Origin of the sequence: uncultured Gelidibacter sp. (assembly GCF_947500795.1) — a bacterium.
Taxonomy (GTDB): Bacteria; Bacteroidota; Bacteroidia; order Flavobacteriales; family Flavobacteriaceae; genus Gelidibacter.
Window position 1 is genome coordinate 1 of the sequence record NZ_CANMTE010000006.1, and the last position, 57,671, is coordinate 57,671.

Consider the following 57,671-nt stretch of genomic DNA (forward strand, 5'->3'; position numbering starts at 1 on the left):
TGCTCTTTCTCATAATACTGTCTAAATTAAGATAATTATTCTACTTTTAAACAGTTCGGTTTTAGGGGAAGCTTACACCTTTTTTTATCATATTTTTCTGAAAAGTAGATTAAATCGCCCAAATATTCAATTCCAAGTAATCCATAAGTTTATTTGTTATGAGATAATATACTTAATATTTTTTCAATATTTTTATTTTCTTTTTTTTCCATTAATTATAAAATGTTATTTTACCAATTGTCACTCCATTATCAACATAATCGATTGAATATTCATATTGCCATTCATTTGCAAAAGTTCTTGCACGATACGTAATATTTTCGACAATAAATTTTTATATAAGTTGTTTTTAGAAACACTTAAAAAAGAATAGTATTTAAAACCTATTTCGTCCGTGGAGTAAAAATTGGATTCATCAATAACGTCAAAACTATTCGGATTTTCAAAGGTTAATTTTATTAAACTTGCATTTTATAATGCCCTAGAATTATTTCCAAATGGCTATTTTGTTTATTTGCAAGAAAATTGATAGAATTGACGTCAAAATAAATACCGTCAGCAACTCATATTTCTATTTCTTTTAACCTGAGTTTGACGTAACTCTTCTTTGCTAAATTGTTACGTCGAACACAGGTTATTAATTTATAATATAAAATTTATAGTTCAAATGAAATCAAATAATACCTATCAACTTTGTCCATTTTATCCCAATTTTTGTTTATGTAAATTTCTATTTTATCAAATTCTGAAGCGTCAGATGGAGGAGGATATATATAGTTATATGTTAAGTTGAAGCTAATTTTAGCTATATTTCTTTTCATTATACTTTTTGAAAGTAACAATAATGTTTTTCTTAAATCATCATCATCCAAATCCCTCTTTTTGTCATGTTTTTCCAAAAGATTAACCAAATCTCCTAAATGTTCAATTCCAAGTAAACCATAAGTTTGTTTGTTATTAGATAATATACTTAATATTTTTTCAATATTTTTATTTTCTTTTTTTTCCATTAATTATAAAATCTCAATTTACCTATTAGTATTCCATTTCTATAATAATCTATTGTGTACCCATACGACCAATCAGAGGCGACAGTTCTGGCATTATACTTAATATTTCCATTAATTAAGAATTTCACATTAGGAGAAGAAGTGTTTTGCCATGGTATATTATATTTTTGCTGTATCAAATCTTTGTATTGATTAAAAGACCTATTATTAATTGCATAATTTGGGACGCTATTTGGGTTGGTTATATTAGAGTAATTTATTTTATCACTGGCATATGTTGTAGATGATGAGTTAGCAGCGTTTAAATTGGTTGCCGTGGCCACAAAGATATGAGCAAGATAAATATAATAATTAGGATTGGTTAAAGCATCGGCCCACATATCTTTTAATCCAGAAAAATAATCTCCTGCTGCTATAGCTATTTGGCCTTCAGAAGGGATTCCATTCAAATACACTAAATTTGCCGCAGCAGTATATATGGTAATTTTGTCTTGAAAATCGGAAAGAGCGTTTGCTTTTATGACATACTCAATACCTAAATTATTAGTTCTTAATGCGCTATAAAAAACCAATTTGTCATTAATACCATAATGAGGCGTTAGATTATATTCCCCAATTTGTATTTGATTGGTGCCAATACTATATAAGGAAAGATCTAATAATGCGTTACTTTTGTATTTAGCTATTAAATAAAGTTCAATAGGGTTTCCTGTAATAGGGTTTTCTATGTTATTGATATAGCTTGTTACTTCATATTCATCAAAATTTACCTGATAGCCGTTATACCAAGATTCAATTGAGGCAAGAGCAAATGCCTTCATTTCCATATTTGGATTGTTTCCCAAAAACGATTTAATTATATTTGCTTCAGTATCGTTCTCAAAAAGCCATAGTAATTGGTTATAAGAGAGTGTACTATCAAGCAAATCATTGATGTCATTGGCAATAATATCTTCTCCACAATCATTTGTTTGACAATTAGGTGGCAACGTAATACCTGTGTCCACACCGTCATTGCCTCCGTAGGGTGGGTTGCTCGCATTTGGTCCTCCTGTGTCCGTTTGTCCTCCGGTAGTGCCTCCACCACCAGACTCTCCATCACATGTTGTAGTTGGGGTTGCCTGAACTATCCAAGTTGAATATGGTGGGTTTCCACCAGCGGTTTCATAGTTACAGCTTCCAGCCTGGCCTGCTCCTGAATGTTCGCCCGTATAGCAATCATGTTTAATTTCGACGAAATTATACTCGTAACTTTCCTCACATCTATTGGCATACAATCCTGAAACGCTTTCAATATCGATTTCTTGAAAACCAATGACCTCAAAGCTGTTTTCTTCGTTGTTAAGTCCATCGGGAAAGAGATATGTAATTAAGTACGCACTGTATTCGGTATCTGACGTTTTTTTTGATAGAATTAAGTTTTCTATGATGTTTGCTTCACTCTCATGAGGTCTTTCAATGTAAAAGGAATAGGACTCCTTTGTGCCGTTTGGTGCTGCTATATAGGTTACCCTATCTTTAAAAATGGTAAAATCATCTGTTTCTAAAATTTCTCCCTTTGATACGTATACTCCTTTCTTGTTCTTTTGCGCAGACAGAGTATTTAGTTTGTTAAAAAGAAGGGCGTTTTTTTTTATAAAACTGAAATTATTATGGATAACGGTAAAATTCAGCTCTTGATTTTCAGAATCAAGAGTTATATCGTTCTCCTTTTCACAACTTGTGCTAACTAATATTGTAAATAGTAATAGAGCTGCAGTTTTGATCCATTTTCTAAAATTTGAAGTCATAATGAAAAAATTAAGTTGATACACCGTTACTATATACAAAGTGAAATTTTATTATGGTTACGGGGAAACCGTAATGCTGTTACGGTAAAACCGTAGTGTTGAAGGAAGACGCGGTTTTAGAGCTCAATAAAAAAGATCAAATACATGAAATATTTTATAAGGTTTAAACTAAATGGTATTTTCTTTGGATTTTTTTCCTTTTTTCAAAGCAACCTTTTCGAAATCTATGCATCTTATAAAGGAACTTAAAAACTACAAAAAGCATGAAAAAAATGAATTTAATGATGAAATCTTTACTAGTATTTACCGCACTGTTTATGGTAGGTTGTAACAACGATGACGGTATTGTATGCCCAGAAGCTTTAACGGGCGAATTAACAGCTGCTGAAACTGAATTTTCAGGACAATGGGTGTTCAGCGGATTGGTTGCTGAAGATGCATTAGATATTACTGATGATAAAACAGATAACCCAGATAAAGATTTGTATGCTCAGTATTCTGACTGTCAACGCGATTTGTTATATACGTTTATGGCCAATAGAGGTTATGAATTTAAACAAGGCCATACTGCTGCTGCAGATTGTGATGGAAAACAAAGTGTAATGGGAACTTGGAGCCTTACAGACAAAGTCTTGACTTATGTTTCTGGCTGTTCTACGCAAACAGTTGAAATAGAATTGAATGATGAAAAGGATGCCTTCACTTATAAGGCCTTAGTGAATATTCGTGAGGTTAATGGACTTATCAGAAACACAAAAGTGACATTTACCTTTGAAAAAATACAAGGGTAATTACATACTTGATGCAAGTAAAAAAAGCGGATTTAATAATCCACTTTTTTTTTGTTTATTACTCACTGCTATTATGCCGAAGGGTTAGGGATCACCTTATGAACCTCTTCAATAGCATCTAAAACATCCTGATTTAGTGTCAAATTGATGCTTTCTATGTTTTCTTTAAGTTGCGTCATGTTGGTAGCGCCTATAATATTACTCGTTACAAAGGGCTGCTGTGTTACAAATGCTAAAGACATTTGTGATAAAAGTAAATTGTGTTCCTCAGCAATTTCCAGATAGCGTTTGGTTGCTTCTGTACATGAGGAACTGCTGTATCTTGCAAATCGGGTAAAACGATTCAATCGACTATCTTTTGTGTCTTCACCTTTTATATACTTGCCTGATAAAACGCCACATCCTAAAGGAGAATAGGCCAAAAGTCCGATATCTTCTCGCATGGCTATTTCTGCCATATCGCCTTCAAATAGTCGATTGAGTAAAGAGTACGCATTTTGCACGGTAAGCATTCTTGGCAAATCGTGTTTTTTAGATTCCTCTAAATAACGCATGGTTCCCCAAGCTTTTTCATTTGAAATACCGATGTGTCTTACCTTTCCAGATTTTATAATGCCATCAAACGTGTGGAGTATTTCCTTAAAATTATCCTGCCATGCTTCCTCTTCATGTTTATAATCGCGAATTCCCAAAGTGTTCGTGTTGCGTTCTGGCCAATGTAGTTGATAGAGATCTATATAATCCGTTTTTAAACGCCTCAAACTGTTATTGACGGCGTCTTCCAAAGCTTCCGGACTAAACCCATTTGTTCTTATGTGTGCAGTATATTCGCCAGGGCCAGCAATTTTAGAGGCTAAAACAACCTTGTTTCGGTTACCGGTTTTTTCAAACCAATTGCCAATAATCCGTTCTGTATCAGCATAAGTTTTTGCTTCAGCGGGTACTGGATACAATTCTGCGGTATCAAAAAAGTTAATGCCTTGGTCTAAAGCGTAGTCCATTTGTTCAAAACCTTCAGCTTGGGTGTTTTGAAGTCCCCAAGTCATGGTTCCTAAACACAATTTGCTGACTTTAATATCGGTATGTGGAAGTGTGGTGTATTTCATGGCTATGCCCTTTAAAATTGGGGCTGGTTTTTGAGTGTGATTCTTATGAAGTTCAAAGATAAAAAAAACCTTTCAGCTGTGAGGGACTGAAAGGTTTCTAATGTTGATGATGTTTTATTTTGATAAATAGGGTTTCGACTGCGCTCAACCTGACATTGGGTTTCGACTGCGCTCAACCTGACATGAGGTTTCGACTGCGCTCAACCTGACATAATGATTCGATTGTTCCCTATGATATTCGTTATTAATCGTTTAATAATTTTGAAATCTCATCTAATTTTGGGGTCAAAATCACTTCAATACGTCGGTTTTTAGCTTTGCCTTCACTAGTATCATTGGAAGCGATTGGTGCATATTCACCGCGTCCTGCTGCTGTTAAGTTTTCAGGATTGATTGCTGGATTTTCTCTCAAAATTTGAACAATTGCCGTAGCACGTTTCGTTGATAAGTCCCAGTTACTATTCATAACACCAGTACCCGTATAAGGGTCGTTGTCTGTGTGGCCTTCAATTAAAATAGCGATTTCAGGGTTTTCCGCTAAAACAGCTCCCAACTGATTTACAGCTTGTTTGCCATTGGTGCCTACAGCCCAGCTGCCAGATTGGAACAATAATTTATTTTCCATAGATACATACACTTTCCCGTCACGCTGTTCTACTGTTAACCCCTTACCTTCAAAATTTGTTAGGGCTTTTGAAATGGCATTTTTAAGTTTGTTCATTGCTGCATCTTTTGAAGCAATAACACTTTCGAGCTCTGCAATTCGTTGTGAACGCGCTTCCATATCTTGTTTTAGCTTTTCCAAACGTGCGTTTTCAGTTGCAAGTGCTTGTTCCTTTGCTTCTAAACGCGCTAATAATTCTCTGTTCTTTTTAGAATTTTCGGCAATTGCAGATGAACTATTTTGCTCTAAAGCCTCATATGATTTTTGTAGATTATCAAGATTGGTTTTAGCGGCGTCATAATCTCTTTGTAATTGGTTGCGCTTTGCCGTGGTATCATCATAATCTCTCTGTAGTTGCGACAGCCTATTTTGAGAAATGAGCAAATCTTTTTTAAGATCGGCATTCTCATCAGAAACTTTTCTATTCTCTTTCCTAAGAGAAGCATATTTACTCTCTAAATCAGTGTAGAGTTTTTTAGACACACAAGACGTTGTCAATACAAGTGTCAATGCTATAAGGGACAATTTCTTAATCATGTTTATTATTTTTATTGTTAGTTTTTTTAAGGTGATATTTATCGTGAAACTACAGATCAATGCTCAATCTCAAGCAATATTGGGCAGTGGTCGCTATGAACGGCGTCCGACAAGATAACGCTGCGTTTCAATCGTTCTTGTAATGGAGCATTCACTAAGGCATAATCCAATCGCCAACCTTTGTTTCTTGCTCTTGAATTGGCTCTATAGCTCCACCAAGTATAGTGGTCAGGTTCTTTATTAAAATGTCTGAAAGAATCTATAAAACCACTGTTCAAGAAATTCCCTATCCATTTGCGTTCTACAGGAAGAAACCCAGAGACGTTAGAAAGTCCTTTCGGATTATGAATGTCTATTTCTTCGTGACAAATGTTATAATCGCCCAAAATAATGAGGTTAGGAATTCTCGTTTTCAGATCGTCTACATACGCCTGAAACATATCCATATAATCAAATTTGTGCTGTAAACGCGCATCATTAGTGCCTGAAGGCAAATACAAGCTCATAACTGAGACACCTTCTTTCCCAGGGGCACTCGGTGGGAAATCGGCGCGTATATTTCGTCCTTCAAAATCCATAGATGGAATCCCTGTGCCATATTCAACATGGTCTGGCTTAATCTTACTCAGAATGGCAACGCCACTATAACCTTTTTTTTGAGCACTAAACCAATAGTGATATTTATAGCCAGCATCTTCAAAAAGCTGGACGTCAACTTGCTCTTTCATGGCTTTTATTTCTTGCAGACAAAGAACATCTGGATTGGCACTTTTTAACCAATCTATAAAACCTTTATTGAGTGCTGCGCGAATGCCATTAACATTGTAAGAAATAATTTTCATTTGGATACTATCAATAGTTGGGGTAAAGTGCAAAGATTAAGCTTCCCTTTTGAATAGGCTATTTATTAGGCTGTTGTTTATACTTTGTACTTGATTAATCGGCTAAATTAAATAATACTGTACTTTTATACGATAATTTTAAAGGCATTTTAACGATTGAACCGTTGCTGCCTTTAGAAGTTAATTCAACTCATGAAAATTGCTGTTGCTCTTGTTTTCTTTTTAACCTGTTGTTGTGTGTATGCACAGCAACCAACGTCTAATTATCGGACAAAGAAAATGGCAGTCAAAGCGTTAATTGAAATTGATTCGGTAAGCATCAACTCGAGTCAGTTCAGTTTAAAAACGAAGGATGGAATTATACTTGACAGCTCTTATTACAGCATCGATTTTTCTAAAGCGCTCTTGACCTTTAAAAAACAGGTAGCTACTGACTCTGTAATCATCGATTACCTAAGGTATCCAAATTTTGTTACCCGTAAATATTTTCAGCTGGACGAGAAGATTATTGTGGATAATACTGATAATATGCAGCAATTATATCGACTGCAACAATCCACCCTAAATAAAAATTTCACCCCTTTTGATGGGTTGACAACTTCGGGAAGTATTTCCAGAGGCGTAACTATTGGGAGCAATCAGAATTCGGTATTGAATAGCGAATTGGATCTACAAATCTCCGGTAAGTTGAGTGATAAAGTGTCTCTGCGAGCCTCCATTCAGGATGCTAATATTCCTTTGCAGGAAAGTGGCTATTCGCAACGATTGGACGAATTTGATCAGGTTTTTATTGAATTGTTCAGCGACGATTGGCGCATTAGGGCAGGGGATATTGATTTGGAGAATACCAACTCCTATTTTGCGAGTTTCAGTAAACGTGTTCAAGGTTTGTTGGTGGATGTCAATTTGGAAAATGACGCTTCAAAAACCAATCTTTTTGCTGCTGGGGCTTTGGTGCGCGGGCAATTTACGACAAGTCAATTTACAGCTCAAGAAGGCAATCAGGGACCTTATAAGCTGCGCGGCCCAAATAATGAATTGTATGTATTGGTGGTTTCTGGCAGCGAAACGGTTTACGTGAATGGAACTCCAATTAAACGGGGTGAAAATCAGGATTACATCATCGATTATAACGCGGGAGAAATTATTTTTAATGCGACGTTTCCTATAACTTCAGAAATGCGAATTACCGTAGATTACCAATTTAGCGAACGTAATTTTTCACGATTTACAGTGTTTGGTGGTGGCGGGTTTCAAACTGAAAAATTCAAGATTGGCGCTTCGGTTTATTCTGAAGTAGATTCTAAAAATCAGCCTTTACAGCAAAACTTATCGCCAGAGCAAGTACAAATTCTCGCCAATGCAGGGGATGATCCTACTTTAATGGTGGCGCCATCAGGTGTGCCGGAAGGGTATAATAAAAATCGGATTTTGTATCGAAGAGACGTTATTGATGGGGCTGAAGTTTACGTGTTTTCAAGTAACCCTGAAGATGAGTTGTACAGTGTAAAGTTCCGATTGGTTGGCGAAAATCAAGGGGATTATGTCTTGGCGAATAGCAATGCGGTTTCCAATATTTATGAATATGTATCACCAATTTCCGGCGTGCCTCAAGGTAATTATGCGCCCATTGTTAAATTAATTGCCCCTACAAAATTACAAGTTGCTGTAGTGAACGGCAACTATCAACCGACAGATCGAACGGAAATCTATTTTGAAGCTGCAGGAAGTAAGACCGACTTGAATCTTTTTTCTGATATAGACGATGCGAATAATGATGGTTTTGCTGGAAAACTCCGTGTAAGACAAGATATTACCAAATCAGATAGTTTATGGAATCTTTCGGCAATTCTTGATGCAGATGTTATTCAGGAAAATTTTAAAACCATTCAACGTTTATATGACGCCGAATTTAGTAGAGATTGGAACTTGGAAACGCCTATTGGAAATCAAAATTTGTTGACTGCCGGTCTCGAACTTTTCAATCCGAAGAAAGGATTTGCATCCTATAAATTTGAACATCTTAGATATTCTGATCAATTTAATGGGAACCGCCACAGTGCATTTGCAAGCTTAAGATTTGGAAATTGGCAAGTGTTTACCAATACAAGCATTCTAAACAGTGAAAGTAACAGCTCAGAATCTACATTTTTAAGAACATTTAATAGGGTATCCTATAATTTCAAAAAGCAGTGGGTGGGTACAAAAATTGCTGCGGAAGATAATGAGCAACGCAATATCATAACCAATCAATTAACGGCATTGAGTCAGCGCTTTAAATCGGCAGAAGTGTTTTACGGCCTTGGAGATAGCACCAAAGTATTCGCGGAAGTAGGTTATAAACATCGTGTCAATGACAGTTTAAGAAATAATAATCTCGAAAAAGTAAGTAGTTCCAACACCTATTATCTCAAATCTAAAATTATACAAAATGCATCAACCGACTTAGGAGTTTATGTCAATTATCGCACATTAAAATCTGCTGATAAAGCAATTAAAGATGAGCAGTCCTTAAACTCGCGAGTGATTTTTAATAAGCAACTCTTTGATCAAATGGTCCAATGGAACACCGTTTATGAAACCAACGCAGGCAGTCTGCCTCAACAGGATTTTACATATGTGAATGTTGAACCTGGCCAAGGTGCCTACACGTGGATTGACTATAACAATAACGGTGTCCAGGAACTTAATGAGTTTGAAATTGCACAGTTTCAAGATCAGGGGGAATATATCCGCGTGTTGCTGCCTAATCAAGTATTCGTTAAAACGCATCAAAACAGATTGAGCCAAACCATTACCATAAATCCGCAGCAATGGGCGGTGAGTGAAACGAATGCCAAGAAATTCTGGTCTCACTTTTATAATCAAACTTCGTATTTGGTAGATCGAAAAATAAACAGAGAGGAGAACACTTTTGATCTCAACCCGTTTGCAGATGCTGATGACAGACAATTGGCATTGAATAAAAGTGTCCGAAATGTCCTGTTTTTCAATCGAGGGAAGCAGCACTTCACCACTTCATATACATTTTTAACCAATACGGCAAGAACGCTACTTTCTATAGGATTTCAGGAAAGTAAGTTGAAAAGTCATCAGCTTAATTTTAATCATAAGTTTGCCCAAAGTTGGTTGTTAAATGTGAAAGGCAGCTTAGAAGAAAATGAGAGTTTGAGTGAGAATTTTGTCTCTCGGAATTATCAAATTGAGGAAACCCGCGTAAAGCCAAAACTGTCTTATCTTCTGAATGATAATGTGCGTTTTGACATGTTTTATCAATACACCTCAAAAGACAACACCATTGGTAATCTGGAGCGTTTGCTCCAAAATAATTTAGGATTTTCATTCACTTATAATACCGCTCAAAAATTAGGGCTCACGGGTGAAATCAATTTTTTTGACAATGCTTTCGACGGAAATTCAAACACCCCAATTTCTTACCAAATGCTTGAAGGTTTACAGCCTGGCAAAAATTTCACCTGGACCTTATTAGCGCAGAAAAAATTGACGGCATTTTTAGATTTAAATTTTAATTATTTCGGTCGTAAAACAGAAACATCAAAGACGATCCATACGGGCACTATTCAGTTAAAAGCATATTTTTAGAACTTGACAGTTATCATGGATATCCATATATAATTTTTGTAGCTTTGTCGAAATCATGTCAAAGTTACTCGCCATATTTTATGCCACCTTGATCGGTTTTCAAAGTTTGAATATCAGCTTTGAAGATGCGTCAAAGCTGAGTGCGCTTATAGAACATGCAACTTACCATCAAGAGACGTATGGCGATTCATTCGCGCAATTTATATCTGAACATTATGGTGCATCGTTAGTACAACATGAAAATGAGCATTCAGAACACGAAAATCTTCCTTTTAAGCATGACGGTCATAATAGCTGTCAAGTCCATACAAATTTCACGTTATTACACTTTGATATTTTAAAGCCTTACGAGACGTTTACTGAAATTCCTTTCAACTTCTTCTACAAGGAAAGCACATCTTTATTTGAGAAACCGTCTGTGTTTCAACCGCCACAACTGGCATAATTGCTATGATTTTAAGTTATTATAAATAAGCCGTTTCTCTATGGCTTAAAACACTTTACGCATACATTATGTTAGAAAACATTATTAAATTTAGTTTAAGGAATAAGCTGATTATTCTACTATTTATGGGATTTGTAGTGGGTTTTGGAATTTACTCCTTAACAAAAATCTCCATTGGTGCCGTTCCGGATATCACCAATAATCAAGTGCAGGTCATCACCACGTCGCGCAACTTATCCACTCAAGACGTTGAACAGTTTATTAGTTATCCGATAGAATTGGAAATGGCGAATCTACCCGGCGTTGTGGAGATTCGATCCATCTCAAAATTCGGACTTTCAGTTGTTACCATCGTTTTTGAAGATGACATGGGCACTTACTTGCCACGACAATTGATTGCCGAAAAGATAAAATCCGCATCCGATAAAATCCCTGAAGGTTTTGGGACACCGGAAATGGGTCCAATTACCACAGGACTGGGAGAAATCTACCAATATATCTTAGATGTGAAACCCGGGTATGAAGACCGGTATAGCATTACAGAATTGCGCACCATTCAAGATTGGATTGTCAAACGGCAATTGTCTGGAATTCCGGGGGTCGTGGAGGTCAATACGTGGGGAGGCTTTTTAAAGCAATATGAAGTGGCCATCAATCCGCAGCAATTGACTGCCATGAACATTTCAATCTCCGAACTATACGAGGCGCTCGAAAAAAATAATAGTGTTGCGGGTGGTGGCTATATTGAAAAGACCAATCAGGCTTTCTTTATTAGAGGGGAAGGCTTGATCAGTTCCTTAGAGGATATTGAAAATATTGTGGTTAAAAACGATGGTGTGCCGACCTTGATTAAGGATGTCGCTACCGTTGGTTTTGGAAGTGCCACACGTTTTGGAGCCATTACTGGAAATGGTGAAGGGGAGAAAGTTTTGGGTCAGATCATGATGATTAAGGATGGCGACTCTAAGAAAATCATTGAAGCGGTAAAGGATCGGGTGGCGTCTATTGAAGAAACTTTACCTGAAGGTGTCTATATCAATGCGTTTTTAGAACGTACAGAACTTATTGACAAAACCACATTTACCGTAGCGGAAAACTTAATTTTAGGCTCTCTCATCGTCATTTTTGTAGTCGTCTTATTATTGGGAAATTGGCGTTCAGGCCTAGTAGTCGCCTCAGTGATTCCGTTAAGTTTGCTATTTGCCATTTCTCTGATGAATGTCTTTGGAGTAGATGCCAATTTAATGAGCCTCGGGGCTATTGATTTCGGAATTATCATTGATGGGTCGGTAATTATTGTAGAATTTATTGCCTTTCAAATCACCACCCAAAGTGCCAAAATAAAAGGACTCACTAAAATCGATCAGCAGGCGGGAATTGATGATATTACGTTAAAAAGTGCCTCTAAAATGATGAATTCTGCCATATTTGGGCAGCTCATCATTCTCATCGTCTTTATCCCTATTCTGTCCTTAAGTGGAGTGGAAGGCAAAATGTTTAAGCCCATGGCTATGACCTTTAGTTTTGCCTTAGTAGGGGCCATGATTTTTTGTCTTACTTATGTTCCCGTAGTATCCTCAATGTTTTTGAAGGCCACTAAACAAAGCGAAACCAATATTTCGGCTCGCTTAATGCGCTTTTTAAACAAAAAATACCGACCAGTAATCCATTGGGCATTGTTAAACACACGCATTGTCATTGGAGTGTCAGTGGTGTTGTTGGTATTAAGTGGCTGGATTTTTAGTAGGATGGGAGGCGAGTTTGTACCTACGCTCGATGAAGGTGATTTTGTGATCCAACCCGTTTTAAAGACGGGAACCTCATTAAGTAAAACCATTGAAATCACTACTAAAATAGAGCAGATTTTACTCGATAATTTTCCTGAAGTAGAACAGGTGGTCACGCGTATTGGTGCTGCCGAAGTGCCTACTGACCCAATGTCTATGGAAGAAAGTGATGTGATTATAAAATTAAAACCAAAGAGTGAATGGGTATCGGCGAGTTCTAAAAATGAATTGGCCGATAAATTTAAGGAAGCCCTTCTCGTCATCCCAGGAATGGACGTAGAGTTTACCCAACCGATAGAAATGCGTTTTAATGAGTTGATTACGGGAGTGAGGGCAGATGTAGCGATTAAAGTTTTTGGTGAAGACCTATCCGTTTTAGCGCGCAAGGCGGAGGAAATTAGTGGGCTGATTCAAGACGTTGAAGGTGCTTCAGATATTATTGTGGAAAAAGTAGAAGGCTTACCACAAATGAGCGTCAACTTTAATCGGGCCAAAATTGCACGTTACGGATTGAATATTGCTGATTTGAACCAACTTATTTCTGCTGGATTTGCTGGCGGCATTGTGGGGAGTGTGTTTGAAGGCGAAAAACGATTTGATTTGGTGGTCCGGCTCGAAGCCTCCAAACGGAAAAATTTGGAAAGTCTTCAGAATCTGTATGTAGATACCCCCAATGGCGGTAAAATTCCGTTGAGTGAATTGGCCGAGATTAGTTATAGCACTGGTCCTGCCAAAATATCGAGAGATGATACCAAGCGTCGCATTGTGGTTGGTGTCAATGTGAGAAACAGAGATTTACAGTCTGTTGTTGATGAGGTTCAGGCGCTTATTGAAACAAATGTAAAACTCCCTGCTGGGTACAGCATCACGTATGGAGGGCAGTTTGAGAATTTACAAAGTGCCAAGGCGAGGTTATTAGTGGCGGTTCCTATTGCGTTGTTATTAATTTTTATTCTATTGTATTTTGCCTTCCATTCCGTTAAAGATGCCTTATTGATTTATACGGCAATTCCACTTTCGGCAGTTGGGGGGATATTATTTTTATGGCTTCGCGATTTACCGTTTAGTATTTCAGCAGGTGTCGGGTTTATTGCGCTTTTCGGAATTGCAGTGCTTAACGGGATTGTGTTGATAGAACATTTTAAAGAACTCAAAAGTGAAGGCATGACCAATATTGAAGAACGTATCAAAAGAGGAACGCAAGAACGGTTAAGGCCGGTATTATTGACCGCTTCAGCGGCGGCACTAGGGTTTTTGCCAATGGCTATTTCTACCAATGCTGGAGCAGAAGTGCAACGTCCGTTAGCCACCGTCGTCATTGGTGGTTTGATTAGTGCAACCATTCTAACTCTAGTTGTATTGCCGGTACTGTACGCTTGGGTGGAAAAGAAAAAAGATCTGAAAATGAAAAAATCAGGAGTGATTACTTTACTAGCGCTGATGTTGACTTTCAATATGAATGCTCAAGAACAACCGATGACTATTGAAGAAACCATTAACATCGCCATTGAAAATAACGCCGGCCTAAAAGCCTCTTCCTTGCAAATTGAGGAAACTGATGCTTTAGTTGGAAGTGCTTTCAGCTTCGATAAAACCGAAATATTCTATAAACATGAGAATGATGCGGGTGCCAATGAAGCTTTAAAAGTGTTTGGGGTTTCTCAAGATTTTAAGTTTCCTACCGTCTATTTTGCCGATAGAAACGTTAACAGGTCTAAGGTTGGCTTGCAAGAGTCGGCACACGCTATTAAGCTTCAACGTTTGAAAAAGGAAGTGTATGCGGCCTATTATAATCTGAGTTACGCTAAAAACAAATCAGAATCTTATCGGTTTTTAGACAGTTTATACCAAAATTTTGCCAAGGCTGCCAAGCGCCGATTTGAATTGGGAGAAACTAATTATTTAGAAATGATCACCGCTCAATCCAAACAAAAACAATTGGAAACCTTGTATAGGCAAGCGCAGCAACAAGAAGTCATTTATAAGGCACAGTTACGGAAAATTGTTCAAGTGGAAGACATAACTGTCAATGAGGATGCTTTACAGAAATTGGAACTCAACCCACAAGCGCTCAATGCCAATGTTGGTTTACTGTATTATGACGCATCCAAAACATTCTATGAGGCTAAATTGCAACAGGAAAAACAAAGTTTACTCCCTGATATAACGCTCGAATATCAACAAGGTGCCAATGATGGCTTTAATAATGACTTTGTGGGTTACCAAGTGGGATTAAAGATTCCTTTGTTGTTTTCGGGTAATTCCTCAAAAATAAAAGCGTCAAAACTTGCTCAAGAAATTGTTGAAGAGCAGCAACAGGACTATCAAACCAAATGGGAAGCTGAAAAAGAGGCATTATACGCCCAATTGCAGCAGTATCGTGAAGCTGTGTTGTACTATGAAACCCAAGGCAAGCAGTTGTCAGAAGAAATTATAAAAACAGCAGAACGCACGCTTAAAGAGGGCGAGATTGATTTTTTCCAATACATTTTAAGTGTGGAGACTTCAAAAGATATCGAAATGACTTATTTGGATAATCTTAATGCCTATAATCAAACTATAATTGCAATCAATCATCTAATTTTAAACTAATGAAACAGCTATATATCTTATTTGTTTTCACGCTTTTTATGGCCTGTGGAAATAATAAAAACGAAGAAAAAACAGAAGAGTCGAAAGTGGCGACCAATGCACTGGTCATCACCAAAGCCCAATTTGAAGGAGAAAAAATGACTTTTGGCAGCATTGCCGAACATGAATTTAATACGACTATTAAGGTCAACGGCATGATTGATGTGCCCACCCAAAACAAATCGAGTGTGAGCACATTTATCGGCGGTTACGTGACCAAAAATCCGCTATTGGTGGGCGATGAGGTTAAGAAAGGGCAATATCTGCTCACTTTAGAAAACACAGAGATTGTGGAAATACAGCAGGAATATGCCGAGGTAGCTGAACAGCTCAATTTCTTGAAGTCGGAATTTACCCGTCAAAAGACGCTTTATGATGAAAATATCACCTCACAAAAGAACTTTTTAAAGGCTGAAAGCACTTATAAAAGCAGTTTGGCACATTACAACGGCTTAAAAAAGAAGTTGCAAATGATGAACCTTAATCCGGCATCAGTAGAAAAAGGAACTATTAGCTCCAGTATTAATCTATACGCTCCCATTGATGGATTTGTAACTAAAGTTAACATCAGCAACGGGACTTACGTGTCGCCGTCAGATATTATAATGGAAATTATTGATACAGAGCATATTCATTTAGAATTATCAGTTTTTGAAAAGGATATTCTTAAAATTAAGAAAGGTCAGCCTATCAACTTTAGAATTCCAGAAGCATCTGATAGCATTTACAAAGCAGAAGTGCATTTGGTTGGGACCACAATTGATCCTGAAAACAGACGTGTGGTGGTTCACGGCCATATAGAGAATGACCACACCGCATTTATTGTAGGTATGTTTGCAGAAGCTTACATTGTTGTGGGCGCTTCTAAAGGAATGGCTTTGCCCAAAACCGCAGTAATTCAGCAAGAAGATGATTTTTATGCACTCGTGTTGGAGCGCGAAACCGCAAATGGCTATGAGTTCAAACAAGTGAAATTAGATGTAGGAAGTGAAACTGAAGATATGCTGGAAGTGTTAAATTCAGTATCTTTAAAAAATAAAAAAATTGTTACGGATGGTACCTATATGCTGCTCAACGACGCAGATGAGGGTGGACATTCACACTAAAATATAGTTATGGCAGAACATTCTAATGATACCCATGATCATTCTCACGATCATAATGGTATTTTCGGTAAACGTACAGAATTATACTTCTCTTTGCTGTGCGGCGTTTTTCTATTAATAGGGTTTTTAATTAAAACTTTCGGATCCGAAACACAATCCATATGGATGTACCTCACGCCATTTCTAATTTCTTATGCATTTGGAGGGTACTTTATTACTATTGAAGCATTCGAAAAAATTAAAAGAGGCGGCTTTGAAATTGACTTTTTAATGATTGCAGCAGCTATTGGTGCTGCCTATATTGGAAGTTGGGCTGAAGGCGCATTGTTATTGTTTTTGTTCAGTTTAGGGCACGCTTTAGAAAGTTATGCCATGAACAAGGCTAAAAAATCAATTGAAGCATTAGGAGATTTAACGCCTAAAACAGCGTTGGTGAAGCGTGACGATAAAATTGAAGAAGTTGCCATTGAAGAATTGAAAATCAATGACATTATTGTGGTTAAACCACATTCTAAAATCTCTGCGGATGGCGTAATTATTAGTGGAAGTAGTGCTATTAATCAAGCGCCTATTACGGGAGAAAGTATGCCTATTGATAAAACCGCGATTGCGTCGACTCATAATCTTCCAGATTTTAAAGATATTGATGCCGCTCACGTCGTTTTTACAGGAACCATTAATGGCGATGGAAGCATTGAAGTGCTTGTGATGAAATTGAGTAAAGATTCCACCGTAGCACGACTCGTCAAGATGGTAAGCGAGGTAGAAACTCAAAAGTCGCCGACACAGCGCATGACCAAGAAGTTTGAAAAATGGTATGTGCCTATCGTTATTTTGGTGGTGATTATACTATGTTTTGCTTACGTAGTGGTGGATGAACCTTTTGGTGACAGTTTGTATCGTGCCATCACGGTATTGGTGGCAGCAAGTCCATGCGCCTTAGCAATTTCAACACCGAGTGCTGTTTTAAGCGGAATTGCGAGAGCAGCACAAAAAGGGGTGTTGATCAAAGGTGGGAAAGCGTTGGAAGATTTAGGATCCATCACCACCATCGCTTTTGATAAAACAGGAACACTTACTGAAGGCAAACCGAAACTCACCAATGTAGTGCCTTACAAATACACAGAAACTGGTTTGGCGCGTCTTGTTTTTGAAGTGGAAAGCTTGAGTAATCATCCGTTGGCAAGGGCCATTGCAAAAGATTTACAATTGCTTTATGTGATGGAACATGAGAATATGGCATCAAATGTTACTGCCATTCAAGGAAAAGGAATCAGTGCTACTTTTAAAGAAAAACCTGTATTTATAGGGAATGAAAAATTAATGACCGATGAAGGCATGACCATCGCTCCTGATTTGCTTTTAGAGATGCAGGAGATGCTGTTGGGAGGTCATACGGCCATGTTAGTGGCGTATGATAAGGAAGTTGTTGGATTGATTAGCGTAATGGATATTCCAAGGGCAACGGCTGTTAGTACGTTGAAAAAATTAAAGGCCATCGGTATAAAACGAATGGTAATGCTTACTGGAGATCATCAAAATGTGGGAGATGCAATTGCCAAACGTATTGGATTGACTGAAGCGCGAGGTAATTTATTACCAGAAGACAAGGTGGAAGCTGTTAAAAAATTAATGCAACGCGATGGTAAGATCGCAATGGTTGGTGATGGCGTTAACGATGCACCTGCAATGGCATATAGCACTGTGAGTGTTGCTATGGGCGCTGCTGGAAGTGATGTGGCATTAGAAACAGCTGATGTAGCCTTAATGTCTGATAAAATTGAAATGTTGCCTTTTGTTATTGGTTTGAGTAGAGCTTCCAAACGAATTATCACCCAAAATATTTGGATCAGTATGGGCGTAGTGGCGCTATTGGTTCCTGCTACTATTCTAGATCTTACAAGTATCGGATTGGCAGTGGCTTTCCATGAAGGTTCCACTTTGGTAGTCGTTATTAACGCGCTGAGGTTGTTGGTGTATTCTGAGGATAAATAAGGAATTCAACTACATACAATAACTGAAGTTATTAAACAAAAATCCCAAAATCCATTATAATAGGATTTTGGGATTTTATATGTATAGACTTGAAATTCCTGTAACTACGGAAGTTTACATTTTTTTCAACCACGTTTTCATATCAACTTCTTGTTTGATAATCTCACGTAAATCTTCAATTTTTACTCGTTTTTGCTCCATAGTGTCTCTATGACGGATAGTTACCGTTTGGTCTTCTAAAGTGTCATGATCTACTGTGATACAAAACGGTGTACCGTTAGCATCCTGTCTTCTATAACGTCTGCCTACCGCATCTTTTTCATCATAAGTGACATTGAAATCCCATTTCAAATCGTCCATAATTTGACGTGCAATCTCTGGTAACCCATCCTTCTTAACCAATGGAAGAATAGCTGCTTTAACCGGCGCTAATACAGCTGGTAATTTTAAAACGGTTCTTGTGGTATTGTTTTCCAATTCCTCTTCAACCAAAGCATTTGAAAACACGGCTAAGAACATACGGTCTAAACCAATTGAAGTTTCCATCACGTAAGGTGTGTAGCTTTCATTGGTTTCATGGTCAAAATACTGTAGTTTTTTACCTGAAAACTCTTCGTGCTGTTTTAAATCGAAATCGGTTCTTGAATGGATGCCTTCCAATTCCTTAAATCCGAATGGGAATTTGAATTCGATATCAGTAGCAGCATCTGCATAATGTGCCAATTTTTCATGGTCATGGAAACGGTAGTTTTCAGTGCCCATACCTAAAGATAAATGCCACTTCATACGCGCTTCTTTCCAATACTCAAACCATTCTTTTTGTGTGCCTGGCTTGATAAAGAATTGCATTTCCATTTGTTCAAACTCGCGCATTCTGAAAATAAACTGTCTTGCAACAATTTCATTTCTAAACGCTTTTCCTGTTTGGGCAATTCCAAACGGAATTTTCATACGTCCTGTTTTTTGAACGTTTAGGAAGTTTACAAAAATTCCCTGTGCCGTTTCTGGACGTAAGTATAGATCCATCGCACTTTCGGCTGAAGCACCTAATTTTGTGCCGAACATCAAGTTGAATTGCTTTACTTCGGTCCAATTTCTACTCCCCGTTAACGGATCAGCAATTTCTAATTCCTCAATAAGCGCTTTCACATCAGCTAAATCTTCAGATTCCAAAGATTTTGCCATGCGTGACAAGATGGTTTTTATTTTATCATAATAGCCAACAACTCTAGGGTTGGTGGTTATAAATTCTTCTTTATTAAAAGCATCCCCAAAACGTTTGGCAGCTTTATCAACTTCCTTATCAATTTTGGCTTCTATTTTAGCGCAGTAGTCTTCTATTAAAACATCTGCACGGTAGCGCTTTTTAGAATCCTTATTGTCAATTAAAGGGTCGTTAAACGCATCCACGTGCCCTGACGCTTTCCAAGTGGTTGGGTGCATAAAAATTGAGGAGTCAATGCCCACAATGTTGTCATGCATTTGTACCATGGCTTTCCACCAGTAGTCACGTATATTTTTCTTTAATTCAGCCCCATTTTGTGCATAGTCATAAACTGCACTTAGGCCATCGTATATTTCACTGCTTTGAAACACGTATCCATATTCCTTAGCGTGAGATACAACTTTCTTAAATTGATCGTCCTGATTTGTCATGTTGCAAAAATAGAAAACCCTTCCAATTAAAGGAACGGTTTAGATGAATAAATTTTATGGGATTAGTTTAAAATAACTTGTGTGCTACCAAGTTTACGGTCTTTATGGAAAACCGAGACATAATATACGCCTTTTGTGAAAGGTTTGTCGTTTTCTTGGGCCACTATGCTAGTGCAAACATCAACAACTTTATTGTTGTAATCGATGATTTGTTTGTTGCTATAAATGAGTAGAGATTCGCCAAATTGAACAGCGCCTTTATCGGCGATCACATTATTTAACGGATTCAAAACTTGAATGTAGATTTCTTTTGCGCCTTTTTCTGCAAGTAAATTTTCAGCCAATGTAAAACATACATCAATGCGATTGGTTTGAGATGCTTTGGAGGTTTCATTGGCATTTGCGCCAGATTTGAATGCCTCTGCATGAAAGGAATTTGCCGTTAATACGGAAGCACTTTCAATCTTTTTGTGAAGCGATGCATTTGTTTTTAAAAGCGAATTGGTTGTCTTTTTCTCTTCGTTAAGAGCATTAATCGCTAATAATTTATCTCGTTTTAGATTTTCGTTTAAAGTTGTGAGGGAATCGATTGTCCTGAAAAGGGTGTTGTTTCGCGATTTAAGCTCAGAAAATTCAGATTTGAATCGGGTAAATACTGAAAAATCACTTGAAAGTATTCTTAGTTTGTCTAATGCTGATTTGGTATTCTTTTTGGCGACAAGAAGTTGTTGCGATAGCAGGTCGCTATTTTCAGTTATCTCATCGTATTTTTCGAGCATTTGAGACAACTCAATTTCGACTAACTTTTTCTCTTGATTTAAAAATTGTTGATGTGCTTTTTCAGATTCATAAGTTGTAAAACTAAGCACACTTAAAACGACAACTGCAACAATCAATGAACCAATAATGAGCTTGTAGTTAATAAATTGAGGGTTAACTATCATTATTAATTATTAAGGGAAATAAGGATTGATTTCTTAATTGACGAAATTATAGATTAAGTTTGTTCTAGTCACTTTTAATCGTTTAAATGGTAAAAAATTTGTTAAACTTATTCTTTCCTCAGATTTGTCTGTCATGTGACAACCAATTGGAAGATAATGAACTACATGTTTGTACTTCGTGCCGACATGAATTGCCATTGACAAATTTTGAAAACATTCAACAGAATGAAGTCGCCAAAATTCTCTACGGAAGAGTGCAGTTAAAATATGCATCATCACTCTTATGGTTTTCCAAAAAAGGCCTTGTCCAGCATCTGCTTCAAAACTTAAAATATAAAGGGCATGAGGAAGTTGGCGAATTTTTAGGCATTTGGTTAGGTGAAGAATTGTCAAAACTTGAGGGATTTAGGACTGTGGACGTTGTTGTTCCTGTCCCTTTACATTCCAAACGATTGCGGCAACGTGGCTATAATCAAGTTCATAAATTCGGAGCCGAGATTGCCCAAGCTTTAAATTGCGATTTTAACACGCATGTTCTTCAAAAGACAAAAGCAACCAAAACCCAGGTTTTTAAAGATCGGTTAAGACGTTGGAATAATGATGATACGGTGTTTTCTATTACAGAGTATGAAAGCTTAAAGGGAAAGCATATTTTATTGGTGGACGATATCATTACAACAGGAGCAACCATCGAAACTTGTGCAAATGCCTTGTTGAAAATTGAAGGCGTTACATTAAGTGTGGCCACTATGGCAATTGCTGAGTAATTTTTCCATTTCAACTAAATATGTCGTTAATTTGCTAAAATTTGTGTTTGGTGATGGTAAAAACCTATTATAAACTATTTCTTTTTGTTGGAATTCTTGTAACCCTTGTCAATTGTGCCAATAGAGGTACGCCTTCAGGAGGGGAAAAGGACACGCAACCACCACGAATTACAAAATCATCACCAGAAAATTATACGACTAATTTTAAGGGTAAGGAAATCAAGATCTATTTTGATGAATATATCAAGATTAAGAATGTCCAAAAACAGCTGATTATCTCGCCTCCAATGGATCCGATGCCGGATGTTATGCCTCTTGGAAGTGCGAGTAAATACATCACCATAAAAATCAACGATACCTTACAGGCTAATACAACTTATGCGTTCAATTTCGGACAAAGTATTGTAGATAACAATGAGGAAAATCCATATTCTTATTACAAATATGTGTTTTCTACGGGTAATTATATCGATTCGCTATCTGTAAAAGGTGCTATTATTGATGCCGAAAAACGTGAGCCAGAAAAATTTGTTACGGTCATGTTGTACGAGGTTGATGAGACATTTTCAGATTCGACAGTTTACAAGAAACATCCTAAATACGTGACCAACACATTAGATAGTGTGAGCACGTTTAGTATTGATAATATTAAAGCAGGTAAATACCGTTTGGTCGCTTTAAAGGATGACAATGGGAATTATACGTATCAGCAGAAATCGGATAAAATCGGGTTTTACGATAAGGAAATAACAGTGCCAACAGATTCGTTTTATGAATTGAAATTGTTTAAGGAAATCGCCGATTTCAGTGTGGAACGTCCAATGCAAGTAGCAAAACAAAAAATTGAATTTGGGTTTAGAGGTGATTATAAATCGGCCACCATTGAAATGTTAGGCGATAAGCCTGAAGGTTTTGAACACCGTATAGTTAAAGATGCTGAAAAGGACACGCTCTATTATTGGTACAAACCTAAAGTTGAAATGGATACGACTTATTTTGTTGTAAAAAATAAAATGTTTACTGATACTTTAAAACATCGGTTCAGAGATTTAAAAGTGGATTCTTTAAGCATAAAATCTTCTGTAACGAGTACGATTAATTTTGATGATGATTTTGCGATTGACGCCAATGTGCCTCTCGAAAAATTAGATGAAAGCAAGGTGTCAATTATCGACAAGGATTCAATGAATATAGCATTCCGTACAGAGTTTGATACCCTTAAAAATAGGTTTCGTTTTAAGTTTGATAAAACCGAAGCCAATACGTATAAGATTCAAATATTGCCAAAAGGGATTACCGATTTCTATGGGAATGTCAATGATACCTTAAGGTATGAGTTTAAAACCAAAAGATTTTCTGAACTTTCTGATGTGCGTGTAACGTTGGTAGACGCCGTGTATCCTGTAATTGTACAGTTGACGGATGATAAGGGCGTGGTGAAGTACGAACAATTTGCTGATGAACCACGCATGTTCGATTTCAGACATATCAATCCAGCAAAATATTATTTAAGGGTTGTTTTTGATGCGAATGGGAACCGAAAATGGGATACAGGAAATTATCTAAAAAAGATCCAACCTGAGCGTATCAGCTATAAACCGAACGTTATTGATGCAAGAACAGGTTGGGATACGGTTGAGGAATTTATTTTATTGAAAACTGATCCTGATCCGATAGAAAACTAAGTTTGTCTCTATAGGTTGTGATATCGTCTTTTTTAAGGCTCACAATTTCGATGGCTTCTTCATCAAAAGGGATGTTGTCTAACCGATTGCCCAATACATCATAAGCGGCAGAATGACCCGAATATTCATGATTGTTGTCGTCTGTGCCCACTCTGTTAACACCCACACAATAACTCATGTTTTCAATGGCACGTGCTTTTAACAACGTGTCCCAAGCAACCATCCGCGAAGCTGGCCAATTGGCAACGTAAATAAGTAAATCGTAATTTTCAACGTTTCTTGACCATACGGGGAATCTCAGATCATAACAGATAAGCGGGCAAATTTTCCAGCCTTTATAATCTACAATAAGTTTTTTGTCACCCGCGGTATAGACTTTGTCTTCACCCGCAAGCGTGAACGTATGGCGCTTATCATACTGCTCAATGCTTCCATTAGGATGCACAAAAACCATACGGTTATAATAGTTGCCATTTTCACTGATGACAACACTTCCTGTAATGGCAATTTGTTTTTTGGTCGCTACTGTTTTTAGCCACGAAATTGTTTCACCTTCCATAGTTTCCGCCACGTGGGAAGGATTCATCGTGAATCCGGAGGTGAACATTTCAGGCAGCACGACAAGATCTACAGTAGCATCAAGCGATTCGATTTTTTTTGAAAAATCGGCTCTATTTTGCTGCGGATTTTCCCAAGCTAGCTTGGATTGAATTAGGGCAATATTTAAAAATTTAGACACTATGAACGTCTCAGGTTTTTAGTTGCCTTATCTAAATCTTTTTTATAGCGCTCTAAGCTCTTAAGCCATTTTGCCTCATCATTTGGAGACAATTTCCCTCTCATTTTAAGCCTTTCGTATTTCTCCTGATTTTGGTTCAGTTTTTTAGTGGCTCTTTCAAATCTGTCTTGTGCTTTTTGCTTCTTTTTTAATTCTTTAGCCGCTTGTTTCTGAGCCTTTTCTGCGTTTTTAGCGTTCTTCTCAAGTCTTTTTCTAGCATCTTCAGCTTTTTTCGCTTCTTTCTGCTGCGTTTTAAGAGTTTTAAAAATAGCATCTTTTTCGCCTTTTTCAAGGGTAGCAGTAATGTCAACACCGTCTTTAAAAATAGCTTTCTTTCTCACTTCATATGCTGTTCCTTTGCTAATAACTTCTTGAGCATTAACGAAAGTACCTAAGCATAAAAACAATACGAGTATCCAAGTTTTCATAATATAATATTTAGATTTTTAAATAGCGCATAGTTCCTTTCAACGTCATCAAACCTATGCGATTTATTCTGCTACAAAAGTAAGCGATTTTAGGATCATTTTTTAATTTTTTAGAGTTCAAATACACGTTGAAAACTTAGTCATATCCGGAACAAGCATTTAATAAATTGCAAACATCAAATAGTATTTAAAATATCAGCGGCCTGTTTTAAGGTATCATCAGTTTTGGCCAAACAAAACCGTAGCACTTTATTGTCTAAATTATGAGTATTAAACACGGATAGGGGGATGGACGCGATTTTGTGATCTATGGTCAATCGTTTTGCAAACTCAACGTCGTTTTCAGTTGTGATTGTTGAGTAGTCCAAAACCTGAAAATAGGTCCCTTTTGCCGGAGTGAATTTAAATCGAGAATCCGCTATGAGACTTAAGAATAAATCGCGCTTCTGTTGATAAAAATTAGAAAGTCCAAGATAATGGTTTGGTTCCTGTAAGTATTCCGCTAACGCCTTCTGTACAGGGTGATTGACGCAAAACACATTAAATTGATGCGCTTTTTGAAACTCGGCCATTAACTCTTTCGGAGCACAGCAATAACCGGTTTTCCATCCTGTATTATGAAATGTTTTCCCAAAAGAGGCCACAATAAAGCTTCTCGATTTCAAATCTGGAAATAAACAGGCGCTTTGGTGTTTCTCGTCATCAAAAATAATATGCTCATACACTTCATCACTCAGTAAAATGATATTTGTTCCCCTTAATAAATCTTCCAATTTGAGCATGTCGTCCTTAGAAAAAATAGTGCCACTAGGGTTTTGTGGGGTGTTGATGATGATCATTTTCGTTTTGTAGGTAATGATCTTTTTAACTTCATCCCAATTCACTTTATAATCTGGCGCTTCTAATTGTACCGAAATAACTTTACCGCCATTGAGTTCTACGGCTGGGTCATAACAATCATAAGCTGGCCTGAAAATAATCACTTCATCGTCTTGTTTTATAAACGCCGAAATAATCGTGAAGATGGCTTGTGTTGCGCCCGCAGTTACGGTAATTTCTGAATCCGGATGATATGATGTATTGTAGAGATTCTCAAATTTATTCGCAATTGCCACACGTAATTCCATGATTCCAGCCATAGGAGCATACTGATTATGGCCTGAATTCATCGCATTACTAACTAAATCAATGAGTTTTTGATCACTCTTAAAATTTGGAAACCCTTGAGATAAATTAAGTGCGTGATGTTCTTGAGCCAGGCTGCTCATTACTGTAAATATAGTGGTGCCCACATTGGGAAGCTTGGAACGGTGTTGCATTTTTGAATGGTTTTGAAATAAGAAGATAATATAAACAAAAAAACTCACAATGATAGCGATGGGTTCTTTACTATTCAGTTATGTGTTAAAGCTGTAATTCATATGTAAATAGTTTACTTTTCGTAGCGGCTTGCTTATATTTGACATCTTTTTTAAAACAAATTGTGAGATATGAAACTTATTAAATTTTTAGTTCTTTTTGTTACGCTTCAAGTTTCTGCCCAACAAGGAGGAATGTGGATTCCGTCCTTACTTCAGGGTATGAATGAAACTGAAATGCAAAGTCTTGGCAGTAAATTGACTGCAAAAGATATTTATGATGTTAATAATTCAAGTTTAAAAGATGCCATTGGGCATTTTAATGGCGGTTGTACCAGTGAGGTCATTTCGCCAAAAGGCTTGATTTTAACGAACCATCACTGTGGATTTAGTCAAATCCAATCGCATTCATCCTTAGAAAACGATTATCTGAAAAACGGATTTTGGGCCAAAACTCTTAGTGAAGAACTGCCTAACGAAGGATTGTTTGTTGAGTTTATCGTCAGAATAGAAGACGTTACAAAACAAGTTTTAGAAGGTGTTACTGCTGATATGTCAGACAGAGAGCAACAAGCCAAAAGAGGAAGTAACAGTACTGCCATTGAAAAAGCAGCAAAGAAAGAAGAGTGGCAAGACACTAAAATAAAAGCGTTTTACAAAGGCAACCAATATTTCCTTTTCGTTACGGAACGTTATGAAGATGTGAGATTGGTAGGCACGCCACCATCAAGTATTGGAAAGTTTGGATCTGATACTGATAACTGGGTGTGGCCACGTCATACAGGCGATTTCTCAATGTTTAGAATTTACGCCGATAAAAATAACCGTCCAGCAAAATATTCTAAGGATAACGTGCCGTTTACACCAAAACACTTCTTACCTGTTTCATTAGATGGAATTAGTGAAGATGATTTTACGATGGTTTTTGGGTTCCCAGGAACAACGGACGAATATTTGCCTGCCGTTGCAGTAGCGCAAACAGTAGAGAAAATCAATCCTAAAACTATTGCGATTAGAGAGGCTGCTTTAAAGGTGATTGATGCCAATATGAAAGCGGATGATCAAATCAGAATCCAATATGCTTCAAAACAAGCGCGTATCGCAAATGCATGGAAAAAATGGATTGGTGAGAATTTAGGAATTGAAAAAAGTGGTGCTATCGGCATTAAAAAAGCACAGGAAGCTGAATTCACAAAACAGTTAAAGGCTAAAGGATTGGATGGTAAATACGGACAGGTTTTACCAGAACTTGAACGTCTATACAATGAAATTGAAGATGTGAATGTGAAGCGTCGTAGTTTTATTGAGGTCTTTTTAAGAACTAATGAATTGACTCCTGTAATCTTTAATCTTGCGCAACTTGAAGGTGCAGCGGCTAATGGAGAAGAAACTTTTGAGAAACAAAGAGATGCTAATATAGGTCGATTAAAAGGTATTTATAAAGATTATAACGCTACTGTAGATAGAGGCGTTTTCGAATCTGTAATGCCTTTGTATACTGATAATGTTGATGCCACTATTTACGATAAAACTGCCTTTACTAACTTGGATAGTGCATTAAAAGTGTTGGAAGGTACTTCATCAGAAGTGTTAGAGAAATTAAATAATGATGCGGCATATCAATATTTAAAACCTTTTATCATTGAATTTTATACCGTTATAGAACCAAAATTCCAAGAGCTTAACCCGCAGATTAATGCGCTTGAGCAACAATACATGACCGCATTAATGGAAGTGTTGCCAGAGCAACGTTATTTCCCAGATGCTAACGGAACCTTGCGCGTTACCTACGGAAAGGTTAAAGGCTATGAGCCTAGAGATGCAGTATATTATGAGCCTGTAACCTATTTAGATGGTGTTATGGAGAAATATGTGCCTGGCGATTATGAATTTGATGTGCCTGAAAAATTACAGCAATTATATGCAGATAAAGATTTCGGTCAGTATGCAGATGCTTCAGGGAAAGTGCCAGTGAATTTTATCGGAACAAACCACACCACCGGAGGAAATTCTGGTAGTCCAGCAATTGATGCCCACGGAAACTTAGTCGGTTTAAATTTTGACCGTGTTTGGGAAGGTACGATGAGCGATATTTATTACGATCCAGAAATTTGTAGAAACATTATGGTCGATTTGCGCTATGTGTTGTTTATTGTTGATAAATACGCTGGTGCAAAACACTTAATTGATGAAATGACTTTGGTGCACCCAAAGACTAATAAAAAGTCTGGCAAAACTAAAAAAGCCAAGAAGAGCAAATAATTTGTGTTCTTAAAGAGGAAAGGCCCTTTCAATTGTTTGAAAGGGCTTTTTTTTATGTAATTACGCCATCAAGTATTTTCACCTGTGGCGATAAATACAAGAATGTCATTAACGCATCTGTCCAAGTCGTTTAAGATTTCCTTTGACCAAAACCGAAATACAGTATAGCCCATTTCAACTAGTTCTTGATTGACCTGTCTGTCGCGTTGCATGTTCCGTTCAATTTTGGGGATCCAAAATTTTCTATTGCTTTTAATGCTGTCTTTTCGCTCATCCCAATTGTAACCGTGCCAAAATTCGCTATCAATAAAAATGGCGAGTTTGTATTTCTTTATGGCGATATCCGGTTTGCCAGGTAATTGTTTGCTGTCTATACGATAGCGAATGTTTTTAGACCATAAGGCTTTCCTCAACAAAATTTCAGGTTTGGTGTTTTTACCACGAATTCGGCTCATTATTTTTGAGCGCTTTTTGGTGGTATAAAAACCAGATTCCTCGTTGAATCTTGGAACGATTATATTGGGTTCATCATAGGCCATAACACTATACAAGTTAGGGATTATTCAAGTGAATTGAAATGGCGCTGTAAATTTTAACATGCGTCTTGTAAATGCAATGCGTAAAGTTTGTCAGTTCGAGTGTCCTGAAAGCTTCGGGGATGATTTGATTGAGAAAGATAATGTCAATGCTTTCAGGATGTATCGAGAACTTGTTATTAGTACATTAAATGATTTATCACGCTTCTCGATACTATTTTCAATCACTGCCGTGCTTGAAAATCACTCGAAGTGACAGTAAGTAACGATTGTCAGTTCGAGTGTCCTGAAAGCTATGGGAATTGTTTTGGTTGAGAATTATTAAGTTGAAGCTTTCGGGATGTATCGAGAACTTTTTGCTAATTCATATCGAGTTTTTACACGCTTCTCGATACTATTTTCAATCACTGCCGTGCTTGAAAATCACTCGAAGTGACACTGTCTGTCAATATCATAAAAACAAAAAATCCCAAACATTACTGCTTGGGATTTTGAACTTATATTTTAAGGATTATTAGTATCTGTAGTATTCTGGTTTGTAAGGACCTTCAACCGCAACTCCAATATATTCCGCTTGGTCTTCACGTAATTCAGTCAATTCAACTCCAATTTTTTCTAAGTGTAATTTAGCTACTTTTTCATCCAAATGCTTCGGCAACATATATACTTTATTCTCGTAAGCATCTCTGTTGGTCCACAATTCTATTTGTGCTAAAGTTTGGTTCGTAAATGAGTTACTCATTACAAAACTTGGGTGACCAGTAGCACATCCTAAGTTCACCAATCGGCCTTCAGCCAAAATAATAATGTCTTTTCCGTTGATGGTATATTTATCAACTTGTGGTTTAATTTCAACTTTAGTATCACCGTAGTTTTTATTCAACCAAGACATTTCGATTTCATTATCGAAGTGACCAATATTACAAACAACAGTTTTATCTTTCATCATTTCAAAGTGCTTCCCTTGAACGATGTCTTTATTTCCGGTAGTCGTAATGACGATATCAGCATTAGCAACAACAGTCTCTAATTTTTTAACTTCAAAACCGTCCATCGCTGCTTGCAATGCACAAATTGGGTCGATTTCAGTGACGGTTACAATACTTCCAGCACCTTTAAAAGATGCAGCTGTACCTTTACCAACATCACCATAACCACAAACTACAACACGTTTACCCGCCAACATTAAGTCAGTCGCACGACGTACAGCATCTACTGCACTCTCGCGACAACCGTATTTGTTGTCAAATTTAGATTTCGTTACAGAATCATTTACGTTGATTGCAGGCATAGATAAAGTGCCATTTTTCATACGCTCATAAAGTCTGTGAACACCTGTAGTTGTTTCTTCAGAAAGTCCGTTAATGCCTTCCATCAACTCAGGATATTTATCAAATACCATGTTGGTCAAATCGCCACCATCATCTAAAATCATGTTTAATGGCTTTCTGTCTTCACCAAAAAACAAGGTTTGCTCAATACACCAGTTAAACTCTTCCTCAGTCATACCTTTCCAAGCGTACACAGGAATTCCAGCTTCAGCAATTGCCGCTGCTGCTTGATCTTGAGTAGAGAAAATATTACAAGAACTCCATGTTACTTCGGCACCAAGAGCAATTAAGGTTTCAATCAACACCGCCGTTTGAATGGTCATATGCAAACATCCTGCAATACGAGCACCTTTAAGAGGTTGAGAATCGCCATATTCTTCACGTAGGCTCATCAACCCTGGCATTTCGGCTTCAGCTAGTTCAATTTCTTTTCTTCCCCAAGCCGCAAGTGACATGTCTTTGACTTTATAAGGTACGTAAGGCACTGTTTTAGTATTCATCTGTAATATTTTTTTTTGGATTCAATAAATGCAATCCTGTAATTCTCACATTTCTAAACACACGTGGTTGTTTAAAGAATTACATAATTGTATATTTGTTTCTATTATTCGTTTTGCGACTGCAAAGATAATTAATAACTTCGAGAAACTTAAATGCCATTATATAAAACCCTTACTCCAAATTCACAAACTACTGTTAAAATCTGGAAAATTACGGAAAGCTATGAGGCACTACTTCAGACACTCACGCTAAGAGACGAAAGTATGAGGCGTGTGTTGGGCATGAAAAGTGAGCTTCACCAACGCGGATTTTTAAGTGTGCGACATCTTTTGGCGGAATTTGGATATACAGACGCCGATTTATATTATGACGAAAATGGCAAACCACATCTAAAAGACGGTAAGTTCATCTCTATCACCCATTCATTCACATTTTCTGGAGTTATTGTAAGCGACACTGTGGTTGGTATTGATATCGAAAAACAACGTCAAAAAATAGGGGTTATCGCTCATAAGTTTATTGGTTATGAATTTGATTATTTAGTGAGTTCTGCTGAAGATTACATCAATAAACTGACTGTTATCTGGTGTATAAAAGAATCACTTTATAAATTATTTGCAACGCCGGGAATGTTATTTAGAGAACATTTTTTGGTCATTCCTTTTATGGTGAAGGATGAAGAGACCATTGCGTGGATTGATTATAACGATAAAAAATACAGATATGAAACCCGTTTCTTTGAATTTGAAGGTTTTACCTGTGCTTATGTGTGTTGATTAATGTAGTAGTCGCCAGAAGATAAAAATCTATAAATGCTCACACTCAGATGTTTTAGAGCGAAAAAATATGCCTGTAGTTGTGAATAATCAAAAAGAAGTTTTTCAAAATATTGATGCCTCCATTACCAGAGGTGAGCGACTTTTGGCAATCCTGATAGATCCAGATAAAATGGAACTTGAAAGGGTTTCAGATTTCATGTCCAAAGTGAAAGCATCCATTGCTACCCATATTTTTGTAGGCGGTAGTACGGTTGACCCTTTTAAAACGGATGAATTAATACAAAAGCTGAAAGGCTTAACAGAATTGCCAATCGTCATTTTTCCTGGAGATGTTTCGCAATTGTCGTCACACGCAGATGCGTTGTTGTTTCTGTCTTTAGTGTCCGGAAGAAATCCTGAGTATTTAATTGGAAAGCAAATTGAAGCGGTTTCAGTATTAAGAACCATGAATATTGAGACAATTCCAACAGGTTATTTACTCATAGAAAATGGTAAAGAAACTGCTGTAGAACGCGTCACCAAAACGAAACCGTTATCCCGACATGACATTCAGCATATTGTTGATACTGCTGTAGCATCGCAATTGTTGGGTATGAAATGCATTTATTTGGAAGCAGGAAGCGGCGCGATAGAGCCTATTACTGCAGATATTATTCAAGCGGTAAAAGAAGAATTGACCATCCCGTTAATTATTGGCGGAGGCATTACTTCTAAACAACAACTCGACAATGCGTATGATGCTGGAGCAGATTTGGTAGTGATTGGAACAGCATTTGAAGAAAATGCATCATTCTTTGAAGAATTAAACATATAATTTTGAACTAAATTAGAGTCTAATGAAAATATCAGTGGAATTAACCTTAACGCCTTTACATGATGACTATGAACCGAGCATCATTCATTTTATAAAGAAACTAAGAGCGTCAGGACTTACGGTTTTAGAGAATCCTTTAAGTACTCAAGTGTATGGTGATTATGATGAGGTAATGCAGCTGCTGACTACTGAGATTAAAGAAGCGTTTACACTCATTGAGCGCGGATTGCTTTATATGAAAATCGTTAAATCTGACCGACACGACTATGAGCCTCATTTTTGATTTTCTTTTTGGTCAATATTCCGGTTACGATACCATGGATATTGCTCTAGAAATAGTAGCGGTTATATTTGGGTTTCTTTCCGTATGGTGCTCCAAGCAAAATAATATTTGGGTGTTTCCAACAGGGATGATCAGTACGAGTATTTTCGTCTATTTACTGTTAAAATGGGAACTGTTGGGAGATATGATGATCAACGCATATTATTTTATTATGAGCGTTTATGGTTGGTATATTTGGACAAGAAAAGTAGATGCAGATCATGTGACCCCAATTTCAAAAACAACTGCTTGGGAACATAAAATGAGCGGTATTATCTTTTTGGCAACCCTTGGATTTGTGTTTGTTGTTTACAAATCCTTTGACAAATGGACCAGTTGGATGGCGTATGTAGACACATTGACTACGGCGATATTTTTTGTGGGAATGTGGCTCATGGCACGACGTAAAGTTGAGAATTGGATCTATTGGATTGTAGGAGACCTCATTTCAATCCCTCTTTATTTTTACAAAGGATTTACATTTACGAGTATACAGTATTTCGGATTTACGATTATTGCAATTTATGGATATTTAGCATGGAAGAAAAGCTTAGACAAAACCCCTCAGATTGCATAAAAGTGGTCTTGTTTGGTCCGGAATCAACTGGGAAAAGCACCTTGGCGAAGCAATTGGCACTACATTATAATACCGTTTTTGTGCCTGAATATTCGCGAATATATGCCGAAGCGCAGTTATTAGTTAGTAAAACGCTCACCAAAAATGATGTGTTGCCTATTGCTGAAGGACAAATGCAACTTGAAAATGAAGCGGCTCCTAAAGCTCATAAACTACTTATTTGCGATACAGATTTATTGGAAACCAAAGTCTATTCTGAATCTTATTATGACGGATTTTGTGATCCTATGTTAGAAAAATTTGCGATTGAAAATACATACGATCTCTATTTTTTGACTTATATTGATATTCCTTGGGAAGCGGATGATTTACGAGATAGACCCAATGATAGGGAGGTCATGTTTGAAGCATTTGAAAGTGCTTTGAAAAAATATAATAGGCCTTACGTAGTGTTGAAAGGATCTATGGAAGAACGTTTTAAAACCGCCAAAGACCACATTGATGAACTTTTAAAATTGAAAGTGTGAAATTTACAGATAAAGATATTTTACAGATTGAAAATAAGGGACTGACCTTGGCTAAGATGAAATCGCAATTGGAGTTATTTGAAAGCGGTACTCCATTTGCTGATCTTACAGCTGCTGCAACTGTGGGTCACGGTATTGTTGAATGTTCTGAGGACGAAAAAAATAAATACATCCATCGCTTCGAAGAACAAAGGAATAATGTTTCCATAGCGAAATTTGTACCTGCATCAGGGGCGGCAACGCGCATGTTCAAATCACTTTTTAGATTTATTGAAGAATTTGTTCCTGAAAACGAAACGATAAATTCCTTTATCAATAGAACTAAAGATGCAGATTTATCGTTGTTTTTCGTAGGACTTGAAAAACTTCCTTTTTATGATAAAGTACTCGAAAAATTAAAAGAGTTTTATCCTAATTATGAATCATGGTCAAATGACAAACAGAAATTATTATTTGCCAAAACGATGTTAGATGAAGATAAAATGAATTATGGTTTTTATCCGAAGGGACTATTGCCATTTCATAAATATAAAGATCATTTAGCGACTGCCTTTGAAGAGCACCTATTTGATGGAGCACTTTATGCATCTACAAATAAGTCCACATTCTTGCATTTTACAATCTCAGAACGCCACAAGGAAATGTTTGAAGAGGAGTTTGAAAAGCTTCAAAATATTGTAGAATCTAAAACCAATACCACATTTAAGATTGCTTTTTCATATCAGAAAGAATCTACAGATACAATAGCGGTGACTCCAAAAAATGAACCTTTTAGAGAAGATAATGGGGAATTGACATTCAGACCTTCAGGACATGGAGCGCTTTTAGAGAATCTAAATCAATTGGATACTGATGTCATTTTTATCACAAACATTGACAATGTTGTGGTTTATAAATATGAAGATAAGGTTGCTGAATATAAGAAAATGTTAGCTGGAATGTTGCTTGAGAAGCAGCATCAGGTATTTAAGTATTTGGAGGTTTTAGAACGTGGCGAACTTTCAGAACAAGATCTTATTGAGATTGCTGAATTTTTAGCGAATCAGTTAAACGTGGTCATTAGTACTGAGTTTGAAAAATATTCCAAAAAATATCAAATCGAATATCTTTTTGATAAATTAAATCGACCAATGCGCATTTGTGGGATGGTAAAAAATGAAGGTGAGCCTGGAGGTGGGCCATTTTGGGTAAAGAATGAAAGCGGACAAATATCACTTCAAATTATAGAATCGGCTCAAATCGATAAGGATAATAAAAACCAAACAAAAATTCTTGAAAGTGCCACACATTTTAATCCTGTCGATTTAGTTTGCGGTATTAAGAATTACAAAGGTGAAGTTTTTGATTTGCAAAAATTCACTGACCCAAAGACTGCTTTTATCACTATGAAAACTAAGGCAGGCAAGGACTTGAAAGCTTTGGAGCTTCCTGGACTTTGGAATGGGAGTATGGCCTTCTGGAATACTGTTTTTGTTGAGGTGCCACTGATTACCTTCAATCCAGTGAAAACCGTTACCGATTTATTGAAACCTACACATCAGATAAAATAGAACCATGAATAAAGACATTTTACAATCAGAGCTTCAATTTAAAGCCGTTAGAAGCTCTGGCGCTGGAGGTCAAAATGTCAATAAGGTAGCGTCTAAAGTGGAGCTCATTTTCGATTTGGAGAATTCTATGGGCTTGACTGATGAGGAGAAGCTTCTGCTGAATAAAACTATCGCTAACCGACTTACTAAAGAGAATGTGCTTTTGTTGCAGTGTGAAGAAAGTAGAAGTCAGCATAAGAATAAAGAACTTGTGATTCAGCGTTTTTTCGAACTACTAAAGGATGGGTTGATTATTCCAAAAAAGCGCGTTCCTACTAAAACCCCTAAAGCAGTGGTAAAAAAACGATTGAAGCTAAAGCGAAAAGTGTCCGATAAAAAGTCCAATAGAAAGCCCCCTGAAATTGAATAAATCAATTTCTTATTTGATTTTATTCAGAGGGGTTTGGAGTTCATGAGGTTAAGTTGATTCGCCTTAAACAGATTTAAAAATTCTTCGTTTTTGATTTTTAATTCTCTTTTCATTCCTATCTTTGCACCGTTCTCAAAAAAGGGGTGCCTAGAAACGGCTGAGATCATACCCAATGAACCTAGAACAGGTAATGCTGTTTAGGGAATGGCGATAATCGTCAATTAGTTTTAAAAAGTAAATTTCGATTTTCGGAAGGGTTTGATAAAACTGAAAACAAACAATTACTAACAAGAATAATGACCTCTTTTTATTCGATTATAATCTAATCGTGTGAAAAATTTATTCAATTTTCTACAAGTCCTTTTAAGGCAAAAATTCCAATCTTTTATTTTATGTTCGTTAGCCCTTGGTATTGCTGGGCATGCTCAAGAAAAAGTTAAAGATTCAACAGTTGTTGAAAAGCTTGACGAAGTTCTTGTTAAAGCCGTTCGCGTTGAAGCCTCTTCACCAATTACCCACTCAAACATATCCAAGGTAGAGCTTGCAAAACGTAACTTAGGACAGGATATTCCTGTGTTGTTAGGTTATTTACCTTCTGTCGTTTCTACCACTGATGCGGGCGCGGGCGTTGGTTATACGTACATCAGAGTGCGCGGTATCAATGCGCAATCTACCAACGTGACCATCAATGGTATTCCTTATAATGATGCCGAATCTCTTGGTACGTTTTGGGTGAATTTAAATGATTTCGCATCTTCCGTAGAAAGTTTGCAATTGCAACGCGGTGTAGGCACATCTTCTAACGGTTCGGGAGCATTTGGAGCCAGCATTAACGTGCTTACGGATGCTATTTCTGACGAAGCCAACGGAGAGATTTCTAACAGTTTTGGTAGTTTCAATACCCGAAAGCATACGGTAAAATTCAGTACGGGTAAATTAAATGATCATTTTGAAATCGCAGGGCGTTTATCAAACATAAAATCTGATGGCTATATTGATCGTGCGTCTTCTGATTTAAAATCCTATTTCTTACAAGGTGCTTATGTTGATGACAACACGTTGATTAAAGCCATCACTTTTGGAGGGAAAGAAGTTACCTATCAATCATGGAATGGTTTGGAAGATTTAGACCTACTTAAAAATGACCGAACATTCAATACCGCAGGAATGTATACCGATCAAAATGGGGTCACTCAATTCTACGATAATGAAGTAGATAATTACCGTCAAGATCATTACCAATTACATTGGAATGAACGTTTTTCTAACCAATGGTCTACCAATATCGCCTTAAATTACACTAAGGGTAGTGGTTATTTTGAACAGTATAAAGACGATCAGGATTTTGAAGATTATGATCTTGATCCGATAACTGTTGATGGTGAGCTTATCTCGTCTACAGATTTAATTAGACGCCGTTGGTTGGATAATGACTTTTATGTCCTGAATGCGAATGCCAATTACAAGAATAATGCTATCAATATGACTTTTGGAGGATCATATAGTACGTATGATGGTGATCATTTTGGTGAAATTATCTGGGCACAATACCCAAGTAATAGTAATATAAGAGATCGTTATTATGATGGCAACGGAAAGAAAAACGACTTCAGTGTATTTTCCAAAGCAACTTATAGATTGAATGACAAAGTAAGTGTTTATGGCGATTTACAATTGCGTTTGGTGGATTATAAAACTACGGGATTAAATTCTGATAGAGCACCTTTTAATATCGATGAAAATTACACGTTTTTCAATCCGAAGGCAGGAATTACCTATAAAGTGAACGATGCTAATAACCTTTATTTTTCTTACGCAAGAGCAAACAGAGAGCCTAATAGAGATGATTTTGAAAATAATGACGTCGTAAAACCAGAACAACTTAATGATTTTGAATTGGGTTGGAGACATACTGATAAAGCGTTCAGGTTTAATGTGAATGCGTATTATATGTTGTACAATGAGCAATTGGTGTTAACTGGAAATATTGATAAATCTGGAAATCCAATCCGTACCAATAGTGGCGATAGTTACCGTTTAGGTTTGGAAATAGAAGCAGCAATTATGTTGAGTAAGCAATTTTCAGTACAACCTAATTTGACGTTGAGCTCTAATAAAAACAAGGAAACTATTACGTCACTTGATGGTCAATTGGTCAACTTAGGTAAAACTAACATTTCGTTTTCACCAGAAGTTGTTGCTGCAAATGCATTCGTTTTTCAGCCTAATGATAATTTCCAGATGTCTTTATTGAGCAAGTATGTGGGCGATCAATATATGGGGAATACAGATTCTGAAGGCTCAAAACTAAAAAGTTATTTTGTAAATGATTTCAATATCACTTATGAAATTCCAATGCGAAGTGTTTTCAAAAGCATCGTATTATCTGGGTTGGTGAACAATATCTTTAATGAAAAGTATGTTTCCAATGGCTATTACTATACCTATGATGATGACTTCTCTGTTCCAGGAGAAATTACAACAATTGAAGGTGCTGGATATTATCCGCAAGCCACCACTAATTTCTTAGTAGGAGCAACCTTGAAGTTTTAATTGGTAATAATAAGGGTGTTTCCGGATAAGCTTACGCGGTATTCCTTAAGTCCGCAAGGTAATTGGGTACCAATGGAACCACCTGTAAATAAGCTATAAGTATTGGCGTCATTGCAACCACAAACTGCATTGGCGCCATTTATTTTTAGTAATGAACATGAGCTTTGTTCATGATTAGGATCTGCGGCATCCCAAGCTCGGTAACTACCGCCTACGTTAGTAACGATAACACCTTTATTGCCTTGATTGGGCACATAAGCTGAATTGCTCGTATATTGTAAATGACTGTATTGTGGAAGATTCATATTTACAGAGGCATTCACCTGAGCATTGACCAAAAACTTGCAATTCTCGTTGCTATTATTACTGCTACAGGCTGTTAAGAAAATGATGCTTATAAATAAAAAAAAGTGTTTCATCGGATAAAAATTGAGATGCAATTTACAACAATCTTAAAATTGAAGTAAATATTTTGTATATTTGTTGATATCTCGTGCAAGCGGGATTTTTTTTATGCTGTTTCCCACAACGGGGTTTCAGCATATTTTATATACAGTAAAACGAAAGAATTATGAGTAAAGTATCTTATTACACTGCAGAAGGATTAAAGAAATTGAGGGATGAACTCAGTTATTTAAAAGACGTAGAGCGTCCAAAAGCGTCACAAGCGATTGGTGAAGCAAGAGATAAGGGCGATTTAAGTGAAAATGCTGAATATGATGCAGCCAAAGAAGCTCAGGGCATGTTGGAAATGAAAATATCCAAACTTGAGGAAACATTGTCGAATGCACGATTGATTGATGAATCGCAATTAGACAGTTCCAAAGCTTTGGTGCTTTCTAAAGTTAAAATAAGAAACCAAACTAATGGTATGGAAATGACCTATACTTTGGTGGCTGATGGTGAAGCAGATTTGGCTTCAGGCAAAATCTCTGTAAATTCTCCTATTGGGAAAGGCCTTTTGGGTAAATCCGTAGGTGAAGTAGCAGATATTCAAGTGCCAAATGGTATCATCAAATTTGACGTCTTAGAAATATCAAGATAAATAGAAGTTGAAACCTGTAGTTCAGGTGAATCGGAATCTATAAAAATGTTCTGAAATAACTCTAAAAATATAAACGGTAACATTCCTGTTAAGATGCTATCTAACAGGAATTTTCTTTTTATATTTATGAACAATAGAGAAAATAAATAAAGATGGCATCCATATTTACAAAAATAGTGAATGGTGAAATTCCATGCTACAAAGTTGCTGAAACAAAAGATTATCTAGCATTTTTAGATGTAAATCCAAATACACAAGGCCATACGCTTTGTATTCCTAAAATTGAAGTAGACCAATTGTTCGACTTGGATGAGCCAACTTATATTGGTTTAATGGAATTCTCAAGGAGTGTTGCCATCGCTTTAAAAAAGGCTGTGCCTTGCAAGCGTGTGGGTATGTCCGTTGTAGGTTTGGAAGTGCCTCACGTTCACGTGCATCTCATTCCGTTGCATACCATGGAAGACATCCGTTTTACAAGCAAAGTGAGTTTGGAAAAGGAAGAATTTGAAGCGATTGCCAAGAAAATATCCGACCGCTTATAAATTTATTGTATCAAAAATTCCTAAAAAGAAAAGCGTAACTACTATCAGAAGAATAGCTAAGGCTAAAATCAAAACCCAAGACATGGTTTTTAGTTTAAACGATGTTGGTTTTGGTGATGAAGCGCGTTGTTGATATTCAAAAACCCTTTCAATATCATCCGTCCATCGTGCTGGAAAAATTGGAGTTTCACACACTTTGCAAAATAAGGAATGAGCCGTTTCTTTTGAAATCGCTCTATAAAAAGAATTTTCAATAAAACGCTGTTTAAAAGTCAATTGCAATCCATCTCTGGAATAACATTCGGGACAATTATTGTTTAATTCGACCTCCCTCAACGTGAAAAATTTTTCTTCCATGGGCCAAATTTACGCAATTAATTTTAATGAAATTTCCATGGTTGTGCCTTTATTGATTTCTGAATGCAGCACTTTTATTTTACCATCGTGATAATCTTCGACAATTCGTTTTGCTAAAGAAAGTCCTAATCCCCAACCGCGTTTTTTACTCGTAAAACCAGGTTCGAAAATTTTAGAATACAAACTTTTTGGAAGTCCTTTTCCTGAGTCTGTTACGGTAATTTTGACGTGCTTATCGTGTTCTGATACGGTCACTTTCAAATCGCCTTTACCTCTCATCGCATCAATCGCGTTTTTCACTAAATTTTCAATGGTCCAACTATATAATTGTGGATTGAGAGCAACATAAATTGGATGTTCAGGCGCATGGATTTCAAAATTGATCAAATCACTGGAACGCGCTTTTAAATATTCGTAAGAATCGACGGTTTCCTGAACAATATCCGCTTTTTTAAGTGTGGGAACGGAACCAATTTTGCTGAACCGTTCAGTGATGGTCTGAAGGCGCGAAATATCTTTTTCAATTTCCAAAAGATACGACGGATTGACATCTTCCGAACGTAATATTTCGGTCCATCCCACTAAAGAAGATAATGGTGTGCCTATTTGATGCGCTGTTTCCTTTGCCATTCCGGTCCATAATTTGTTTTGTTCGGCTGTTTTAGTACTGCGATAGAAAAAGTAAACCACTGCAGCAAACAATACAATAATAAGTAATAATGCTAAAGGATAGTATTTGAGTTTATTGATGAGCGGAGAGTTTCCGTAGTAAATAGTGTAATAAATCTCTTTATCAAAGTAGACATCAATGGGATTATTTTCACTCTTAAATTTTTCGATGAGATTGTTGACTTTAACAGAATCCTCTACTTGCTTTTTGTCAATATTATTATAGGTTCCTAAGCTTCCATCTTTATAAATGGCCAACATTGGAGTGGTGTTGTTGCTTCCTAATATTTTTAAGGTAAGATCTACATTTTCATCGGTGTCAGATTTTAATAATTCAGATTGAGCAAAAGACCAATTTTGCATTTTGATGCGTTCTTCGGCCTTAAAATTTTGGAAAAAGATATAGGTATTCCACAGAATTAAAGAAATAATGATAAAAGACGAAGAAATAATAATCCACCGTAAAATATTTCGGTTCATAGTGTAAGACATCAATGCATTAGTTATTTTAAATATACTTAAAGAAATCAGCAAATGGGAAAACTTTTAAGCTATAATTTTAGAACGCTATTTAAGTAATGTAATTATGTTGATATTATTGTTTGATTCTTGCCCAAATTCATTTTTATAGGTTTAACAATATGGTTACATTTGCATCTCATAATATTTTTAGATGATAACATTTGATCCTAAAGACCTCTCTACGGGTAAATTACATGGCTATTTATTGAGTGCAGTGGCGCCAAGACCAATAGCGTTTGCAAGTACAGTAGATGAGGATGGGAATCCGAATTTATCGCCTTTTAGTTTCTTTAATGTGTTTAGCGCTAACCCGCCAATCCTCATTTTTTCGCCTGCAAGACGGGTAAGGGATAATAGTGTGAAGCATACGTTAGACAATGTGGAAGCTACAAAAGAGGTGGTGATTAATGTTGTTAATTATGATTTGGTACACCAAGCTTCTTTAAGTAGTACGGAGTATGCAAAAGGCGTTAACGAATTTGAAAAGGCTGGGTTGACCATGTTGCGTTCAGATCTTGTAAAACCATTTAGAGTTGCAGAATCGCCAATTCAAATGGAGTGCAAGGTTAATGAAATAATCAAATTAGGGACCGAAGGTGGTGCTGGTAATTTGGTGATCTGTGAAGTTGTAAAGATTCATATTTCTAGAGATGTTTTGGATGAGAACCAAGTAATCAATCAAGAAAAATTGGATTTGGTGGCGAGAGCTGGCGGAAGTTATTACAACCGTGCTAAAAATGGTTTTTTTCAAATTCCAAAACCATTGCAAACACTTGGTATAGGAATTGATGCAATGCCAGAAGAGATTAAGAACAGTATGATTTTTACTGGGAATGATTTAGGAATGTTGGGTAATGTTGAAGCCCTTCCAACTGCTGAAGCCATTTCTGAATTTGTAAAAAATATTGGAGAACATCATGGGAACATTAAAGAGATGACCCATAGAGAAAAGCACAAAATGGCGCAGAATTATCTGAGTTATGGCGATGTTGACAGTGCGTGGAAGTTGTTGCTTTCTTAATGGAATTATAAAGCACGCTTCACAATAAGTAGAATAAAGAATAGTAATTAGAATAGAAATAAAAAATAGTCAAATGGAAGTACAAGGAAAAATCAAAATGGTAGGAGAAACCCAAACTTTTGGAAGCAATGGGTTCAGAAAAAGAGAAGTGGTAGTGACTACAGAAGAGCAATATCCTCAGCATATAATGGTAGAGTTCGTACAAGATAAGACAGATTTGTTAAACAACTACCAAGTTGGTCAGAATGTAAAAGTGAGCATCAATTTGAGAGGTAGAGAATGGGTAAACCCACAAGGTGAAACTAAATACTTTAACTCTATCCAAGGATGGCGTATTGAAAGCGTACAAGAAGATGCTTCTGGTGGTGGAATGCCTCCTGTTGCTCCTGCTCAAGCGTTTCAACCAGCAAACGATTTAAACGAAGAAGATCACGACGATCTACCGTTCTAAATCATAAGAAATTCACTTTCCTGAACATTGAGCTTGTTGAGATGTTCGGAAGTAGAAAAATTATAAAAAACCTCAATGCTATAAACGTTGAGGTTTTTTTGTGATATTTAACATTGAAAAAGATTAATTGAATGGTTTTACTTTCAGATAAACTCGAGTTTCCAGATGTGTCCAAAGCTTCTTCAGAAGGCTTGTTGGCAATTGGTGGCGATTTGTCTGTAGAACGGCTATTACTTGCTTATAAAAGTGGCATTTTTCCTTGGTTTGATGACGATGAGGTCATTTTATGGTGGTCTCCAAACCCTAGATTTGTGTTGTTTCCTGACCGATTAAAAGTCTCCAAAAGTATGCGCCAAATACTAAGGAACAAAGATTTTACCGTCACCGTTAATAAGGCTTTTGAGGCGGTTATTACGGAATGTTCTAATGCATATCGACCAGGCCAAGCGGGCACGTGGATTACGGATGATATGATTGCTGCTTACACAAAACTCCATCATCTTGGATATGCAAAATCTGTTGAAGTCTGGCAAAACAACCAATTAGTTGGCGGTTTGTATGGCGTGGATTTGGGGAATGGTGTTTTTTGTGGCGAAAGTATGTTTGCAAAAGTTAGCAATGCGAGCAAAGTGGCGTTTATCACTTTTATTCAAAATTCGAATTATAAATTGATTGATTGTCAAGTGTACACCAATCATTTAGAAAGTTTGGGCGCAGAGGAAATTGAGCGTAAGGAGTTTTTAAATTTTCTTGGTGGAAATCATGAATACTGAAATCAAAAAATAAAATGTTCTGATTATTGAATTTCGTTATATCTAAAACAATTCACCTCATGATCATTGACCATTCCTGTAGCCTGCATGTGCGCATAAATAACTGTGGAGCCCACAAACTTAAACCCTCGTTTTTTTAAATCTTTACTAATGGCGTCACTCAATGCTGTAGTTGGCGGTGCTTCCTTATAGTTTTTGACCTCATTTTTTATTGGTTTTCCATCAACAAAACCCCAAATATATTTAGAGAAAGAGCCAAATTCCTCTTGAACTTTTATAAATGCCTGTGCGTTGGTTACTGCCGAATGTACCTTTAATTTGTTTCTGATAATGCCTGCATCTTGAAGCAGACTGTCTATTTTATCCTGTTTGTAGGTTGCTATTTTCTTATAATCAAAATTATCAAAGGCAGCTCTGAAATTTTCCCTTTTTCGTAAAATGGTTATCCAACTTAAACCTGCTTGAAAGGTTTCCAAAATTAAAAATTCAAAAAGCGTGGCATCATCTTTAACAGGAACTCCCCATTCTGTATCATGATAATGCTCATAAAGCGCATCACCTTTACACCAACCACATCTCTGTTTTCCCATTTTGTAAGGTATTTTGTTTAATGCTACTAATGTAACAACTGTTGCTCAAGAATGTTACAAATTGAGTTAAATTTGATAAAATTATAGTTATGGATACATTTACACAAAACATCAATAGCGTCTTAAAAGCCAGTATAAATAAGAGTATGTCTTACGCTGCATACCGTTCATTAATGAGCGAGTTAGTAGAAAATAAGTCCACTACAGGTCTGGATAAAAGTGAGAACCTTGTAGGTTACACCGCATTAAATGAGCAACGTATGAAACGTTGGGATAAGACTCTGAAAGTTTCAGCTGAAGATCAAGTAAAAATTTCAGCATTTAAGGAAGATGTGACGTGGTTGGTACTTACGGAGAGTTGGTGCGGCGATGCGGCACACGTTATTCCTGTAATCAACAAAGTAGCCGAATTAAACCCTAATATCGATTTGAAATTGGTGTTACGTGACGAAAATGATGAATTAATGCAACTGTTTTTGACTAATGGAGGGAAATCAATTCCTAAATTGATCATGATTGATAATCTTTCAGGTGAAGTTCTGAATACTTTTGGGCCAAGACCAACTGGTGCGACTCATTTGATTGAAGCTTATATTAAAGAGCACGGTGGAATCACTGAAGAGCTTAAAGAACTCTTACAAGGATGGTACAATAAAGATAAAGGGCAAAATACAATTGCCGACTTATTGATTGTTTTAGGAGTTTCCTAGAATTCAATTTAAAACTTGAAGAGCTAAAAAAGGAGTTTTAACCTTCCACATGGAGGTGAGAATTCCTTTTTTTAATTGTGCTTAATGCCGATGTTAATTCTTTCCTTTGAAATAGTAGGTTATAGAACCAATCTGTTTTGCTTTAGAGGCATCTGGACTAAAGCGCGCCTCATTTGCATATTGTAAGGCACTATCCACTAAACAGGCGTTTTTTGATGTAGAAGCGTTGTTTACGTAGGCATCGATGACTTCCCCAGAAGCGTTGACCGTAATATTAATGACCACTTTTCCACTGTCCTCGCATAAATATACGGGCGGTGGCAAATGTTTGTCTTTGCGATTTACTAAACTATAGGAGACACTACTGTTAGTGTTAACAGAAGAATTATTAGCTAATTTATTGGTAGAATTATTTCCGTTTGATTTCGCAGATTCACGCTTCTTTGCAGAGCGCATTGCAATGACATTATTGATTTTACTGTATGATGAAAGTTCGTTTTCAGTAATCGAATGGTCTTCTACGGATGTTGTGTTTTTGACATCTGTAACTTCTTCCGGGGTTTCAGTGTCTTCGGTTTCTGTTTGTTTAGAATCTTCGTTCTGTTCATTGGTGTTCACCGACTTAAAATTCTTCATGATTTCCTTAAAATCATTGGCAGAATTATACGCTTTGTTGGTTTCGGAAATATTAGGATCATTCATAGCCATTTCCTCCAGAATCTTTTGTTCCTCGGGCGTTGGAGGTGGCGGTAATTCATAATAACTTTCAGCCACTACATCTGCATGTTTTTTAATGCCAATGGCAAACATAGCAAGGACGAGTGTGCCACTGATGAGTGTGGTTATGATTAGAGCTTTATGTTTTTCTATAAATTCCAAAGAAGATTTTTTATAAAGTTTTAATGTGCTGCATGAATATATACGTCAAAATAGGGAAAAAAGATCGAAAAACCATAAACGGTAAATAGACACAAAAGCTAGCGAGCTTCTGTTCATAGTTGATGTTGATGCGTTTTCTGTTGAAATCTAGAGTTCTTAGTTTCAAATTTATAAACTTGACATCAATGGTTCAATGACCAACCCTAAGTTTAATGAGCAATAATTATTCCGAAGGCAGCGCTTCTATGAAGTTTTCAACACTTACTGCATTAGTTACGTCAAAATCTCCAATTTTAGTGCGTCTCAAGGCCGATAAATGAGCGCCAGAATGTAGTGCTTTTCCAAAATCGTTTGCCAAAGATCTAATATAGGTGCCTTTGCTACATACTACTCTAAAATCGACTTCTAAATTGTCAATACGTGTGATTTCAAATTCTGAAATATGTACTTGTCGTGACGGAATGTCTACAGCTTCGCCAGCTCTAGCAAATTCGTACAGACGTTTTCCATCTTGTTTGAGTGCAGAAAAAACTGGTGGGAACTGGGAAATTTCACCAATAAATTCTTGAGTAGCATTACGAATTAATTCTTCAGTTAAATGTTCTGTAGGAAAAGTTTGATCAACTTCTGTTTCTAAATCGTAGGAAGGTGTTGTACTCCCAAGAACGATAGTTCCGGTATATTCCTTGATTTGAGCTTGAAAACTATCAATATTTTTGGTCATTTTGCCCGTGCAAATCACTAATAAGCCAGTTGCCAAAGGATCTAAAGTTCCTGCATGTCCAACTTTTATTTTTTTGATATTGAAGGCGCGCCTAATTTCCCAACGCAATTTGTTAACCACTTGGAAAGAAGTCCAATGAAGCGGCTTGTTAATTAATAAAACTTGTCCAGACAGATACTCTTCAGATGTTACCATTAGTTGTTATAAAGTGAAAAGATAATTGCAATTAACCCAACAACTACGCAGTAAATTGCGAAGTAGGTCAGTTTGCTTTTTTTAACGAGTTGAATCATCCACGTACAAGCGAATAGTCCTGAAATGAAAGCTGCTATAAAACCAACTAATAAAGGTAGGGAAGCCGAACTTTCAAAAGATATTTCGCCACTTAAAGCGTCTTTTGCCATTTTACCTAAGATTAATGGAACGACCATCAAAAACGAAAAACGTGCGGCTTTGCTTTTGTCATTACCTAAAATAACTGATGTTGAAATCGTTGCCCCAGAACGTGAAATTCCAGGTAACATTGCAATCGCTTGAGAAATACCTATCACAAATGCATTGCTGAAACTTACTTTTTTGTCAGTGTCTTTCGCTTTATCCGCTAAAAATAAAAGCACTGCTGTAACTAATAACATACAGCCTACAAACAGAATATTTCCGCCAAAAAGTGATTCTAATTCTTCTTCAAAAAACAACCCGATAAACACGGCAGGAATCATGGATAGCACAATTTTAGCAGCAAATTGGAGGTCGTCATTCCATTCAAATTTGAAAATTCCTTTAAGAAGACTCCAAATATCTTTTCTAAACACAACAATGGTGCTTAATGCCGTCGCAAAGTGAAGTACAACTGTAAAAAGTAAACTTTCTTTAGGTTCAAAATTGTCGCCTAAAATTGCTTTTCCAATCTCTAAATGGCCGCTGGAAGATACAGGTAAGAATTCTGTAAGACCTTGTACTATGCCTAAAATTATAGCTTCTAATAAATCCATAAGGTAGTTGGGTGTGTATTTTGAGATTCCAAATTTATGAAATCAGGAAAATAGTTATAGTGGAAAGATTATGCCTTTGGAGATTCGTCCTTATTCGGGTTGAGTAAAATGGCATATATCTGAACGCCAAATCCTATTAACACTAATGTTGGTGCCAAACGGATACGTCTCCAATTGAAAATCTCAGGATTAAAAACATTGGGATCATCACTACCACCACCTGACATTAGGATGAAGCCAAGTGCTATTATACCCAAGCCAATAAGCATGAATTTGTAGTTTTTCTTCCCGAAAATAAAATTGTTATTAGCGCTTTGTTTGCGTTTTTTTTCTCCCATGACAATTGCAATAATAATAGGATGCAAATTAACGGTTTTATTTAAAACTTTTCGTTAATAGTATCTAAATACTTGGGTTTTACCGAGAATTTCGAAAATTCAGAAATGTAAACTGGAGAGTTTTTTTATTGAACTCTTTATTTAATAATACAAAGCATCTGTTTTCAAATTCAAGAAGCGTTGTGTTGCAATAAAAGTGCTAATCCAAGTAATAAGAATTCCTAAAAGAAATATAGCGGCAAACAGACTTCCAAGAAGTATTGGGTTTGATAATAATTGTAGCTCTGCAAAGGTTTGGTTGAGATAATACAACACAATGCCCATACCTATTAAGGCGATAATGGCACCAATTATTCCTAATTGCACACTTTTATAAATGAATGGTCTTCGGATAAATGATTTTGTAGCCCCAACCATTTGCATGGTTTTTATGATAAAACGTTTTGAATAAACAGCCAACCTAATCGAGCTATTGATGAGTAACACGGCAATCAACGTAAAAATGGCACTAATAACCAATACCCAAAAGGTGATTTTTTTGACATTGTCGTTCATCAATTCCACCAAATCATTATCATAACGAATTTCTTCAATGAATTTTTTAGCAGATAATTCATCAGTAATGGAAGTTAAGGTTTCGGTCGTTACATAATCGGCTTTTAAATGCACGTCGATTGAATTTTGCAACGGATTATAGCCCACAAAATCCATAAAATCCTCACCTGTTTCTGCTTTCATAGACTCAGCAGCGGCTTCTTTAGACACATATTCTGTGCTCTTTGTGTATTCTGCCATGGCCAAGCTTTTTTCGAGCTGGTTGACTTCAACTTCTTTGGCAGAATCATTTAAATAGATGGTTACAACCACCTGTTCTTTAAAGTGGTCAGCAACTTTTTTGGCGTTCAAAACCAAAAGCCCCAAGCAGCCCAATAAAAACAGGACCAATGCGATGCTTATTACCACAGAGAAGTAAGATGAAATTAACTTGCGTTTCTGATACCTATCAAAAGATGTACTCATACAATTTTAGTTGAAGTTGTAAAAATATAAAAGAAATCTGTTCCCATATGGTTTACAACGTTTAAAATTTCAATACTGCTATAATATGGCGTTACTTTATATAAATGCTGAAGAGATAGTGTATAATAACAGAATTCTGAACAGTATTAATATGATGTAGCTTTAAATTTTATATTTTTGATCTTGATAGGGGAAAACAATAATATTTTAATCTTTTAGTTTAGTACCTAATCAATTTCTTAAAACAGATTGTTATGAATAAAATTATGGTGCTTACTGTATTTGCAGTATTAAGTTTTTTCCAATATGGCAATGCACAAGATGTAAATTTTGGAGCTAAAGCGGGAATGAACTTCGCAAATCTAACCGGGGGAAATTCTGAAAGACTTGGAAAGGTGGATTTTCATGTGGGCTTTGTTACAGAATTTGTCTTTAGAAGAGGGCTATTTGGTGCCCAACCTGAACTTCTGTATTCTAGGCAAGGATCTAGCAGTGGAAGTAATAGTTTAGATTATATTTCTTTACCTTTAATGTTAAAATTTTTTCCTTTGAAATCCTTAAGCATGGACATAGGACCGCAATATTCTTTTCTAATAAATGGTAAAGATACAGGCGCTAATAATGCTGATTTTGGAGTAAATATAGGGTTGGGATATGACCTTAAAAACAATGTGTTTGCCCAAGCACGTTATAATTTAGGGATTACAAATGCATATGGCGATCTCAATAACAGTGTTTTTCAGTTCTCGGTAGGATATAAATTCTAAAATATAACACATAAATTTATAAAGCGTCTTGAAATTTTCATGGCGCTTTTTTTGTTTTAAATAGTTGTCCACTGTTTAATAGGCTGTTTAAGCTCTAATTCTTAAATTTGCGCCTCTAAATTGATCCTTTTCAGGGGCATGTTGTGGGATTGTTGAATTTATATCACACAACTCGGAATTATTAAATTTAGAAGCTCATAATGAATCACAATCTATGAGCAATAGAAAACAAATTAAGTAAACTAAAATACCTGTAATTGCAGGCATTATTATGAATTACAATTTCAACGAGATAGAGAAAAAATGGCAAGACCATTGGGCGAAAAACCAAACGTTTAAAGCCAAAAATAATAGTGATTTACCAAAATATTATGTTTTGGACATGTTTCCTTACCCAAGTGGTGCGGGGTTACATGTTGGGCATCCGTTAGGCTATATCGCGAGCGATATTTATGCACGCTACAAGCGCCATAAAGGTTTCAACGTATTGCATCCTCAAGGTTATGACAGTTTTGGGTTGCCTGCGGAACAATATGCTATTCAAACAGGACAGCATCCTGCAGTTACAACTGAAGAAAATATCAAAACCTATCGCCGTCAATTAGATCAAATTGGATTTTCGTTTGATTGGAGTAGGGAAGTCAGAACTTCTGATCCATCTTATTATAAATGGACGCAGTGGATTTTTATCCAACTCTTTGAGTCTTGGTATAACATTGATACGAATAAGGCCGAATCTATAGATACATTGATTTCCGTTTTTGATGCTGAAGGAAATGCGAACGTAAATGCGGTTTGTGATGATGATATCGAAAGTTTTTCGGCAGCAGATTGGAAATCGTTTTCTTCCGAGAAAAAACAAGGAATTCTTCTGAAATATAGATTGACTTATTTAGCAGAAACGGAAGTGAACTGGTGCCCAGCCTTAGGAACTGTTTTAGCAAATGATGAAATTGTTAATGGTGTGTCTGAGCGTGGCGGTCATCCTGTAATTAGAAAAAAAATGACCCAATGGTCTATGCGCATTTCTGCTTATGCTGAGCGTTTATTACAAGGTTTGGACCAAATTGATTGGACGGATTCACTTAAAGAAAGTCAACGCAACTGGATTGGAAAATCGGTGGGAGCAAGTGTGACTTTTAATGTTATTCCTAATGGCAAGTCTGATGCCTCTCATAAAATCCCGGTATTTACAACCAGACCTGATACTATTTTTGGTGTGAGTTTTATGACACTTGCGCCAGAACATGAGTTGGTCGCTCAAATTACAACTGACGAACAAAAAGAGGAAGTAGAAGCCTATATAAAGGCAACTGCAAAACGTAGTGAACGTGACCGAATGGCGGATGTTAAGACTATTACTGGTGCTTTTACAGGTGCGTATGCTGAACATCCATTTACTAAAGAGCCAATTCCAGTGTGGATTGGCGATTATGTGTTGGCAGGTTACGGAACAGGAGCAGTGATGTCTGTTCCATGTGGTGACCAGCGTGACTATGATTTTGCAAAACACTTTAACATTCCTATTCCTAATATTTTTGAAGGTGTAGATATCTCGGAAGAAGCTTATGCGGCTAAAGATAATGTCGTGATTGCCAATTCTGATTTCTTAACAGGGTTGTCGTTTAAAGAAGCTACAAAGAAAGCTATTGCCGAACTCGAGAAACTAAATCAAGGTGAAGGTAAAACCAATTACAGGTTGCGTGATGCCGTTTTCTCCCGTCAGCGTTATTGGGGTGAACCATTCCCGGTCTATTACGTAAACGGAATGCCGCAAATGATTGATAAAAAGCATTTGCCTATCCGTTTGCCTGAAGTTGAAAAATATTTGCCAACTGAAACCGGCGAACCTCCTTTAGGACGTGCTGATGTTTGGGCTTGGTGTACGGAAAGCAATACTGTAGTTGCCAACGATAAAGTGAACAACACGACTGTTTTTCCATTGGAGTTGAACACCATGCCAGGTTGGGCAGGAAGTTCGTGGTATTTCTTTAGATATATGGACTCGAGTAATGATGCCATTTTTGCTAGTGAAGATGCATTAAACTATTGGGAAAGTGTCGATTTATATATCGGAGGAAGCGAACACGCCACAGGCCATTTATTATATTCTCGTTTTTGGGTAAAATTCTTAAAAGATAGAGGCTTTGTAAGTATTGAAGAGCCGTTTAAAAAGCTAATCAACCAAGGGATGATTTTGGGCACGAGTGCTTTTGTTTATAGAGTAGATTTGACGTCGACTGAAAATGATGATTTTTCAAAAGCGACTAATGTATACCTATCAAAATCTGTTTATGATAACATCATGAACGAGAAAGATTTTCAAAATGAGAGAATCATTCAATTAGCAAAGGAAAGCTTAGATGTTGATAATATTTCCAAAGAGACAGGATATAATGTTAAACCGACAGCGATTCATATTAAAGTACAATATGTGAATGCTTCAGATGAGTTGGATATTGAAGGGTTAAAGTCTGATGAAGAATATGGCGAAGATTTTAGAGACGCTATTTTTATTGGTGAGAATGACACGATAATCGAAGACGGAAATGATGTTTATAAAGTAGGCAGGGAGGTCGAAAAAATGTCGAAATCCAAATACAATGTTGTTAATCCTGATGCGATTTGCGAACAATATGGCGCTGACAGCTTGAGACTTTATGAAATGTTCCTTGGGCCTTTAGAACAAGCAAAACCTTGGAATACAGCAGGAATTACGGGTGTTCACGGGTTCCTTAAAAAACTTTGGAAATTGTATATCGGGGACACTGGTTTAAATGTTATTGATGAGGAGCCAACAAAAGATAACTTAAAAACACTTCATAAAACTATTAAGAAGGTTGAAGAGGATATCGAAACCTTCTCGTTCAACACCTCAGTGTCCACATTTATGATCGCGGTGAATGAATTGACTGCTCAAAAATGTAATAGCAAAGACGTTTTAGAATCCTTATTAATTCTGTTATCGCCTTACGCACCTCACATAGCGGAAGAACTATGGAGTCGATTAGGGCATAACGAATCAATTGCGACGGCGCCATTCCCAAAATTCGATGCGAGCCATTTGGTGGAGAGCAGTAAAAATTATCCAATCTCTTTTAATGGGAAAATGAAATTTACTTTAGAATTGCCAATGGACATGACTAAGGAAGATATCGAAAAAACGGTCATGGCACACGAAAAAACCATTGCGCAATTGGAAGGACGAACACCTAAAAAAGTAATAATCGTTCCTGGTAAAATCGTGAATATTGTAGGTTAGATGCTCTAAGCGTGGCTTTTGTTTCAGTATAGAAACAGTAGGCGAGGTGGTCTAAATTAGCTATAGAAAATAGGATGACTATTTTTTTAAAAGCACTCTAAAATAAAATAACTGACAAAATTACCTCATGTTATATTGGCGTACTTTTTGTTATATTTAATTAAATTTTAAAACATAATAATATGGGAGGAATAGGTATGGGCTATTGGGTTTTAATTGGTGGTATTGCACTAATTAGCTGGTTGGTAAGTAACCAATTAAAAAGCAAGTTCAAAAAATACTCGCAAGTCCATTTAAGAAATGGAATGAGTGGTAAAGAAATCGCTGAACAAATGTTGGCTGACAATGGTATCAGCGATGTGGAAGTTATTTCCGTAAAAGGACAATTAACTGACCATTATAACCCTGCAAATAAAACAGTAAACTTAAGTGAATCTGTGTATTCACAACGTAATGCGGCTGCAGCTGCCGTGGCTGCTCACGAATGTGGACACGCGGTTCAGCATGCACAAGCTTATAGCGCTTTAAAAATGCGTTCAGCATTGGTGCCTGTTGTGAGTGTTACTTCAGGAATGTCACAATGGTTAGTCATTGGAGGTTTAGTCCTTGGTGCCGCTGCAGGTGGAGGTTTTGGCTATTACATTGCCATTGCAGGTTTGGTCTTTATGGGCTTCGCTACCTTATTTAGTTTTATTACGTTGCCAGTAGAATATGACGCAAGTAATAGAGCGTTGGCTTGGTTAAAAGCGAAAAACATAGTTACTCCAGAAGAATATAAAGGCTCGGAAGATGCACTTAAATGGGCTGCAAGAACCTATTTGGTTGCCGCAATTGGTGCTTTAGCATCGCTATTGTATTGGGCAATGCAAGTTTTTGGTGGCAGAGATTAATTTTATAAATCTATATTAGAAATAAAACCGAACGCACATTGTTGTCGTTCGGTTTATTTTTTTGCTTATTTTTATTTTCTAACCTAACACATTTATATATGGAACAACAACCTACTGATAGTCCTTTTAATAGTTTCGACGCGAAATTATTGGTGCACACTTCTGATGCTGAACGTGTCGATTTTTATAAGAAAACTTACGGGCATGTTGCTGGCGGTGTTTTGGTTTTTATCATTTTTGAATACCTCTAATTACAAAGTGAAACAATTGTAAATTTTGCCTTGTCCATGACGGAAGGTTATAAGTGGTTGATTATGTTGGGAGGTTTTATGTTTATTACCAGTTATGCGGAACGTATGACCATGAAATCGCCAGATAAAAACAAACAATACTTGGCTTACGGACTCTACATTCTCGCGCAAGCCTTTATTTTTGTGCCGTTAATTTACATTGCTGCATTTTATATGGATTCTGGTCCGGAGATTTTAAATCAGGCAGCAATTGTCACCTTAGCCTTATTTACGGGATTGTCAGCAGTAGTCTTCGTTACTAAAAAAGATTTCTCGTTTATTAAAACAGGTTTGACCGTTGGTTTTTTTATAGCTATCGGATTAATCATTGCAGGAACCTTATTCGGGTTCAATTTAGGATTGTGGTTTTCTGTAGGGATGTGTTTGTTGGCAGGAGGTTCAATTCTGTACCAAACTTCCAACTTAGTGAACAAATATTCAACAGACGATTATATTCCTGCGGCCTTAGGGTTGTTCGCATCTTTAATGTTGCTGTTTTGGTATGTGCTTCAGATTTTTATGTCGAGAGATTAAATTTTGATAACATCATATAATTAAAAAACTCCTGAAATCTCAGGAGTTTTTTTATAATAGAATGTTTCTTAAATCTGAATTTGCCGATCAATCTGCTGATTTAAGGAGATAAACGTTTCCGTTCGCGATACACCTGCAATAGATTGAATTTCCTTGTTGAGCAAGTGCATCAGATGTTCATTATCCTTACATAGAATTTTGATCAGAATACTCCAGTTTCCCGTAGTATAATGACATTCCAATACTTCAGGGATTTTTTGAAGCTGCTTTACGGCTTCAGGATTGCTCATGGCCTTATCTAAATAAATTCCAACAAAAGCCATCGTGGTATAGCCTAATATCTTCGGATTGATTACAAACTTAGACCCCGATATCAATCCCGATTTTTCAAGTTTTCTCAAACGTTGATGAATCGCAGCACCCGAAATACCAACGTTTCTCGCAATTTCTAAAATTGGAGTTCTGGCATCTTCCATCAGGGCACGAAGGATTTTCTTATCGATACCATCAATTTGAATATTCTGATTTACTATTTTCATAAGCACTTCCTACAATGCAGGAATCTCATTTGTTTATTATAATGTAATAATCAAGTTTTCGTCTTTTTTAGAACTGTACTTTCTTAGGCGTTTAAAGGATTGTAGCCTAAATAAGGGACTTCCTTTTCAGTAAACTTGATGTCAAACTCTTCCAATTCTGATAAAATTGGTCCGTAAACTTCTTTAGTGATCGGAATCTGAACACCAGGCGTTACAATCTTACCATTTAAAATCGCTAATGTAGCGATGGCTACAGGCAATCCAACAGTTTTTGCCATGGCGGTATAGGTCATGTCTTCGCCTAAGGCAACCATTGTAGAATCAATTTGATGCATTTTTCCATCTAGTTCATATCCAAATTTGTGATACATCACTAACATGTCCTTGTCATCATCATGAAGCGTCCAACTGTCCATCAATATTTTTTGCAGAATTTCTGCCGGAGTAGCTTTTTTAAGGCCCACCATTTTGTGTCGGTTGAAAATGTCTAATTCTTCAAATTTCTCCCAAATAATATCGTCTTGATCAATTTTGAGCGATAGTCGGAACTTTAGCTCTACAGAATCTGTTGTACTATAAGGTAAAAACGCATTGACGAAATCGCGATAGCTCATGTTTTCACTATCATCTATCGTGTAACTGTCGTCAGTCATTCCTAATTGTACAAAAACATTCCACGCTCTACTAAATCCGACGCGACGCATCGTGCCTCTATAAAGTGTTTTAATATGATCTAATCCATAAACACTTTGGTATTTGAGTGAATCTCTATTGGCATACGCTTCAAAACGGCCGTAACCATCCACATCTAAAAATTCAGTTCTTCTAAATAATCGGTGGTAAGGAATGTATTTATAATTGCCTTCTTGGATAAATTTTGCCGCGCTACCTTGTCCGGCAACAACCACATTTCTTGGGTTCCAGGTAAATTTATAGTTCCATAGATTATTGTCGCTTTCTGGTGCTACCAATCCGCCGGCAAACGATTCAAACAACACCATTTTTCCGCCTTTTGCCCTGATGCTGTCAATAACTTTCATGGCGCTCATATGATCAATACCAGGATCTACCCCAATTTCATTCATAAACACCAAGCCTTTGTTTTTTGCAGCCTGGTCAAGATCTTCCATTTCCTTACTCACGTAAGAAGCGGTCACCATATTTTTGCCGTAAGTGATGCAGTCTTTTGCAACTTCAATATGATATCGTGCAGGAAGCATGGAGACGACTATATCCGCATTTTCAATAGCGTTTTGACGTGATTGATTGTCAAAAACATCTAAGGTAATTGCTTGGGCATGTTCGTGGTTTTTAATCAGTTTATTTGCATTTTGGGTATCTATATCGCCAATAATAATATGTAAATTTTCAGTGGTCGATTTTTCTAGTAAATATTTAATGAGGTAAGAAGAAGATTTTCCTGAACCTATGACTAATATCTTTCGCATAATGGGAATTCTTGAGTAGTTTTGTGTTTTACAAATACGAATTTACTAAATAACTATTGGTTATTGTAGGCATTAATATAAATATATGAATAGAACAATTTTAATAACCGCAGCCATTTTTGGCATAATTGCCATAGCGTTGGGCGCATTTGGGGCACATGGTTTAAAACAATTGATTTCAGTAGAAGCACAGCAGACCTTTGAAACGGGCGTGCGCTATCAAATGTATCATGCTTTGTTATTGTTATTTGTGGGGACAACTACCTTTATCAAGGAAAAATCGAAGACAATTATCTATTATTTGGTAGTGGTTGGGATTCTGTTTTTCTCAGGGTCTATCTACGGGTTGGCCACTATGGAGGTCACGAATATCAACTTTAAAAGCATCGGATTTATAACGCCAATTGGAGGTCTTTTATTAATCCTTTCTTGGGTTTTAATAATGGTCTCTTTTTTAAAAGAGAAACGTTATAATTCTTAAAAAGAAGTGCATACTTTAAAATAATTGCTAATTTTGTAGCCACAAACAACACAATATTATTATGGCCAATAACACCCAAACTACGAAATCGATTTCGTTAGATGAGTACGGTATTAAAAATGCCGAAGTACATTACCAATTACATCCAGAAAGACTTCATGACATCGCAATTGCTAAGGGTCAAGGGGTTGAAGCATCTTCTGGCGCGTTGGCAGTAAACACAGGAGAGTTTACTGGACGTTCGCCTCAGGATAGATTCATTGTTAAAGATGAGGTTACTAAGGACCGTGTGTGGTGGGGGAATATCAACATTGCATTTGATCCGGACGATTTTCAGAAATTGTACGATAAGGTAACAAATTATCTTTCAGGAAAAGAGGTTTTTGTAAGAGATAGCTACGCTTGCGCAGATGAAAAATACAAATTAAATATCAGGGTTATTACTGAGTATGCTTGGAGCAATCAATTTGCTTATAATATGTTTTTGCGTCCAACAGAAAAGGAATTGGAGAATTTTACTCCAGAATGGACTATTGTAAACGCACCTGGATTTATGGCGGATCCTGCAGTAGATAAAACACGTCAACATAACTTTGCAATTTTAGATTTTACTCGAAAAATCGCCCTTATTGGAGGAACAGGTTATACTGGGGAGATTAAGAAAGGAATTTTTTCTGCCTTGAATTTCATCTTGCCAGTATTTAAAAATACATTACCAATGCACTGTAGTGCCAACATTGGTA

53 protein-coding genes (1 of these 53 running past the window's edge) are annotated in these 57,671 nt (G+C 36.7%); 30 read left to right on the forward strand and 23 right to left on the reverse strand.

The window, feature by feature from the left end:
- Positions 1-656: 656 nt before the first annotated feature.
- Positions 657-1,010, reverse strand: a complete 354-nt coding sequence (locus tag Q0947_RS13000) for a hypothetical protein (RefSeq protein WP_299398386.1) — start codon at positions 1,008-1,010, stop codon at positions 657-659.
- Positions 1,010-2,800: a hypothetical protein gene (locus tag Q0947_RS13005; RefSeq protein ID WP_299398389.1), complete on the reverse strand. Its 1,791-nt coding sequence runs from the start codon at positions 2,798-2,800 to the stop codon at positions 1,010-1,012. Before Q0947_RS13005 ends, Q0947_RS13000 begins: the two co-directional genes overlap by 1 nt.
- Before the next feature lie 263 nt (positions 2,801-3,063).
- Here Q0947_RS13005 and Q0947_RS13010 point away from each other — a divergent pair, with 263 nt between their 5' ends.
- Positions 3,064-3,591 carry a DUF5004 domain-containing protein gene (locus Q0947_RS13010; RefSeq protein WP_299398393.1) on the forward strand — a complete coding sequence of 176 codons (528 nt, stop codon included), beginning with the start codon at positions 3,064-3,066 and terminating at the stop codon, positions 3,589-3,591.
- Positions 3,592-3,662: 71 nt separating this feature from the next.
- Here the strand turns inward: Q0947_RS13010 and Q0947_RS13015 are convergent, their stop codons facing one another.
- The 3 genes from Q0947_RS13015 to Q0947_RS13025 form a co-directional block, all read right to left on the reverse strand.
- Positions 3,663-4,697 carry an aldo/keto reductase gene (locus Q0947_RS13015; protein ID WP_299398397.1) on the reverse strand — a complete coding sequence of 345 codons (1,035 nt, stop codon included), beginning with the start codon at positions 4,695-4,697 and terminating at the stop codon, positions 3,663-3,665.
- Positions 4,698-4,941: 244 nt separating this feature from the next.
- Positions 4,942-5,898: an OmpA family protein gene (locus Q0947_RS13020; protein ID WP_299398402.1), complete on the reverse strand. Its 957-nt coding sequence runs from the start codon at positions 5,896-5,898 to the stop codon at positions 4,942-4,944.
- Positions 5,899-5,954: 56 nt separating this feature from the next.
- Entirely contained in the window at positions 5,955-6,740 is a 786-nt protein-coding gene (locus tag Q0947_RS13025; protein ID WP_299398405.1) for an exodeoxyribonuclease III, read from the reverse strand.
- Positions 6,741-7,019: 279 nt separating this feature from the next.
- Here Q0947_RS13025 and Q0947_RS13030 point away from each other — a divergent pair, with 279 nt between their 5' ends.
- The 5 genes from Q0947_RS13030 to Q0947_RS13050 all read left to right on the forward strand — a co-directional run bounded on the left by Q0947_RS13030 (position 7,020) and on the right by Q0947_RS13050 (position 18,307).
- Entirely contained in the window at positions 7,020-10,343 is a 3,324-nt protein-coding gene (locus Q0947_RS13030; protein ID WP_299398409.1) for a hypothetical protein, read from the forward strand.
- Positions 10,344-10,398: 55 nt separating this feature from the next.
- Positions 10,399-10,788: a hypothetical protein gene (locus tag Q0947_RS13035; protein ID WP_299398412.1), complete on the forward strand. Its 390-nt coding sequence runs from the start codon at positions 10,399-10,401 to the stop codon at positions 10,786-10,788.
- Between the two features lie 68 nt (positions 10,789-10,856).
- Positions 10,857-15,167: a CusA/CzcA family heavy metal efflux RND transporter gene (locus tag Q0947_RS13040; RefSeq protein WP_299398415.1), complete on the forward strand. Its 4,311-nt coding sequence runs from the start codon at positions 10,857-10,859 to the stop codon at positions 15,165-15,167.
- Entirely contained in the window at positions 15,167-16,312 is a 1,146-nt protein-coding gene (locus tag Q0947_RS13045) for an efflux RND transporter periplasmic adaptor subunit (RefSeq protein ID WP_299398418.1), read from the forward strand. The genes Q0947_RS13040 and Q0947_RS13045 overlap by 1 nt, the downstream gene beginning before the upstream one ends.
- Positions 16,313-16,321: 9 nt before the next feature.
- Positions 16,322-18,307: a heavy metal translocating P-type ATPase gene (locus Q0947_RS13050; protein WP_299398421.1), complete on the forward strand. Its 1,986-nt coding sequence runs from the start codon at positions 16,322-16,324 to the stop codon at positions 18,305-18,307.
- Positions 18,308-18,421: 114 nt separating this feature from the next.
- On the opposite strand, the gene Q0947_RS13055 is transcribed toward Q0947_RS13050, so the two are convergent.
- Together Q0947_RS13055 and Q0947_RS13060 are read right to left on the reverse strand one after the other, a co-directional pair.
- The gene (locus tag Q0947_RS13055; protein ID WP_299398425.1) at positions 18,422-19,963 is read right to left on the reverse strand and encodes a glycine--tRNA ligase; all 1,542 of its coding nucleotides are present in this window, start codon (positions 19,961-19,963) and stop codon (positions 18,422-18,424) included.
- A gap of 62 nt (positions 19,964-20,025) precedes the next feature.
- Positions 20,026-20,907, reverse strand: a complete 882-nt coding sequence (locus Q0947_RS13060; protein ID WP_299398429.1) for a hypothetical protein — start codon at positions 20,905-20,907, stop codon at positions 20,026-20,028.
- Positions 20,908-20,993: 86 nt separating this feature from the next.
- Between Q0947_RS13060 and Q0947_RS13065 the strand changes: the two genes are divergently transcribed.
- Both Q0947_RS13065 and Q0947_RS13070 read left to right on the forward strand, forming a co-directional pair.
- Positions 20,994-21,674, forward strand: coding sequence for a phosphoribosyltransferase family protein (locus Q0947_RS13065; protein WP_299398433.1), 681 nt, complete (start codon positions 20,994-20,996; stop codon positions 21,672-21,674).
- A 53-nt stretch (positions 21,675-21,727) separates the two neighbouring features.
- Entirely contained in the window at positions 21,728-23,359 is a 1,632-nt protein-coding gene (locus tag Q0947_RS13070) for an Ig-like domain-containing domain (protein WP_299398438.1), read from the forward strand.
- Here Q0947_RS13070 and Q0947_RS13075 read toward each other — a convergent pair.
- From Q0947_RS13075 to Q0947_RS13085, 3 genes are all read right to left on the reverse strand, one after another.
- Positions 23,319-24,098 carry an amidohydrolase gene (locus Q0947_RS13075; RefSeq protein ID WP_299398443.1) on the reverse strand — a complete coding sequence of 260 codons (780 nt, stop codon included), beginning with the start codon at positions 24,096-24,098 and terminating at the stop codon, positions 23,319-23,321. The genes Q0947_RS13070 and Q0947_RS13075 overlap by 41 nt on opposite strands.
- A complete protein-coding gene (locus tag Q0947_RS13080; protein WP_299398447.1) occupies positions 24,098-24,565 on the reverse strand; it encodes a hypothetical protein in 468 nt (155 codons plus the stop codon). The genes Q0947_RS13075 and Q0947_RS13080 overlap by 1 nt, the downstream gene beginning before the upstream one ends.
- A gap of 176 nt (positions 24,566-24,741) precedes the next feature.
- Positions 24,742-25,884: a methionine aminotransferase gene (locus tag Q0947_RS13085; RefSeq protein WP_299398450.1), complete on the reverse strand. Its 1,143-nt coding sequence runs from the start codon at positions 25,882-25,884 to the stop codon at positions 24,742-24,744.
- 171 nt (positions 25,885-26,055) lie between these two features.
- On the opposite strand from Q0947_RS13085, the gene Q0947_RS13090 reads away from it, so the two are divergent.
- Entirely contained in the window at positions 26,056-28,185 is a 2,130-nt protein-coding gene (locus Q0947_RS13090; RefSeq protein WP_299398453.1) for a S46 family peptidase, read from the forward strand.
- Positions 28,186-28,253: 68 nt separating this feature from the next.
- Here the strand turns inward: Q0947_RS13090 and Q0947_RS13095 are convergent, their stop codons facing one another.
- Entirely contained in the window at positions 28,254-28,724 is a 471-nt protein-coding gene (locus Q0947_RS13095; protein WP_299398455.1) for a very short patch repair endonuclease, read from the reverse strand.
- A gap of 511 nt (positions 28,725-29,235) precedes the next feature.
- A complete protein-coding gene (ahcY, locus tag Q0947_RS13100) occupies positions 29,236-30,552 on the reverse strand; it encodes an adenosylhomocysteinase (protein ID WP_299398458.1) in 1,317 nt (438 codons plus the stop codon).
- 153 nt (positions 30,553-30,705) lie between these two features.
- Here ahcY and Q0947_RS13105 point away from each other — a divergent pair, with 153 nt between their 5' ends.
- The 8 genes from Q0947_RS13105 to Q0947_RS13140 all read left to right on the forward strand — a co-directional run bounded on the left by Q0947_RS13105 (position 30,706) and on the right by Q0947_RS13140 (position 38,084).
- Positions 30,706-31,329, forward strand: a complete 624-nt coding sequence (locus tag Q0947_RS13105; protein ID WP_299398461.1) for a 4'-phosphopantetheinyl transferase superfamily protein — start codon at positions 30,706-30,708, stop codon at positions 31,327-31,329.
- Positions 31,330-31,399: 70 nt separating this feature from the next.
- Entirely contained in the window at positions 31,400-32,146 is a 747-nt protein-coding gene (locus Q0947_RS13110) for a geranylgeranylglyceryl/heptaprenylglyceryl phosphate synthase (protein ID WP_299398464.1), read from the forward strand.
- A 22-nt stretch (positions 32,147-32,168) separates the two neighbouring features.
- Entirely contained in the window at positions 32,169-32,429 is a 261-nt protein-coding gene (locus Q0947_RS13115; RefSeq protein ID WP_133756656.1) for a thiamine-binding protein, read from the forward strand.
- A complete protein-coding gene (gene pnuC / locus Q0947_RS13120; protein ID WP_299398467.1) occupies positions 32,413-33,045 on the forward strand; it encodes a nicotinamide riboside transporter PnuC in 633 nt (210 codons plus the stop codon). Before Q0947_RS13115 ends, pnuC begins: the two co-directional genes overlap by 17 nt.
- Entirely contained in the window at positions 33,006-33,572 is a 567-nt protein-coding gene (locus Q0947_RS13125; protein ID WP_299398469.1) for an ATP-binding protein, read from the forward strand. The genes pnuC and Q0947_RS13125 overlap by 40 nt, the downstream gene beginning before the upstream one ends.
- Positions 33,569-35,122, forward strand: coding sequence for a DUF4301 family protein (locus Q0947_RS13130; RefSeq protein ID WP_299398471.1), 1,554 nt, complete (start codon positions 33,569-33,571; stop codon positions 35,120-35,122). Before Q0947_RS13125 ends, Q0947_RS13130 begins: the two co-directional genes overlap by 4 nt.
- 4 nt (positions 35,123-35,126) lie before the next feature.
- A complete protein-coding gene (gene arfB, locus Q0947_RS13135) occupies positions 35,127-35,531 on the forward strand; it encodes an alternative ribosome rescue aminoacyl-tRNA hydrolase ArfB (RefSeq protein WP_299398473.1) in 405 nt (134 codons plus the stop codon).
- A 330-nt stretch (positions 35,532-35,861) separates the two neighbouring features.
- Positions 35,862-38,084, forward strand: a complete 2,223-nt coding sequence (locus Q0947_RS13140) for a TonB-dependent receptor (protein ID WP_299398476.1) — start codon at positions 35,862-35,864, stop codon at positions 38,082-38,084.
- Here the strand turns inward: Q0947_RS13140 and Q0947_RS13145 are convergent.
- Positions 38,081-38,503: a hypothetical protein gene (locus tag Q0947_RS13145; protein WP_299398478.1), complete on the reverse strand. Its 423-nt coding sequence runs from the start codon at positions 38,501-38,503 to the stop codon at positions 38,081-38,083. The genes Q0947_RS13140 and Q0947_RS13145 overlap by 4 nt on opposite strands.
- 152 nt (positions 38,504-38,655) lie before the next feature.
- On the opposite strand from Q0947_RS13145, the gene greA reads away from it, so the two are divergent.
- Together greA and Q0947_RS13155 are read left to right on the forward strand one after the other, a co-directional pair.
- On the forward strand, positions 38,656-39,129 hold the full coding sequence (gene greA, locus Q0947_RS13150; RefSeq protein WP_299398482.1) for a transcription elongation factor GreA: 474 nt from the start codon (positions 38,656-38,658) through the stop codon (positions 39,127-39,129).
- A gap of 152 nt (positions 39,130-39,281) precedes the next feature.
- Positions 39,282-39,671: an HIT family protein gene (locus Q0947_RS13155; protein WP_299398486.1), complete on the forward strand. Its 390-nt coding sequence runs from the start codon at positions 39,282-39,284 to the stop codon at positions 39,669-39,671.
- Here the strand turns inward: Q0947_RS13155 and Q0947_RS13160 are convergent.
- Both Q0947_RS13160 and Q0947_RS13165 read right to left on the reverse strand, forming a co-directional pair.
- Entirely contained in the window at positions 39,666-40,028 is a 363-nt protein-coding gene (locus Q0947_RS13160) for a hypothetical protein (RefSeq protein WP_299398489.1), read from the reverse strand. The two genes, Q0947_RS13155 and Q0947_RS13160, sit on opposite strands and share 6 nt — an antisense overlap.
- A 9-nt stretch (positions 40,029-40,037) precedes the next feature.
- Positions 40,038-41,189, reverse strand: coding sequence for a HAMP domain-containing sensor histidine kinase (locus Q0947_RS13165; RefSeq protein ID WP_299398492.1), 1,152 nt, complete (start codon positions 41,187-41,189; stop codon positions 40,038-40,040).
- Positions 41,190-41,370: 181 nt separating this feature from the next.
- On the opposite strand from Q0947_RS13165, the gene Q0947_RS13170 reads away from it, so the two are divergent.
- From Q0947_RS13170 to aat, 3 genes are all read left to right on the forward strand, one after another.
- Positions 41,371-42,240: a flavin reductase family protein gene (locus tag Q0947_RS13170; RefSeq protein ID WP_299398495.1), complete on the forward strand. Its 870-nt coding sequence runs from the start codon at positions 41,371-41,373 to the stop codon at positions 42,238-42,240.
- 73 nt (positions 42,241-42,313) lie between these two features.
- Positions 42,314-42,691 (forward strand): DUF3127 domain-containing protein, encoded by a 378-nt coding sequence (locus Q0947_RS13175; protein WP_299398498.1) that lies wholly within the window; start codon positions 42,314-42,316, stop codon positions 42,689-42,691.
- Between the two features lie 131 nt (positions 42,692-42,822).
- A complete protein-coding gene (aat, locus tag Q0947_RS13180; RefSeq protein ID WP_299398501.1) occupies positions 42,823-43,464 on the forward strand; it encodes a leucyl/phenylalanyl-tRNA--protein transferase in 642 nt (213 codons plus the stop codon).
- Between the two features lie 23 nt (positions 43,465-43,487).
- Here the strand turns inward: aat and Q0947_RS13185 are convergent, their stop codons facing one another.
- Positions 43,488-44,054: a DNA-3-methyladenine glycosylase I gene (locus Q0947_RS13185; RefSeq protein ID WP_299398505.1), complete on the reverse strand. Its 567-nt coding sequence runs from the start codon at positions 44,052-44,054 to the stop codon at positions 43,488-43,490.
- A gap of 89 nt (positions 44,055-44,143) precedes the next feature.
- Here Q0947_RS13185 and Q0947_RS13190 point away from each other — a divergent pair, with 89 nt between their 5' ends.
- Positions 44,144-44,764: a thioredoxin family protein gene (locus tag Q0947_RS13190; RefSeq protein ID WP_299398508.1), complete on the forward strand. Its 621-nt coding sequence runs from the start codon at positions 44,144-44,146 to the stop codon at positions 44,762-44,764.
- Between the two features lie 93 nt (positions 44,765-44,857).
- Here Q0947_RS13190 and Q0947_RS13195 read toward each other — a convergent pair whose 3' ends face one another.
- From Q0947_RS13195 to Q0947_RS13215, 5 genes are all read right to left on the reverse strand, one after another.
- Positions 44,858-45,643 (reverse strand): energy transducer TonB, encoded by a 786-nt coding sequence (locus Q0947_RS13195; protein WP_299398511.1) that lies wholly within the window; start codon positions 45,641-45,643, stop codon positions 44,858-44,860.
- Between the two features lie 223 nt (positions 45,644-45,866).
- Positions 45,867-46,562, reverse strand: coding sequence for a tRNA pseudouridine(55) synthase TruB (gene truB / locus Q0947_RS13200; protein WP_299398514.1), 696 nt, complete (start codon positions 46,560-46,562; stop codon positions 45,867-45,869).
- A complete protein-coding gene (locus tag Q0947_RS13205) occupies positions 46,562-47,359 on the reverse strand; it encodes an undecaprenyl-diphosphate phosphatase (protein WP_299398517.1) in 798 nt (265 codons plus the stop codon). Before Q0947_RS13205 ends, truB begins: the two co-directional genes overlap by 1 nt.
- A 68-nt stretch (positions 47,360-47,427) precedes the next feature.
- A complete protein-coding gene (locus Q0947_RS13210; RefSeq protein WP_299398521.1) occupies positions 47,428-47,697 on the reverse strand; it encodes a DUF3098 domain-containing protein in 270 nt (89 codons plus the stop codon).
- Between the two features lie 141 nt (positions 47,698-47,838).
- On the reverse strand, positions 47,839-48,717 hold the full coding sequence (locus Q0947_RS13215; RefSeq protein WP_299398524.1) for a permease-like cell division protein FtsX: 879 nt from the start codon (positions 48,715-48,717) through the stop codon (positions 47,839-47,841).
- Positions 48,718-48,971: 254 nt separating this feature from the next.
- Between Q0947_RS13215 and Q0947_RS13220 the strand changes: the two genes are divergently transcribed.
- From Q0947_RS13220 to Q0947_RS13235, 5 genes are all read left to right on the forward strand, one after another.
- Entirely contained in the window at positions 48,972-49,484 is a 513-nt protein-coding gene (locus Q0947_RS13220; RefSeq protein WP_299398529.1) for a porin family protein, read from the forward strand.
- Positions 49,485-49,755: 271 nt separating this feature from the next.
- Positions 49,756-52,746 (forward strand): class I tRNA ligase family protein, encoded by a 2,991-nt coding sequence (locus Q0947_RS13225; protein WP_299398533.1) that lies wholly within the window; start codon positions 49,756-49,758, stop codon positions 52,744-52,746.
- A gap of 197 nt (positions 52,747-52,943) precedes the next feature.
- Entirely contained in the window at positions 52,944-53,636 is a 693-nt protein-coding gene (locus tag Q0947_RS13230; protein WP_299398742.1) for a zinc metallopeptidase, read from the forward strand.
- A gap of 98 nt (positions 53,637-53,734) precedes the next feature.
- Positions 53,735-53,887, forward strand: a complete 153-nt coding sequence (locus Q0947_RS15205) for a hypothetical protein (RefSeq protein WP_366915505.1) — start codon at positions 53,735-53,737, stop codon at positions 53,885-53,887.
- 36 nt (positions 53,888-53,923) lie between these two features.
- Positions 53,924-54,460 carry a Bax inhibitor-1 family protein gene (locus Q0947_RS13235; protein ID WP_366915506.1) on the forward strand — a complete coding sequence of 179 codons (537 nt, stop codon included), beginning with the start codon at positions 53,924-53,926 and terminating at the stop codon, positions 54,458-54,460.
- A gap of 68 nt (positions 54,461-54,528) precedes the next feature.
- Here Q0947_RS13235 and Q0947_RS13240 read toward each other — a convergent pair whose 3' ends face one another.
- Positions 54,529-54,999, reverse strand: coding sequence for an Lrp/AsnC ligand binding domain-containing protein (locus Q0947_RS13240; protein WP_246925322.1), 471 nt, complete (start codon positions 54,997-54,999; stop codon positions 54,529-54,531).
- A gap of 83 nt (positions 55,000-55,082) precedes the next feature.
- Positions 55,083-56,447: a saccharopine dehydrogenase C-terminal domain-containing protein gene (locus Q0947_RS13245; protein ID WP_299398540.1), complete on the reverse strand. Its 1,365-nt coding sequence runs from the start codon at positions 56,445-56,447 to the stop codon at positions 55,083-55,085.
- An 85-nt stretch (positions 56,448-56,532) separates the two neighbouring features.
- Between Q0947_RS13245 and Q0947_RS13250 the strand changes: the two genes are divergently transcribed.
- Together Q0947_RS13250 and pckA are read left to right on the forward strand one after the other, a co-directional pair.
- Complete coding sequence (locus tag Q0947_RS13250) at positions 56,533-56,928, forward strand: DUF423 domain-containing protein (protein WP_299398545.1); 396 nt, start codon at positions 56,533-56,535, stop codon at positions 56,926-56,928.
- A gap of 61 nt (positions 56,929-56,989) precedes the next feature.
- Positions 56,990-57,671, forward strand: partial view of a phosphoenolpyruvate carboxykinase (ATP) gene (pckA, locus tag Q0947_RS13255; RefSeq protein ID WP_299398549.1) — the start only. The gene runs 935 nt beyond the window's last position; the window shows 682 of its 1,617 coding nt (coding positions 1-682); its start codon is at positions 56,990-56,992; its stop codon lies off the right edge, out of view.

Coding starts and splice junctions, on each gene's coding strand:
- Q0947_RS13065 (WP_299398433.1), top strand. CDS start 20,994: ATGGTAAAAAATTTGTTAAACTTATTCTTTCCTCAGATTTGTCTGTCA.
- Q0947_RS13185 (WP_299398505.1), bottom strand. CDS start 44,054: ATGGGAAAACAGAGATGTGGTTGGTGTAAAGGTGATGCGCTTTATGAG.
- Q0947_RS13105 (WP_299398461.1), top strand. CDS start 30,706: ATGCCATTATATAAAACCCTTACTCCAAATTCACAAACTACTGTTAAA.
- Q0947_RS13115 (WP_133756656.1), top strand. CDS start 32,169: ATGAAAATATCAGTGGAATTAACCTTAACGCCTTTACATGATGACTAT.
- truB (WP_299398514.1), bottom strand. CDS start 46,562: ATGGTAACATCTGAAGAGTATCTGTCTGGACAAGTTTTATTAATTAAC.
- Q0947_RS13090 (WP_299398453.1), top strand. CDS start 26,056: ATGAAACTTATTAAATTTTTAGTTCTTTTTGTTACGCTTCAAGTTTCT.
- Q0947_RS13030 (WP_299398409.1), top strand. CDS start 7,020: ATGGCAGTCAAAGCGTTAATTGAAATTGATTCGGTAAGCATCAACTCG.
- Q0947_RS13070 (WP_299398438.1), top strand. CDS start 21,728: ATGGTAAAAACCTATTATAAACTATTTCTTTTTGTTGGAATTCTTGTA.
- Q0947_RS13055 (WP_299398425.1), bottom strand. CDS start 19,963: ATGACAAATCAGGACGATCAATTTAAGAAAGTTGTATCTCACGCTAAG.
- Q0947_RS13085 (WP_299398450.1), bottom strand. CDS start 25,884: ATGCAACACCGTTCCAAGCTTCCCAATGTGGGCACCACTATATTTACA.
- aat (WP_299398501.1), top strand. CDS start 42,823: ATGGTTTTACTTTCAGATAAACTCGAGTTTCCAGATGTGTCCAAAGCT.
- Q0947_RS13245 (WP_299398540.1), bottom strand. CDS start 56,447: ATGCGAAAGATATTAGTCATAGGTTCAGGAAAATCTTCTTCTTACCTC.
- pnuC (WP_299398467.1), top strand. CDS start 32,413: ATGAGCCTCATTTTTGATTTTCTTTTTGGTCAATATTCCGGTTACGAT.
- Q0947_RS15205 (WP_366915505.1), top strand. CDS start 53,735: ATGGAACAACAACCTACTGATAGTCCTTTTAATAGTTTCGACGCGAAA.
- Q0947_RS13205 (WP_299398517.1), bottom strand. CDS start 47,359: ATGGATTTATTAGAAGCTATAATTTTAGGCATAGTACAAGGTCTTACA.
- arfB (WP_299398473.1), top strand. CDS start 35,127: ATGAATAAAGACATTTTACAATCAGAGCTTCAATTTAAAGCCGTTAGA.
- Q0947_RS13040 (WP_299398415.1), top strand. CDS start 10,857: ATGTTAGAAAACATTATTAAATTTAGTTTAAGGAATAAGCTGATTATT.
- greA (WP_299398482.1), top strand. CDS start 38,656: ATGAGTAAAGTATCTTATTACACTGCAGAAGGATTAAAGAAATTGAGG.
- Q0947_RS13015 (WP_299398397.1), bottom strand. CDS start 4,697: ATGAAATACACCACACTTCCACATACCGATATTAAAGTCAGCAAATTG.
- Q0947_RS13095 (WP_299398455.1), bottom strand. CDS start 28,724: ATGGCCTATGATGAACCCAATATAATCGTTCCAAGATTCAACGAGGAA.
- Q0947_RS13000 (WP_299398386.1), bottom strand. CDS start 1,010: ATGGAAAAAAAAGAAAATAAAAATATTGAAAAAATATTAAGTATATTA.
- Q0947_RS13045 (WP_299398418.1), top strand. CDS start 15,167: ATGAAACAGCTATATATCTTATTTGTTTTCACGCTTTTTATGGCCTGT.
- Q0947_RS13155 (WP_299398486.1), top strand. CDS start 39,282: ATGGCATCCATATTTACAAAAATAGTGAATGGTGAAATTCCATGCTAC.
- Q0947_RS13035 (WP_299398412.1), top strand. CDS start 10,399: ATGTCAAAGTTACTCGCCATATTTTATGCCACCTTGATCGGTTTTCAA.
- Q0947_RS13220 (WP_299398529.1), top strand. CDS start 48,972: ATGAATAAAATTATGGTGCTTACTGTATTTGCAGTATTAAGTTTTTTC.
- Q0947_RS13005 (WP_299398389.1), bottom strand. CDS start 2,800: ATGACTTCAAATTTTAGAAAATGGATCAAAACTGCAGCTCTATTACTA.
- Q0947_RS13210 (WP_299398521.1), bottom strand. CDS start 47,697: ATGGGAGAAAAAAAACGCAAACAAAGCGCTAATAACAATTTTATTTTC.
- ahcY (WP_299398458.1), bottom strand. CDS start 30,552: ATGAATACTAAAACAGTGCCTTACGTACCTTATAAAGTCAAAGACATG.
- Q0947_RS13145 (WP_299398478.1), bottom strand. CDS start 38,503: ATGAAACACTTTTTTTTATTTATAAGCATCATTTTCTTAACAGCCTGT.
- Q0947_RS13225 (WP_299398533.1), top strand. CDS start 49,756: ATGAATTACAATTTCAACGAGATAGAGAAAAAATGGCAAGACCATTGG.
- Q0947_RS13240 (WP_246925322.1), bottom strand. CDS start 54,999: ATGAAAATAGTAAATCAGAATATTCAAATTGATGGTATCGATAAGAAA.
- Q0947_RS13165 (WP_299398492.1), bottom strand. CDS start 41,189: ATGTCTTACACTATGAACCGAAATATTTTACGGTGGATTATTATTTCT.
- Q0947_RS13170 (WP_299398495.1), top strand. CDS start 41,371: ATGATAACATTTGATCCTAAAGACCTCTCTACGGGTAAATTACATGGC.
- Q0947_RS13125 (WP_299398469.1), top strand. CDS start 33,006: ATGGAAGAAAAGCTTAGACAAAACCCCTCAGATTGCATAAAAGTGGTC.
- Q0947_RS13250 (WP_299398545.1), top strand. CDS start 56,533: ATGAATAGAACAATTTTAATAACCGCAGCCATTTTTGGCATAATTGCC.
- Q0947_RS13080 (WP_299398447.1), bottom strand. CDS start 24,565: ATGAAAACTTGGATACTCGTATTGTTTTTATGCTTAGGTACTTTCGTT.
- Q0947_RS13175 (WP_299398498.1), top strand. CDS start 42,314: ATGGAAGTACAAGGAAAAATCAAAATGGTAGGAGAAACCCAAACTTTT.
- Q0947_RS13230 (WP_299398742.1), top strand. CDS start 52,944: ATGGGCTATTGGGTTTTAATTGGTGGTATTGCACTAATTAGCTGGTTG.
- Q0947_RS13025 (WP_299398405.1), bottom strand. CDS start 6,740: ATGAAAATTATTTCTTACAATGTTAATGGCATTCGCGCAGCACTCAAT.
- Q0947_RS13010 (WP_299398393.1), top strand. CDS start 3,064: ATGAAAAAAATGAATTTAATGATGAAATCTTTACTAGTATTTACCGCA.
- Q0947_RS13050 (WP_299398421.1), top strand. CDS start 16,322: ATGGCAGAACATTCTAATGATACCCATGATCATTCTCACGATCATAAT.
- Q0947_RS13190 (WP_299398508.1), top strand. CDS start 44,144: ATGGATACATTTACACAAAACATCAATAGCGTCTTAAAAGCCAGTATA.
- Q0947_RS13160 (WP_299398489.1), bottom strand. CDS start 40,028: ATGGAAGAAAAATTTTTCACGTTGAGGGAGGTCGAATTAAACAATAAT.
- Q0947_RS13215 (WP_299398524.1), bottom strand. CDS start 48,717: ATGAGTACATCTTTTGATAGGTATCAGAAACGCAAGTTAATTTCATCT.
- Q0947_RS13020 (WP_299398402.1), bottom strand. CDS start 5,898: ATGATTAAGAAATTGTCCCTTATAGCATTGACACTTGTATTGACAACG.
- Q0947_RS13110 (WP_299398464.1), top strand. CDS start 31,400: ATGCCTGTAGTTGTGAATAATCAAAAAGAAGTTTTTCAAAATATTGAT.
- Q0947_RS13060 (WP_299398429.1), bottom strand. CDS start 20,907: ATGATAGTTAACCCTCAATTTATTAACTACAAGCTCATTATTGGTTCA.
- Q0947_RS13235 (WP_366915506.1), top strand. CDS start 53,924: ATGACGGAAGGTTATAAGTGGTTGATTATGTTGGGAGGTTTTATGTTT.